The sequence below is a fragment of the Halopseudomonas yangmingensis genome, assembly GCF_900114825.1.
GTDB lineage: Bacteria > Pseudomonadota > Gammaproteobacteria > Pseudomonadales > Pseudomonadaceae > Halopseudomonas > Halopseudomonas yangmingensis.
This window is the reverse complement of record NZ_FOUI01000001.1, coordinates 339,529-396,991: the sequence shown is the minus strand read 5'-3', so window position 1 is coordinate 396,991 and position 57,463 is coordinate 339,529. Positions and strand designations below refer to the sequence as shown.

Sequence of the window (57,463 nt, the reverse complement as noted above, 5' to 3'; positions counted from 1 at the left end):
GCCCCACCGATAATGGCAATCGATGCTGCTTCCTTGATAGTAAAGTCGAACCCCGGAATACCCCACGCAGTCAGTGCCAGCGCCCCCAGCAGGGTACCAAAGATACCGAACTGTGCGGCAGCACCGAGCAACAGGGTACGCGGATTGGCCAACATGGGACCAAAATCGGTCATAGCGCCCACGCCCATAAAGATCAGCAGCGGGAACATGGTGGTTGGCAGACCAATCTGGTAGAGCATATAAAGCATACCGCCAGACTCGGCGATACCCGCCACCGGCAGGTTGGCCAGCACCCCACCAAAACCGATCGGGATCAGCAGCAGCGGCTCAAAGCCTTTCTTGATAGCCAGATAGATCAGCATCAGGCAGATGGCGATCATGATCACCTGACCCAGCTCCATATGATGGATACCGGTGGTCTGCCACAACTGGAGAAGCTTCTCCATGAATCTTCCCCCTTAACCGATAGTCAGCAAGGTATCGCCGACGGTTACCGCGTCGCCGACCTTGACATTGACGCTACCGATGGTGCCAGCCTTGAAGGCCCGCACTTCGGTTTCCATCTTCATCGCCTCCAGGATGATGACCACGTCACCTTCCTGAACCTGGTCACCCGGAGCCACCAGCACCTTGAAGATATTGCCAGCCAGCGGTGCCGCCTGCGGATCACCACCACCAGCAGGCAAGGCAGCAGGCGCAGCAGCGGAAGCAGCAGCACCCAGCGGCTTGATACCGGTAATGTCGCCACCTTCAGCCACCTGCACCACGAACTCCTTGCCGTTCACGCTGACGGTATAGACTTCGGGCTCGCCCGGCTTGGCCGAGGAAACTGGCAGCTCCTTGCCGGTCGGAGCCGGTTCGAACGCATCCGGATTGCCGCGGTTTTCCAGGAACTTCAGACCGATCTGCGGGAACAGTGCATAGGTCAGCACATCATCAATTTCATCGGCGGCCAGCTTGATACCTTTCTCCTGGGCAATCCCCTTGAGTTCGGCAGTCAGCTTGTCCATCTCAGGCTCGAGCAGATCGGCCGGGCGGCAGGTGATGGCCTGAGCACCATCCAGTACCCGCGCCTGCAACTCGGTATTGAAAGGTGCCGGCGCTGCGCCGTATTCACCCTTGAGGATGCCTGCAGTTTCCTTGGTGATCGACTTGTAACGCTCACCGGTCAGCACGTTGATCACTGCCTGAGTGCCGACAATCTGCGAGGTCGGCGTTACCAGCGGGATGAAACCGAGGTCTTCACGCACCCGCGGAATCTCTGCCAGCACTGCATCAAATTTGTCACTGGCGCCCTGCTCCTTGAGCTGCCCTTCCATGTTGGTCAGCATGCCGCCCGGCACCTGAGCAACCAGAATGCGCGAGTCCACACCCTTGAGGTTACCTTCGAACTTGGCGTACTTTTTCCGCACTTCACGGAAGTAGGCTGCGACTTCCTCAAGCAACTCCAGATTCAGGCCGGTATCACGCTCAGTATTCTGGAAGATCGCCACCACCGACTCGGTCGGTGAATGGCCATAGGTCATGGACATTGAGGAGATAGCAGTATCAACGTTGTCGATCCCGGCTTCTGCGGCCTTGAGAATGGCGGCAGTGGACAGACCGGCAGTCGCATGGCACTGCATATGAACCGGAATGCTCAGCGTCTGCTTCAGGCGCGAGACCAGCTCAAAAGCCTTGTACGGGGTCAGGATGCCGGCCATGTCCTTGATCGCGATGGAGTCGGCACCCATATCTTCGATCTGCTTGGACAGCTCAATCCACATATCCATGGTATGCACAGGGCTGGTGGTGTAGGAGATAGTGCCCTGCGCATGCTTGCCCTGCTTCTTCACCGCCTTCAGGGCGGTATCCAGGTTGCGCGGATCATTCATCGCATCAAACACGCGGAATACGTCAACCCCGTTTACCGCTGCACGCTCGACAAATTTTTCTACCACATCGTCGGCGTAGTGACGATAACCAAGCAGGTTCTGGCCACGCAGCAACATTTGCTGACGGGTATTCGGCATGGCCTTTTTCAGCGCGCGGATACGCTCCCAGGGATCTTCGCCTAGATAGCGAATACAGGCATCAAAAGTTGCTCCACCCCAGGATTCGACGGACCAGAATCCTACCTGGTCGAGCTTGCCGGCGATCGGCAGCATATCATCGAGACGCATACGGGTTGCCAGAATGGACTGGTGGGCATCCCTCAGGATCACATCGGTAATACCCAGCGGCTTCTTGGTATCGGTCATAGTGTCATGGCCTTGGTTGTTTCAATGGGAAGAAAGTACGTAACTATTCTCAGCCGCGGCGAGCACGGTGCTGCTTGATGGCAGCACCTATGGCAGCCACCAACTCAGGATCAACTGAGCCGACAGCAACAGCAGCGGACTTCGGAGCAACCTTGGGAGCGGCAACAGGCTCGGGAAAAAAGCGCGTCAAGAGACGGGACATTATCGTGGTAATAAAAACCAGCACGATCAGAAAGATGAACACTGAGCCCATACCCAGCAGCATCAGCTCGAAACCTTCCTCAAGCAATTCGGATGAACCCATGACGCCCCCCAGCGTGAAGAAACAGCGCCCGCAGGCGCCGTCGACAGTAATTATTGATCAGTCATGCAGGCGAAATTCCAGTCACTATCCACCTGTCAAAACCCGCCCAATCTATCCTGATGTGACATTTATTGCAATCTGTGCGACATCTGTAAACCGAAGTCACAGCAGGAAAATAGTTGCCAGCCCGAGGAAAATGAAAAACCCGCCACTGTCGGTAATCGCGGTAATCATCACACTCGAACCCAACGCCGGGTCACGATCCAGACGCAGACGAATCAGCGGTATCACCACCCCCATACAGGCCGCCAGGAGCATGTTCAGTGTCATTGCCGACAACAGCACGACGGACAAGGCCACGTTGTCGTACAGCAGCCAAGCGATGCAGGCCAGCACCACACCCCAGATGAATCCGTTGATCAGCGCCACACCAGCTTCCTTGCGCAGCAACCGCCGACCGTGGGCAACCTGCACCTGCCCAGTAGCAATACCGCGCACGATCATGGTGACGGTCTGGTTGCCCGAGTTGCCACCGATACCCGCTACAATTGGCATCAAGGCGGCCAGTGCTACCAACTGCTCAATAGACCCCTCGAACAACCCGATCACCCGGGATGCCAGCAAGGCAGTACAGAGGTTGATCGCCAGCCAGGCCCAACGGTTACCGACCGACTTCCAAACAGAGGAAAAGATATCTTCCTCTTCGCGCAGACCTGCGGCGCTCAGCACTTCCTGCTCACTTTCCTCACGGATATAGTCAACCATCTCGTCGATGGTCAGGCGCCCGAACAGCTTGCCCTGGGCATCCACCACCGGTGCAGAGATAAGGTCATAACGCTCGAAAGCCTGAGCCGCCTCACTGGCATCATCCTCAGGATCAAATACCACCGGGTCAGCAGACATCACATCGGCAACCAGCAGATCCGGAGAACTGACCAGAAGCTTTTTAACCGGCAGCACGCCCTGCAGCAAGCCGTCATTGTCGACTACAAACAACTTGTCGGTATGGTCGGGGAGCGCGTCAAAGCGGCGCAGATAACGACTGACCACTTCAAGACTGACATCATCACGGATGGTGATCATGTCAAAGTCCATCATCGCCCCGACCTGATCCTCGTCGAACGACAGCGCTGACTTGAGTCGCTCACGTTGCTGGGCGTCCAGCGTATCCATCAGCTCACGAACTACATCTCGCGGCAGGTCCGGGGCCAGATCAGCCAGCTCGTCAGCATCAAGACTGTTGGCGGCCGCCATGATTTCCTCATTGTCCATATCGGCAATAAGGGTTTCACGCACCGCATCGGAGACCTCCAGCAGGATGTCACCGTCACGCTCGGCCTTGACCAGCTGCCAGACCGCCAGACGCTCTTCAAGGGGCAGGGATTCAAGAATATAGGCGACGTCAGCCGGATGCAGCTCATCCAGCTTGCGCTGCAGTTCAACCAGATTCTGCTTGTGAACCAGCGACTCAACCAAGTCCTGATGCTCGCCCTCCTGACGATGCACCAGATTCTCCACCAGTCGATGCCGACGCAACAGCTCATGCACCTGATCCAGGCGATCCTGCAGGCTTTCCGGAGATTTTCTTTTCAGCTCGGACATAGACAAGGCTTCCGTATTCCAGACTGTCGCGCACGCCGCAAGCTCGCACAGCGATCAATTATCGCTCCGAGCCTCACAAGCCTCCAGCATAGCCCAGACCAACCGACACAGGCTGCCAGGATCTCGCAACAGCCATCACGCAGGCACAAAAAAACCCACCGGAAGGCCGGTGGGTTTTCGAAATGGCGCACTCGGGAGGATTCGAACCTCCGACCGCTCGGTTCGTAGCCGAGTACTCTATCCAGCTGAGCTACGAGTGCGTTTCGTGGGGCGCATTATAGGGCTTTAAAACACCCTGTCAAACGTTTTTTTCTTTCAATTTCAGAAACTAACGTGTGACTGCCATTCACCCCATTGGCAAAATGGCGGAGAGGGCGGGATTCGAACCCGCGATACCCTTTTGAGGTATACTCCCTTAGCAGGGGAGCGCCTTCGGCCTCTCGGCCACCTCTCCGTGACGCGCAGAATATTAACTGCGCGTAGTGCTTTATGCAACGAAAAATTCAATAAAATTAGCTATTTGGTTCTTCGTCTTTTTCACGCTGGATGCGCTGGTAGATTTCCTCTCGATGAACGGCGACTTCCTTCGGCGCATTGACACCTATACGCACCTGGTTGCCCTTCACGCCCAATACGGTGACCGTTACCTCATCACCGACCATCAGGGTCTCACCGACCCGACGCGTCAAAATAAGCATTCCTTTCTCTCCATTTATTGATCAGGACACAACTGGGTTATCTGCAAAAAACCGGCTGACACTTGCGTGTCCCGGTGCAGCCGTTACACCCCCGATTGAAAACCGGTCAGTGCACAGCATAGCACCGGATGCCAGCAGCGGCCGGACACTGCTGGCAACCTGGCGCACTGGAGTACGCCCAGTTCAGATATGGTCTTCCGGCTGGTTCACCGCATCCAGCTCAAAGGCGCTGTGCAGAGAGCGCACGGCCAGCTCCAGATACTTTTCATCAATCACCACAGAAATCTTGATTTCCGAGGTGGAGATCATCTGAATGTTGATGCCGTCACGCGACAATGCCTCGAACATCTTGCTGGCCACACCCGCATGCGATCGCATGCCTACCCCAACAATAGACACCTTGGCGATCTTGTCATCACCAGCTACTTCGCGCGCGCCGATATCGCCGGCCACCTGCCCCAGAATATCCAGCGCCTTGCGCATGTCATTGCGGTGCACAGTGAAGGTGAAGTCAGTAGTGTTGTCCTGCGCGACGTTCTGCACAATCATGTCAACTTCGATGTTGGCAGCGCTGACCGGACCAAGAATGCGGAAAGCCACGCCGGGGATATCCGGCACACCACGAATGGTCAATTTGGCTTCGTCACGATTGAAGGCAATACCGGAAATGACGGGTTGTTCCATTGAAGCACCATCCTCAAGGGTAATCAGGGTCCCGGGACCCTCTTTGAAACTGTGCAGCACACGCAGCGGCACGTTGTACTTGCCAGCAAACTCGACCGAACGGATCTGCAGCACCTTGGAGCCCAGGCTGGCCATTTCCAGCATCTCCTCGAAGGTGATCTTGTCCAGCCGGCGGGCACTCTCGACCACTCGCGGATCAGTGGTGTAGACACCATCCACATCAGTGTAGATCTGGCATTCATCGGCCTTCAGGGCCGCCGCCAGCGCCACACCAGTGGTATCCGAGCCGCCACGCCCCAAGGTGGTGATATTGCCCTGTTCGTCAACACCCTGGAAGCCAGCAACAATTACCACCTTCCCGGCATCCAGATCAGCACGAATGTTTGCATCATCAATGTGCTGGATGCGTGCCTTGTTAAAGGCTCTGTCAGTAAGGATCCGCACCTGACTGCCGGTATAGGACACCGCCGGCACGCCACGCGACTTCAGCGCCATGGCCAGCAAACCAATGGTTACCTGCTCACCGGTGGACAACACCATATCCAGCTCGCGCGGATCCGGCGTCGCCTGCATCTGCCTGGCCAGATCGATAAGACGGTTGGTTTCCCCGCTCATGGCGGAGACCACGATCACCAGATCATGACCCTGCGCCTTGAACCCCTTGATTTTCTCGGCTACCTGGGAAATGCGTTCCACAGTGCCCACCGAGGTACCACCGAACTTCTGGACAATAAGTGCCATTTCTTTGCACCAACCCCCATAGCCGGTCGGAAATCCGACCCGTCAACCAGACCCCTGCGGGCCTGCCCCAAAAATCAAGCGTCGCCGAACGTCGCCAGCGCTTCTGCCAGCGCGGTATCCAGCGCGGCCACATCAGTGCCACCACCCTGGGCCATGTCCGGACGACCGCCGCCCTTGCCGCCAACCCGCGCCGCGGTAGTGCGAATCAGATCACCGGCCTTGACCTTGCCGGTCAGATCCGCAGTCACCCCGGCAACCAGCACCACCTTGCCATCCAGCTCACCGCCGAGCAGGATCACCGCGGAGCCCAGCTTGTTCTTCAACTGATCGACCAGTGCCAGCAGCGCCTTGCCATCCTGCCCGTCAATTCGCTTGACCAGCACCTGCAGACCGCCCCGCTGGCAGGCCTCACCAGCCAGATCATTACCAGCGGCGCTGGCTACCTTGGCTTTCAGTTGCTCGACGTCCTTCTCCAGCTGGCGGCTGCGCTCAAGCAGGCCACCGAGTTTATCCAGCAGGGTTTCGCGCCCCCCCTTGAGCAGTTGTGCGGCATGACGCAGCAGATCTTCGCTGTCGGCCAGCCAGTTCAGCGCACCCTGCCCGGTGACTGCCTCGATACGGCGCACACCAGAGGCGATACCGCCTTCGCTGACAATCTTGAACAGTCCGATATCACCGGTCCGCTTGACATGGGTGCCGCCGCACAACTCCACCGAGAAGCCGCCGCCCATGGTCAGCACCCGCACCTGATCACCATACTTCTCGCCAAACAGCGCCATGGCGCCCTTGCGCTTGGCAGTTTCCATATCGGTAACCGCAATTTCCACCTCGGAGTTCAGGCGTATCTGCTGATTGACCCGTTGCTCCAGTGCGCGCAGTTGCGCCGGGGTAATCGCCTCGAAATGACTGAAGTCGAAGCGCAGCCGCTGACTGTCGACCAGTGAGCCCTTCTGGGTAACGTGCTCACCGAGGATCTCGCGCAGCGCCGCATGCAGCAAGTGGGTGGCCGAATGATTGCACTTGGTGGCCTGACGCACCTCGGCATCCACCACCGCCATCAGGCTGGCGCCCACGCTCAGGCTGCCACGCGCCACCACACCATGATGCAGATGGGCGCCACCGGCCTTGGTGGTATCGCGCACGTCAAAACGCACGCCGGCACCTTCCAGGTAACCGGTATCGCCGACCTGGCCACCGGACTCGGCATAGAAAGGTGTGCTGTCCAGCACGACCACCCCGCTCTCGCCATCCGCCAGGGTCTCGACCGCCTGACCATCACGGAACAGAGCCAGGATCTTGCCCGCTGCTTCAGTGCGGGTATATCCCTCGAAACAGGTATCGGCATCCACCTTGACCAGACTGTTGTAGTCCAGGCCGAACTGGCTCGCCGAGCGGGCACGCTCGCGCTGCGCCTGCATCGCCACCTCAAAGCCGCCCTCGTCCACCGTCAGACCACGCTCACGGGCAATGTCGGCGGTCAGGTCAACCGGGAAGCCATAGGTGTCGTAAAGTTTGAACAGCACCTCACCGGGGATTTGCGAGCCCCGCAGCTCGGCCAGATCCTGTTCGAGGATACGCAGCCCCTGGTCCAGCGTCTTGGCGAACTGCTCCTCTTCACCCTTGAGAACACGTTCGATATGCGCCTGCTGGGCTTTCAATTCGGGATAGGCTTCACCCATCTCGGCCACCAGCGCCGCGACAATGCGGTGGAAGAACGGACCGCTGGCACCCAGCTTGTTGCCGTGCCGGCAAGCGCGACGGATGATCCGGCGCAGCACATAACCACGCCCCTCGTTCGACGGCAGCACGCCATCGGCAATCAGGAAGCTGCAGGAGCGGATATGGTCGGCAACCACCTTCAGCGAGGCGGCATCGTCGTTGGCACAACCAATCGCCTCGGCTGCTGCGGCCAGCAATCGGCCAAACAGGTCGATCTGGTAGTTCGAGTTGACGTGCTGCAGCACCGCACTGATGCGCTCAAGACCCATGCCGGTGTCCACGCTGGGCGCCGGCAGCGGCTGCATCTGGCCATCGGCACTGCGGTTGAACTGCATGAATACGTTGTTCCAGATCTCGATATAGCGGTCGCCATCTTCCTCCGGTGAGCCCGGCGGTCCGCCCCAGATGTGCTCGCCGTGGTCAAAGAAAATCTCGGTGCAGGGACCGCAGGGACCGGTGTCACCCATCGCCCAGAAATTGTCCGAGGCATAGGGCGCGCCCTTGTTGTCGCCAATCCGGATCAGGCGCTCGGCCGGGATGCCGATTTCCTTGTTCCAGATTTCGTAAGCCTCGTCATCGGTGGCATAGACGGTGACCCACAGCTTGTCCTTGGGCAGTTTCAGCCATTGCTCGCCGGTCAGAAACTCCCAGGCATAGTGGATGGCATCACGCTTGAAATAGTCGCCAAAACTGAAATTGCCGAGCATTTCAAAGAAGGTGTGGTGGCGCGCCGTGTAGCCAACATTCTCCAGATCATTGTGTTTGCCACCGGCACGCACGCACTTCTGACTGGTCACCGCACGGGTGTAGGCACGCTTCTCCAGACCCAGGAAGCAGTCCTTGAACTGGTTCATGCCGGCATTGGTAAACAGCAGGGTCGGATCGTCCGCCGGGATCAGCGAACTGGAGGCAACACGGGCGTGTCCCTTTTCTTCAAAGAAACGCAGGAAGGCTTCACGGATTTCGGCGCTTTTCATAGGTCCCTTACCACAGAGGAAACGATGCCGCCCACAGGCTTGGCAAAGCGGGCAGTATAGCGCCATTACTGACCTGCGTGCAGCCGTGCACTGCACGCAGGCGTTACCGGATATGCCGTATCAGCCCTGCAAGTAAGGGTCGATCGCCTGCCCCTCACCCGGCGGCGCCAACGGCACCGCCCGCACCAGTGAGGCAGAGCGCAAACCAAGTCGCGCCGCATCCTGCTCGGAAACCACCAGGGTGCCGGCAGCCTCGCGGGCACGGGCCGCAATCATCCGGCAATCCAGCCGGTTGCGGTTGTAGATCAGATAATCCTGGGCAGTCTCTCCTGGCGTACCGGTGGCCAGCAGCAACTGACGGCTGTCGCGCACCGCGCGGATCTGCCCGGCCGGCGCCTCCAGGGTAGCGCCGCCATCAAAAATGTCGATATAGCCCTGATACTGCATGCCTTCCTCATGGTGCATGGCCAGCGCCGCCTCCGACTCGGGGTGCACGCGGCCAATCGCCTCGCGCGCCGCCTCACTGAGAAAACAACTGTAGAGCGGAAAACGCGGCATCATCTCGGCGATAAAGGACTTCTGGCCAATACCGGTCAGGTGGTCGGCACGCGCAAAATCCATGCGAAAGAAATGCTGTCCGAGGCTGTCCCAGAACGGCGAGTTACCCTCGGCATCCGACACCCCGCGCATCTCCACAATCACCCGCTCGGCAAAATCCGCCGGATGCTCGGCAAGAAACAGCAGCCGCGCCTTGGACAATTGCCGCCCAAGCAGGCTGCGGCGCCAGGCATGTTCCAGATAAAAGGAACAGAGCGCGGTGGAACCGGTCAGATCATTCACCAGAAACAGAGTCGGGTGCTGGCGGTAGATATCCAGCTCGCGGCAGGCAGTTACCGTCAGCCCCATGCGGAAGCTGTACCAGGGTTCGCGCAGGCCAGCGGCAGCCAGCATGGCGCTGCAACCGATCAACTCGCCCTGCGGACCCTCCAGCACGAACATATAGTCGGCCTCGGTGCGGTCTACCAGACCGCGGAAACTCTGCTCGACCACCTGCAGACGGCGGGCAAGACTGTCTTCGCTGGCCGGCAGACTGGCCAGCCCGGCACCGGCGCGTTCGGCCAGCGCCAGCAGCGCGGCCAGGTCATCGGAACGTGCGGATCGCAGCAACATACTCAGACCTCCGGAACCAGTCGCAGGGTGTCGCCATCGGCGACCTTCAGCAAGTCGGCCTGCCGTGCATCCAGCTGCAGCGGCTCACCGGGCTGCCAGTCCAGCCACAGGCTGGCAGCACGAAAATCCGCCACCTGCTGGTTGGCCACCAGCCAGCGCCGGCTGCCGCATGCGCCCTGACCAAGCCGAACCTGCGCCAGCTGACCACGCGCGGTGCTGGCCAGACTGGCCGTGCGGCCCTGTAACAGCGGCCCAGCATCAAACAGATCAACGTAATTATCACCTTCGAAACCCTCGCCGATCAGGCAATCGAACAACTCGGCTACCGCCGGATGTGGCTGACCTATCACCTCCTGGGCCGCCTCAGGCAACATCGGCACATACACCGGATAACCCGGCATCAGCTCACCAAGCAAGCTGCGCCCGCGCTGGCTGCCGATGCGCTCGGCCTCGCTGTAGCTGACCGCAAAGAAATGCCGCCCAAGGGCATCCCAGAATGGCGAATTACCCTCGGCATCACTGACCCCCGGCAGCTCGGCAGCCAGGGTATCGGCAAAGCGCTGCGGGTGGGCGGCAATGAACAGCAGCCGCCCGCGCGCGTTCAACTCAAAGGCCGCCGCATCATTGCAGGCCGCATCCAGCCAGCAACCGAACAGCAGGCTGTGTCCGGTCAGGTCGTGGCACAGCGACAACGCATGGATACGGTTATGCAAACCGAGCTCGCGGGACACGTGCACCGACATCTCGTTGCGCAGCGCATAGAACGGCTCACTGAAGCCGGCTGCCGCGACTATGCCGGAGCAGCCGACCAGCTCACCCGTATCGCTGTCCTCGGTGACGAACAGGTAGCGTTCCTCGCCACTCATGCCGACCTCCGCCGCCATCGCCGACTCCGAGGCCTCGATCATCTCGCTCAGCCGCTTGCGATCGGCCGGCAGCGAGGTAAGGCTGACCGGACTGCCGGCCGCCAGACGCTCAATGGCATCCAGATCACTGATTCGACACAGGCGCTGCAGCAACATGGCGCTTCTCCGCTAGTCAATCACGCATCCAGACCCTGCACGGCAAGCCGCAACCGCTGCAAGGCCTCTTCAATATCCTGTTGTTCGATCAACAGGCTGGGTGCCAGGCGCATCACATCCGGACCGGCCTGCAGCACCAGCAGACCAGCCTTCTGCGCCGCCTCCTGGAGCAAGCGCGCCTGACCACGCCGCGCCTCGACAAACTGCGCCCCAATCAGCAAGCCGCGTCCGCGAATCTCGCTGAACAGGCCAAACTCGGCATTCAGTGCCTGCAGCCCGTCAACCAGCCACTGCCGGCGCTGCACCACACCGTCCAGCACCTCACGGGTATTAATAATGTCCAGCACCCGTTCGGCCACTGCACAGCCCAGCGGGTTGCCGCCATAGGTACTGCCGTGGGTGCCGACGCCAAAATGCTTAGCCACCCGATCAATCGTCAGCATCGCGGCAATCGGAAAGCCACCACCCAGACTTTTCGCCGTCGTCAGGATATCCGGCAGCACCGGGGTATCCATATAGGCGAACAGTTTGCCGGTACGGCCCATGCCGCTCTGCACCTCGTCAAATACCAACAGCGCATTGTGCCGGTCACAGAGAGCCCGCACACCGCGCAGCCAGTCGTTATCAGCGGCGATCACCCCGCCCTCACCCTGGATCGGCTCGACCACCACCGCACAGGTGGCGTCGGAGATTGTCGCCTCAAGGGCAGCCAGATCGTTGTAGGGCACATGGCTGATACCCGGCAGGGCCGGACCAAAACCTTCGGAGTACTTCGGCTGACCACCCACGCTGACGGTGAACAGGGTCCGGCCGTGAAAACTGTTGGTGCAGGCAATGATCTCGTGCTTGTCCGGCCCGAAACTGTCGTGCGCCCAACGCCGCGCCAGCTTGAAGGCTGCCTCGTTAGCCTCGGCCCCGGAATTGGCAAAGAACACCTTCTCGGCAAAGGTCGCCTCGATCAGCCGGGCGGCCAGCCGCAGTGCCGGCTCGTTGGTCATCACGTTGGACAGATGCCAGAGCTTGCCAGCCTGCTCGGTCAATGCCTCGATCATCGCCGGATGCGCATGGCCCAGTGCATTCACTGCAATACCACCGGCCAGGTCGATATATTCGCGGCCCTGCTGGTCCCACAGGCGCGAGCCTCGGCCGCGCACCGGGATCATGTCCACCGGCGCGTAGTTGGGAACCATGTAACGGTCGAAATCCGACCGGCTGACCTGCATCGACTCTGACATCCTCGCTCTCCTGACGACTGCACCCGGCAGTCCTGCTTGCGTGCCGCCAGCCCCGTGCCGACGGCATCATCTCACTCTCTGGCAGCCTCGGCCGCCTGCTGCGCGCGCCGCTGATTGCGGTCCTCACGCGGGGTAACCCCAAAAAAATTGCGATAGGCACTGGAAAAATGCGGACCCGAGGAAAAGCCACAGGACAAGCCAATCTGGATCACCGACTTGCTGGTCTGCAACAGCATCTGCCGCGCCCGGTTCAGCCGCAACTCAAGGTAATACTGCGACGGCACGCTGTTCAGATACTGTTTGAAGATCCGCTCCAGTTGACGCCGCGACACACAGACATGCCGGGCAATCTCGTCAGTGGTCAGCGGCTCCTCGATATTCGACTCCATCAGGATCACCGCCTCGGTCAGCTTCGGATGAGTACTGCCCAACCGGTTGCGCAGCGGCACCCGTTGGCGCTCGTTGCCCTCGCGAATGCGTTCGGCAACCAGATCCTCGGATACCAGCGCCGCCAGATCCTGGCCGAAGTCCTCGGCCAGCAAGTGCAGCAACAGATCGGCACTGGCCTGGCCACCGCCGCTACTGCAACAGCTCTGATCACTCACATACAGCTGGCTGTCGGCCTCGATCTGCGGAAAGGCCAGACGAAATTCGTCCAGCAGACGCCAATGCACTGCACAGGCCACCCGTTCCAGCAAACCCGCCAGGGCCAGAGCAAATACGCCTGCCTCCAGCGCCCCGACGCGCACCCCGGCGCGCTGCAAGCCGCGCAACTGAATGGCCAGGCCAGCCGGCAGCTGCTCCGGAACCACCGCCGCATCGGCAACCAGCCACAGCTGATCAACGCTCTCATCAAGGTCTTGCCAGTGCCCAGCCTGCAGACTCCAGCCATCGGCGGTCAGCAGTGGCTGGCCATCCAGCGTGCAGTACTCAACCCGGTAACAGTCCCGCTCGGCCATCCGATTGGCCGAATGCAGCACAGCCAGCGCCTCGGCCGCCACCAACGGATGGGTGTGCGGCCAGAACAGGAAAACAACCCGTTGGCATTCAGCAATGGACATGCGGACATCCGTGGTCATGGCAGGCGGACAAGGCGCCATTGTGCCACAAGCCACGGCTTTGGAAAGGACCGGGGCAGCGCGGAAATGCTCAGTGATCCGCCGACAGCCCCTGACGCTTGATCGACAGCTCGATCATCTGCTGGATGACCGCCTGCGGATCGCGCTGTTTCAGCTCCCAGCTCTCACGACCAGCCTCATGGGGCAGGATCATAAAGGTGCCCGCCTGGCTCTCGCGCCAGATGATATCGGCGATATCCGCCGCAGAGATTGGTGAGCGCTCGAACAACCGGGCGACCTGTGCCTTGCCGCCGTCATCAGAGCCGCGCCAGGACTCCAGCAGGTTGGTTCGGAAGAACGACGGGCAAACCACCGAAACACTGATGCCCTGCGGCTTCAGCTCCGCCAGCAGGCTCTCGGAGAGCGCCACCACACCAGCCTTGGCCACGTTGTAGTTGCTCATGCCCGGCGGCTGCAGCAGGGCCGCCATCGAGGCGATATTGATCAGCTGTCCCTTGCCCTGGCGCAGCAGCATGGGCACAAAGGCCTTGCAGGCCTTGACCACCCCCATCAGGTTGATGCTGATCTGCCACTCCCAGTCTTCCAGCGACAGGTCGGCGAAGAATCCGCCGGAGGCCACCCCGGCATTGTTGATCAGCACATCCACGCCACCCAGTTGCTCACTGCAGCGCTGTGCCAAGGCCGCCAGCTGACTGAAGTCACGGATATCGCAGCGCTGCACAAAGCCGCTGCCACCGGCCTGCTCGACCAGCGCCAGGATCTCCAGGCCGGTGCGATCGTTGATATCGGCCAGCGCCAGGCGCGCGCCTTCCCGCGCATAACGCAATGCCAGCTCACGTCCCAGCCCACTGCCTGCGCCGGTAATGACAACCCGCTGCCCCGTATTTTTCATTGTTGTAAGTCTCCGGGTGGTGTGAAAGTTTATCGGACAAGTCTACCCAGAGCACGACCCGCCGCAGAGCCCCGCCAGCGCCTTATAAACCGCGCGAATGTCTCACCACGCCGAGCGCAACGCAGGCGCAAAAAAAGGCGATCATCGCAGGATGATCGCCAAAGGCCTTGCGAGCCATGCTCTTTGAGGAGAACCCACCACCACGGATGCCTCCGTAGGGCAGGGAAAACCGATGTATCAGCCCTTTTTGTCTTGCTTCTGGCTGTCACGCCAGGCAAACCAGGCAAAACCGCCAAGAAAAACCACCATCAGGCCAACGGTCAGTACACCTGCAATCACCACTTCATCCATATACATGGTTCACCTCCAGATCCGATTCATGGGACAGACAATACCCCCATGAAGCGTCTGGTTTATTGATCAGTGTCAACGGATGAACAGGATCCAGGGCTCAAAGCTGCGACAGGACGTCGCAGCAGCTCTCAGACTCAGCGCTTCTTGCCTTTCTTGCCAGTGCCTTTCTTCTTGTGCACTTTTGTGGTCGGCAACGGAAGAGCTTTGGCAAAAGCCTCTCGCATACGCATCAAACGTTGCTCATCCAACTCGTGGCGACGGCGATGGCGAGCCTCCTCAAAATCAAGCAAGGGAGTGGTATCAGGGTTATCGGACATGGCTGGGAATTCCACAAAAACAGGTGGCAAGCGTCCCGCGCCTCACACCTCTATGTCAACCAGCAAGCCCTTGTCAGGCAATTCTCCTTCGGCACGCTCTTCCGACACCTGCTCGACCGCCTGCTCCACCACCTCGTCGGTCAGCAACCGCTGCTTGCGACGGCGGCGACGCTCGGGAAAACGATCAGAATCACGACGCCGGCGCTCTATCGGCTGCGCCAAAGCCTCGTGCAACGGCTCAGTAGGGGCCGCCGGTGCAACATCCTTGCGCGTCTTCAACTTGTCATTCAGCGAACCGGCTGGAGGAAGTCCTGGAATCAGCATGTCACACCCCGTTTGCGGTCTGCGCGAACAAATCCGGACACCACCGGCACGGATGATTGCACGCGTTCACCCGACGCTCTCTGCACTTCAGACATTCACGCCTGATACATAGTTGCTTATCGACCAAATATTGAAACACTTTACCCACGGAGCGTGACCAACTTCACAGTATCAGCCCGTCAGTTCACATGGGCCGCCGCCAGCCAGTTTCGGTTAATATAGCTGCCCTTTTTTGCATCACCGGGTCAGGAGCAGCAGATGACGACATATTCCCCTGGGCAACGCTGGGTCAGTGACAGCGAATCCGAACTGGGGCTTGGCACCCTGCTGTCCCAGGATGGCCGCCAGCTGGTGCTGCTGTTCCCTGCCACCGGCGAAACCCGCCACTACGCCTTGCGCAACGCCCCATTGACCCGCGTGCGCTTCAGTCCCGGCGACCAGATAAGCCATCATGAAGGCTGGACTCTGACCGTTGCGGATGTCCGCGAGGACGAGGGTCTGCTGTACTACAGCGGCCTGCGCAGTGACGGCAGCTCTGCCGAGTTCGCTGAAACCATGCTGGACAACTTTATCCAGTTTCGCTTGGCCAGCGACCGTCTGTATGCCAACCAGATCGACCCGCTGAACTGGTTCAGCCTGCGCTACCAGACCCTGCAACACCACTGCAGGGTACAGCGCTCGGAACTGCTAGGGCTGGCCGGCGTACGCACCCAGCCTATCGCCCACCAGTTGCATATCGCCCATGACGTCTCCTCGCGGATCGCCCCACGGGTGCTGCTGGCCGACGAAGTGGGTCTGGGCAAGACCATCGAGGCCGGCCTGATCATCCACCGCCAACTGCAGTGCGGTCGTGCCCGCCGGGTGCTGATCGTGGTTCCGGAAACCCTGCAGCACCAGTGGCTGGTGGAAATGCGCCGGCGTTTCAATCTGGAATTCGCGCTGCTGAATGCCGAGCGTTGCCAGGGCGCCGAAGAAAACCCCTTTGAAGAACAACAGCTGGCACTTATCGCCCTGGATCTTCTGCTGGAGCAACCCAAGCTGGTCGAGCAGGCAATGGCCAGCGACTGGGATTTGCTGGTAGTTGACGAGGCCCATCACCTGCATTGGGACAGTGAAGCACCCAGTGCCGAATATCAATTGATTGAAGGTCTGGCCCGGCAGATCGCCGGGGTGCTGCTGCTTACTGCCACCCCGGAACAGCTTGGACTGGCCAGCCACTTTGCCCGCCTGCGCCTGCTCGATCCCGACCGTTTCCATGATTACCAGGCGTTCTGTACTGAATCCGAGGGTTACCGCCCGGTAGCCGAAGCAGTGCAGCAATTGCTGGATCATGGCAAACCCGACGCCAGCGCATGCGCCGCACTGACCAGCTGGCTCGGCGAACAGGCTGACGAGCTGCTCGAACAACTGCAGGGTGCGCAGCCCGAGGTCGCCCGGGAGCGGCTGATCCGTCAGTTGCTGGACCGCCACGGTACCGGTCGCGTGCTCTATCGCAACACTCGGGCCGCTATCAGCGGCTTCCCCGAGCGCCAGCTGCATCCGGCGCCACTGCCCTGCCCGGCGATCTACAACGACCTCGACGGCCGTGCCGCACTGTACCCGGAAACCGGCCTGCAGAATGGCGAAAGCGAGAACGGCGAGCGCTGGTGGCAGCAGGACCCGCGCGTCGACTGGCTGATTGACACCCTGAAGATGCTCAAGCGCAGCAAGGTTCTGGTGATCTGCGCCCATGCCGAAACCGCACTGGACCTGGATGAAGCCCTGCGCCTGCGCAGCGGCATCCCCGCCAGCGTGTTCCATGAGGGCATGAGCATCATTGAACGCGACCGTGCCGCCGCCTACTTCGCCGACGAAGAGTTTGGCGCGCGGGTGCTGATCTGCTCGGAAATCGGCAGTGAAGGCCGCAACTTCCAATTTGCCCACCATCTGGTGCTGTTCGACCTGCCCAGCCACCCGGACCTGCTGGAACAGCGTATCGGCCGCCTGGATCGCATTGGCCAGCAACAGACCATCCAGTTGCACGTCCCCTACCTGGAAGGCACCGCGCAACAGCGGCTGTTCCAGTGGTATGCCCAGGCACTGAACGCCTTCGTTGCCACCTGCCCCACCGGCAACACCCTGCAGCACGAGTTTGGCAGTGAACTCTTGCAGCATCTGGATCAACCCGACCAGCCCGGCTGGGATGCCCTGCTGCTGCAGGCCGGTGAGCGCCGCCAGCAGATGGAGGCGCAACTGCAGTCCGGCCGCGACCGACTGCTCGAGCTGCACTCGCGCGGCCACGGTGATGCCGAACGCCTGATCAGCAAAATAGCCGCTCAGGACAACAGCTTCGACTTGCCGATTTACATGGAACAGGTGTTCGAGGTGTTTGGTGTCGACAGCGAGGACCACTCGGACAACGCACTGATCCTGCGTCCCGGCGAGCGCATGCTGGACGCCGGTTTTCCTCTCGGCGATGACGAGGGCGTGACCATCACCTACGACCGCGAAACCGCGCTGCGCCGCGAAGACATGCAATTTCTCAGCTGGGAGCACCCGATGGTTCAGGGCGCCATGGACATGGTGCTGTCCGGCAGCCTCGGCAACAGCACCGTCGGCCTGCTCAACAACCGCGCACTGAAGCCCGGCACGCTGCTACTGGAATGCATTTTCGTCAGCGAGGCGATTGCCCCGCGTCAGCTGCAACTGCAGCGGGTACTGCCACCCACCCCGCTACGCTGCCTGCTGGATGCCACTGGCAACGACCTGTCAGCCAAGGTCAGTTTCGACACCCTCGACGGTCAACTGGAAAGCCTGCCCAAGCACCTGGCTGGCAAGATTGCGCGCAGTCAGCGGGAGGTTGTAGAGCGTTTGCTGGACCGTGCAGAGGCATTAGCAGAAGTGCAACATGCACAGCTACTGCAGCAAGCAGCGGACAGTTTCAGTCAGTCACTCGAGGAAGAAATCCAGCGACTGCAAGCGCTGGCCCGAGTCAACCCGCTGGTTCGTCAAGACGAAATAGAGGCGCTGCAGAAACAGCACAGCGACGGGTTGCAGGCCCTCAGTCAGGCGCGAGTAAGGCTGGATGCCCTGCGAATCATGGTCGCGGGTCAGCCCTGAACCGGCTGCCCCTCTGCCAGCGCCTCGACAGAGGGCGGCAAGCCGAGAAAACGCAATAACTCCGCACGTTTGGCCAACGCATCGCGCCGGCCAAGAGCGATCAGTTCGCCGCAGTAACCTGCTTCGAACAACAGATAGCTGAGCATGCTGCCGGCACTGGCGCGGGTTCCACCACTGCCGCGCAGGAACATTCGCAACGCCGGTGGCAGCTCACGCCGGTGCCGGCTGGCAATCACATCCAGCGGCTCGCTGGGAGTGATGATCAACAACTCAACCTTGCGCGGCCCCGATGCAGACTGGCGTGTGCCGTAGGGCAAATAACCGGCCAGTCGGTTCATGCGATCCAATACCTCGACATCGGCTTCCAGGTTGTCGATAAAGGTGCTGTTAAGCAAATGCCCGCCAATCTGCGCCAGCGACGGCGGCAAAGCCGCGCGGATTCGCGGTCCGCGCCGCCCTCCGACCGGCTCGGCAGACAGGTTGTCCGACACCCCGACCACCAGCACCCGTCGCGCACCCAGATGCAGCGCAGGACTGATCGGTGCCTGCTGGCGGACCGCACCATCGCCAAACCATTCACGATTCAGTTGTACCGGCTGAAACAGCAGGGGAATGGCCGCCGAGGCCATCAGATGATCAATTCCCAGCGGTGTCTGCACACCGACTCGGCGGTGACGGTTCCAGGGTGAAATCCGCTGATGCCCCTGGTAAAAGCACACCGACTCGCCTGACTGGTAGCCAAAGGCACTGACAGAGATTGCACGCAAATTGCCATTCTGCAACGATTGCTCGATCCGTCCCAGAGGTAACACCTGCGCCAGCAACTGGCGCAACGGCCGGTTGTCGAGCAAGGCGGTCGGCTGATCCCGACCGATACCCAGCAGATTGGCGCGACTCCAGCGCCAGGCCTGGGCGATCACTCCCGGCCAATCACTGCGGTATACCTGATCGCAGCTGAACTGGCTCCAGACCCGATGCATGCGCTGCACCGCCTCGGCAAAATCACTGGCGTGGGTAGCCAGACCCAAGGCATTGATGGCTCCGGCGGAGGTGCCGCAGATCACCGGAAACGGATTCGCCGCTCCGGCCGGCAGCAGCTCAGCGATACCATCGAGCACCCCGACCTGATAAGCCGCCCGCGCACCACCACCGGACAGGATCAGTCCGGCGCAATCACGGCAGTCATCTCCGCTCGCCCAAGGCATCAGCGCCGTCTCCGGCGCCGCTTGCGTTTGGCATAAGGCCGGGACTCTCCCTCGGGCCGTGTCTTGAAACGCCGGTGTACCCACATATATTGCTCAGGGTGCGCGCTAATCGCCTGCTCGACAAAGGCATTGATACGCAAAGCGTCTGCCGTCTCGTCCGGCCCGGGAAAATCCTCCAGTGCCGGATGGATGTGCAGGTGATAGCCCTTGCCGCCCGGCAGGCGACACTGGGTAAAGGGGACAACCCGCGCTTTGCCAAGGCGAGCAAAGGTGCTGGTGGCGGTCACCGTCGCCGCCGGCACGCCGAATAGCGGCACAAACACACTGGCCTTGCGTCCGTAATCCTGATCCGGGGCATACCAGATCGCCCGCCCGCGGCGCAGCGAACGCAACATGGCGCGCACATCCTCGCGTTCGATTGCCAACGCATCGGCATTGTGTCGTTCGCGACCCCGGCGCTGCACCCAATCAAACACCGGATTACGATGTTCACGGTACATGCCATCAATGGTGGCCCGCTGACCCAGCAGTGCGGCACCAATTTCCAGTGTGGTGAAATGCAGCGACATCAGCACCACACCCTGCCCCTCGGCCGCCGCCCGTTGCAGATGTTCAAGCCCGTCGATCTGCGCCAATTTTTGCAACCGTTTGCGTGGCCACCACCAAGCCATCGCTGTCTCGAACAGGGCAATGCCATTGCTGGCAAAGTTCTCGCGCAGCAACTGTGCGCGACGCTGCTCAGTCCAGTCAGCAAAGCACAACTGCAGGTTGATCTCGGCCACCCGGCGACGTTCCACCATAAAGACGAACATCAACCAGCCCAGCGCCCGACCCAACAGCAGTAACACTGAATAGGGCAACTGCACCAGCAGCCACAGCAATCCCAGCCCCAACCACAGCGGCCAATGGCGGGGATGCAGAAAACTGCGTTTGAAGCGGGGTCGATCCATCACAACACTCAACTATGCCGAAAACAGCATTCTAACCAAGAATTGCTCAGCATACGGTATAACTCGGCCCTGCCCTTGCAGTCGGATGCCCCAATCTATATAAGGAGGGCCTGTTATAGCCAATGCCACCCGGACCAGAATCAACCATGACTGCCGACACCAATCCCGACCTGTTCGACAACGACCCGGTATTCCAGCTCAAGGGCGGCATGGTCGCCATGACCCAGATCGAACTGCTGCGCGGTGGCAGCGACCAGTTCGAGCGGCAACTGGCAGAAAAGATTGAACAAGCCCCCAACTTCTTCACTGACACCCCGGTGGTGCTTGGTCTTGATCGCCTGGAGCAAAGCCCGGCCGCCGACGACATCCGCCTGCTGCTGGATATCTGCCGCCGCCATGGCCTGCAGCCGGTTGGCCTGCGTGGTGGCGAGCAATGGCGGTCGCTGGCAAGCGAATGTGCCACCCTCCTGTTGCCACCCGGCCGCGGCCGCGAACGTGACAGCGACAGCGCCCCGGCCAACAGCCGTTCCGAGCCGCAACCCGCAGCTGCGCCGGCACCAAGCCCTGAAGCGGCACCGGCCAGCGCCGGCAAACTGGTCAACCAGCCGATTCGCTCCGGGCAGCAGGTATATGCCCCGGCCGGTGATCTGGTGGTACACAGTGCCGTCAGCGCCGGCGCCGAAGTGCTCTCCGACGGGCATATTCATGTCTATGGCCCGCTGCGCGGCCGCGCCCTGGCCGGGGTGCGCGGCAACGCCGAGGCGCGGATTTTCTGCCAGAGTCTGGAAGCCGAGCTGATCTCCATCGCCGGACAGTACAAGGTCGCCGAAGACTTGCGCCGCGATCCGCTGTGGAAGCAACCGGCGCAGATCTGGCTGGACGGCGACAGCTTGAAGATCACCGCCCTATGACAGATACTGTGCAGCCATCCGGGCTCTGCCAAAGACCCGTCACACATGGTTGCCCCACTGCATAACGGGCACGACCACACTGAATTCAACCCTCACAGATCGACAGGAAGGTCACTTTGGCAAAAATCCTCGTTGTCACCTCAGGCAAGGGCGGCGTCGGCAAGACCACCACCAGCGCCGCCATCGGCACCGGACTCGCCCTGCGCGGCTACAAGACCGTAATCATTGATTTCGACGTCGGCCTGCGCAATCTCGACCTGATCATGGGCTGCGAGCGTCGTGTGGTGTATGACTTCGTCAACCTGATCAACGGCGACTCCAACCTGAACCAGACGCTGATCCGTGACAAGCGCGCCGAGAACCTCTACATCCTCCCGGCCTCGCAGACCCGCGACAAGGATGCGCTGACCCAGGAAGGCGTCGAGCGGGTACTCGAAGAGCTCAAGCAGACCTTTGACTACATCGTCTGCGACTCACCGGCCGGTATTGAGAAAGGCGCACACCTGGCCATGTACTTTGCCGACGCCGCTGTAGTTGTGACCAATCCCGAGGTCTCCTCGGTACGCGACTCCGACCGCATGCTTGGTCTGCTGGCCAGCAAATCGCGGGTCGCCGAACAGGGCGGCCAGCTGAAGGAACACCTGCTGCTGACCCGCTACAACCCGGAACGGGTGGAAAAGGGCGAAATGCTCTCGGTCAGCGACGTCGAGGAAATCCTCTCGATCCCGCTGCTGGGAGTGATTCCCGAATCCGAGGCAGTACTCAAGGCATCCAACCAGGGCATCCCGGTGATCATGGATGACAAGAGCGACGCCGGTCTGGCCTACAGCGATGCGGTTGACCGCCTGCTCGGCAAGGACGTTCCGCACCGATTCCTCGAGGCCCAGAAAAAAGGCCTGCTCAAGCGACTGTTCGGAGGCCGCTGATGAGTCTGTTCGACTATTTTCGTGACCGCAAGAAGCGGAGCACCCCGGCGGCGGTGGCCAAGGAACGCCTGCAGATCATAGTTGCCCACGAGCGCGGCCAGCGCAGCCAGCCGGATTACCTGCCGCAACTGCAGCAGGAAATCATCGACGTGATCAGCAAGTACGTGCAGATCGACCGCGACCAGGTCAACGTCTCGCTGGAAAACCAGGATGACTGCTCGATCCTCGAGCTCAATATCACCCTGCCGGAACGCCCCTGACAGCAGTTGCCGCCGGCAGCCCCGGCGGCAACGGGAACTCGCATGCCCCTCACCGACATCGGCATCCTGCACCAGGATCCGCACTTCCTGATTGTCGACAAACCGACCCTGCTGCTTTCGGTCCCCGGCCGCGCCGAGGACAACAAGGACTGCCTGATTACCCGACTACAGGAAAACGGCTGGCCGGAAGCACGCATTGTGCATCGCCTCGACTGGGAAACCTCGGGCCTGCTGGTGATTGCCCGTAATGCCGACAGTCACCGCGAACTGTCACGTCAGTTTCATGACCGCGAAACCGAAAAGACCTACATCGCCCTGTGCTGGGGTCATCCGGCCGAAGACAGCGGGCGCATCGATCTGCCGCTGGCTTATGATCCACCAAACAAGCCACGCCACAAGGTCGACTTCGAGCATGGTCGCCCCTCGCAGACCCTCTGGCGGGTGATTGAACGCCACCAGGACCATTGCCGGGTAGAACTGACGCCGATCACCGGGCGCTCGCACCAGCTGCGGGTACACATGCTGGCCCTCGGGCACCCGCTGCTCGGCGACCGCCTGTATGCCCATGAACAGGCCCTGGCGGCCTGCCCGCGCCTGGCCCTGCATGCCGCCATGCTGGGTATCCGCCACCCGGTCAGCGGCGAATTTCTGCGCTTTGTCAGCCCGGCGCCGTTTTGAATCCAACACCCACAGCAGGAGCCTGCGCATGCCACAGTCATCCGTAATCGACGATCTGGGCGCCTTTATCCAGGCCTCACCAACACCCTTCCACGCCACCCGCACGCTGGCCGACCGCTTGCTAGCTGCCGACTACCAGCGCCTGGATGAACGGGATGCCTGGCAATTGCAGCCAGGTGGGCGCTACCTGATCACCCGCAACGACTCCTCGCTGATCGCTCTCAGCCTCGGTGAGCCCGGCGCCCTTGAGCGCGGCCTGCGGATGATTGGCGCACACACCGACAGCCCCTGCCTGCGGGTCAAGCCGCAACCGGACCTACTGCAAGCCAATCTCTGGCAGCTGGGCGTCGAGGTGTATGGCGGCGCACTGCTGGCACCCTGGTTCGACCGTGATCTGTCACTGGCAGGCCGTGTCACCCTGCGCGACCAGCAGGGCCAGCTACACAGCCGTCTGCTGGACTTTCGCCAGCCACTGGCGATCATTCCCAGCCTGGCCATCCACCTCAACCGTGGCGTGAATGACAGCCTGGCGATCAACCCCCAGCTGCACCTGCCGCCGCTGCTGGCCCACGCCAGTGAGCCGCAACGGGACGTGCGCAGCCTGCTGAAGGATCAATTGCAACGGGAATACCCAGAACTGCAGGTGGATCAGGTACTGGATTTCGAACTGAGTTTCTACGACACCCAGCCACCGGCCTGCATTGGCGTGGACGGCGACTTCTTTGCCGCCGCGCGCCTCGACAACCTGCTGTCCTGCCACGCCGGCCTGCGCGCCCTGCTCGACAGTGACGGCCGTCAAGCCTGCCTGCTGGTGTGCACCGACCACGAGGAAGTCGGCTCCAGTTCCTGCTGCGGGGCCGACGGCCCGTTCCTGGAAGATCTGCTGCAGCGCCTGCTGCCGGACGCCGAACAACGCATCCGCTGCCTGCAACGCTCAATTCTGGTATCGGCGGACAATGCCCACGCGCTGCACCCCAATTTCATTGACAAGCACGACGGCAACCATGGCCCGCAACTGAATGGCGGCCCGGTAATCAAGATCAACAGCAACCAGCGCTACGCCACCAGCAGCGAAACCGCCGGTCTGTTCCGTCACCTGTGCCAGCAGGCCGGGGTGCCGGTACAGAGTTTTGTGGTGAGAAGTGATATGGGCTGCGGCAGCACCATTGGCCCGATCACCGCCAGCCGCACCGGCGTCCGCACGGTGGATGTCGGCGTACCAACGCTGGCCATGCACTCGGTGCGTGAACTGGCCGGGAGCCGCGACCCTGGCTATCTGATCCGGGTACTGCGGGAGTTCTACAACTGCGAGGAGTTGCCGGGCTGAGCCAGCACCGACGATACGGCCGGCTTCTGTTCAGCGGCACAGATGACCCAAGCTCGCTTGCCGGCAACCCGTTGCGGACCGTCGATAGCCAGGGACGGCTATCGACGAGCCTACAGGGATGTACTTGCGGCGTGTCCGCAACGGGTTGCCGGCAAGCGAGCCCGCGCAGAACAAATCAATCAATGCCGCAACAAACAACAGATCAGCGCACCAACACCACCTTGCCCACCAACTGATCCGCCGCCAGTTCGGCAAACGCCTGCTCGGCCTGATCAAATCCAAAGCGCCGCGCCACCAGCGGCCGCAACTGACCACTGGCAAACAACGGCCACAGGCGCTGCTCCATGCGCGCCAACAAACCGGCCTTGAACTCGGCATCACGGGTACGCAGGGTCGACCCAATCAGACTGATACGCTTGACCAGCAGCGTCGCCAGATCCAGCCTGGCCTCGCGCCCACCCATCAAACCAATCAGTACCCAGCGTGCATCCACACCGAGCAGTTGCAGGTGTTCGGCCGCATAGTTGGCACCCACCGGGTCCAGCGCCACATCAAACGGCGCCCACTCGGCCAGAGCCCCGATACCAGCCTGGCGCAACACCCCGCCTTCGGCACCCAGCTCGACACAGGCAGCCAGCTTCTCACTGTTGCCAACGCTGACCCAGCACGGGTTGCCCAGCGCCCGGCACAGTTGGATAGCTGCGGTGCCCACGCCACTGGCACCGGCATGGATCAGCACCTTCTCGCCCGGCTGCGCCGCACCCAGCTCAAACACATTCAGCCAGGCCGTGGCAAACACCTCGGGAATGGCTGCCGCCTCGGCCCAGTCCAACCCCTCAGGCACCGGCAACAGGTGCCGACCATCCACCACCACCTGTTCGGCCATGCCGCCACCGGTCAGTAGTGCACAGACCCGATCACCCACCTGCCAGCGGCTGTCGCCGCAGACCTCCACCACCTCGCCGGCGCATTCCAGACCCAGTACCGGGCTGGCACCCGGCGGCGGCGGGTAAAGACCGGCCCGCTGCAACAGGTCGGCGCGATTCAGGCCTGCAGCCCGCACCTCGATACGTACTTCACCCGCGCGCAGCGGCACCTCAGTGACTTCCTGCCAGCGCAATGCACCGGCCTCGGCTTGCAATCCTCTCACACAGACTCCATAGTGATTTGCGTGTCTGCCGACAGGGAACCCCCGACGGTAGATCCGGTCATAGTTTCAGGCACGCCCTGCGTTGCCCCTGTCGAACAGCCTTGCGGAAGTCCCCCAGCTCATGAGCAACAGCAGCCCGATGCGAACCCGTTTGATCAATGCACTTGCTGGCGCAGGCCTGCTGCTGCTTGGTGGTCTGGCCACCGCGGCAGAGCCGCTGCCGCTGGATATCGACAACCTCAAGCCAACCCGTGAACACACCATCGCCAGCCTCAACACGGTAGAGCTGCTGCGCCGGCACCATTACAACCGTATACGGCTGGATGACGCGCTGTCCAGCGAGATATTCGACACTTATCTGCAATTACTGGACCCCCAGCGCAGCCTGTTCAGTGCCTGGGATATCCGCGAATTTGAAGTCAACCGCTACCATATGGATGACCATCTGCTGGCCGGCAACCTCGAGCCGGGCTTCAGTATCCACCGCCGGCAACTGGCCCGCGCCATTCAACGCAGCAACTTCATGCTGGCGCAACTCGACAAGGGCCTGCAGAAAATCAATCTGGACAGTGACCAGAATATAGAAACAAACCGCGAGAAGTCAGCCTGGGCAGAGGATGATGATGCCCTGCAGCTACTCTGGCGCTTACAACTGAAAGACGAGATTCTGCGACTGAAGCTCGCAGGCCGCGACAGCGATGCCATTATCGACACCCTTGGCAAGCGCTACCGCAACCAGCAACTGCGCCTGAACCAGACCCGTAGTGAAGATATGTTCCAGAACTATATCAACGCACTGGCCCAGGTTTACGATCCACATACCCAGTACATGTCACCGGAGCTGGCGGAAAACTTCGACATCAATATGAGCCTCTCTCTTGAGGGAATTGGTGCCGTACTGCAAAGCGACAACGAATTCACCCGCATTGTCCGGCTGGTGCCTGCCGGGCCGGCTGAGCGCAGCCAACAACTGAGTCCTGCCGACCGTATTGCCGGGGTTGCCCAGGGCAATGAGGAAATGGTCGATGTCGTCGGCTGGCGACTGGATGAAGTGGTCAAAATGATCCGTGGCCCCAAGGGCTCGCGGGTACGATTGGAAGTGATCCCGGCGAGTAACCCGCCCAGCGATATGAGCACCCGAGAAGTGGTGCTGACCCGAGAAGCGGTAAAACTTGAAGACCAGGCCGCCCGGAGCCATATTCTGGAGCTGGAGCATGAAGGCCAGAGCAACCGTGTCGGCGTTATCGAGGTTCCCGGTTTCTACATGGACTTCAAAGCCTACCGTCGCGGCGACCCTGATTATCGCAGTACCACCCGCGATGTACGCCGCCTGCTGGGCGAGCTGCGTGACGATGGTGTTACTGCCGTGGTACTGGACTTGCGCAACAATGGCGGTGGCTCTCTGCAAGAAGCCACCGAGCTGACCGGCCTGTTTATCGACCGCGGCCCCACCGTACTGGTCCGCGACAGCCAGGGGCAGATCCAGATCATGGATGACACCCGCTCAGGCATTGCCTGGGAAGGCCCCATGGCGGTTCTGGTCAACCGCCTGTCCGCCTCGGCCTCGGAAATCTTTGCCGGCGCCATGCAGGATTATGGTCGCGCCCTGATCATTGGCGAACCAACCTTCGGCAAGGGCACTGTGCAATCGGTACAGCCGTTGAATCACGGCGAGCTCAAGCTAACCCTGGCAAAGTTCTACCGCATTTCTGGTCAAAGCACACAAAATCGTGGCGTACTCCCGGACATACAGTTTCCGTCCCGTCTCGATACTGCCGAGATTGGTGAAAGCAGCCTGCCACGCGCCCTGCCCTGGGACAGCATCGCCCCTGTCAGTTACCGCCATGACCGCCAACTACGCAGCCTGCTCGGGGCTCTTCAGGAAAGACACGAGCACCGCACCGCCTCACATCCTGATTTTGTCTACACCCGGGCACGCAACGATCTGGAACGTGAAATGCGCGACATGACGCTGTTACCACTCAACGAAGCTCGTCGCCGTACCCAGCAACAGGACTATGAAAGCCGCCTACTGGTTCTGGAGAACCAGCGCCGACAGGCACTGGGCGAAACCCCGCTGAGCAAACTCGAGCGCAACGAGCAACCACTCAGCCATGGCGGTAGCCGAACCGCTGAAGAAATCGCCAAAGATCCTTTCCTTGCCGAAACAGGCAAGATACTGCTGGACGTCCTGCGCCTTAATCTGGACGAACAGCTAGCCAAGGCATCCTGAAGCTGTAACACGGACTTAACAGGAGCACGTGACAATCGGCAGACATCAAATGTCTGCCGGAGCCTTGCGCATGTTGTCCGAATCCCGTAACGAGTTGCAGCGAATTATCCAGCAAGGCCTGATCAGCACACTGTTCCAGCCGATTGTATCGAGCCTGGAGCAACGTATTATCGGCTACGAAGCGCTCAGCAGAGGCCCCTCCGACAGTCCGCTGCACTCCCCGCTAACGCTATTTGCCACCGCACGCCATTGTGGCCTGCTCAGCGAACTGGAACATCTGTGTCGCAGCACTGCCATCAGTCGCTTCTGTCAGTTGCAATTACCCGGCATGCTGTTTCTCAATGTCTCACCGGAAACCCTGCTGGAACCAGGCCATTCGCGTGGTGCCACCTTGCAACTGATACAACGCTTTGGCCTGCCTCCGGCACGGTTGGTGATTGAATTGACCGAACAGGCCCCAATCAACGATATGGGCTTGTTACGCGAAGCACTGCTGCATTATCGCGAGATGGGGCTACAGGTGGCGCTGGATGATCTGGGTGCCGGCTACGCCGGCCTGCAACTCTGGTCAGAACTGCAACCCGACCATGTAAAGATCGACCGGCACTTTATCCACGATATACATCTTGATCCGATCAAGCGTGAATTTGTCAGTGCCATGCTGAGTATGGCCAAGGCCAGCCGCTCCAACCTGATTGCTGAAGGCATTGAGTGTGCCGAGGAACAGGAAGCCCTCGAACAAATGGGGATCGACTGGGTACAGGGCTACTGGCTGGCCAAGCCGCACGCCGAGCCTCTCGAGCAACGAGCTCAACTGGAAGATCGTCTCAAACAGTGCCTGGGCCTGCAGCCGGACGTCACTGGCATTCACAGCCTGCTAATAGAGACAGCTCCGGTAAGCGCTGACTGCCTGACCCTTGATGTGCTGCAACGCTTTCAGGATCAGGCCAGCCTGAACACCCTCGCAGTAGTGGATAGCAGCAACAAACCGGTCGGCACCGTCCAGCGCAACAACTTTACCCGAAAACTGCTCAAGCCTTTTGCCCTTGAGCTTCATGGACGCAAACCGATAAGCCAGCTAATGGATGACCAGCCGCTGGTGGTCGATATCGGGCAGAGTCTGGAGCAGGTCAGCCGACTACTGACCAGTCGGGCGCGCCAACGTCTTGACGAGGACTTCATCATTCTGCGCGAAGGCCTCTATTACGGACTGGGAAGGGTAATGGATGTATTGCGCCAAATCACCGAACTTAAAATCCGTGAAGCACGACACGCCAACCCACTAACGCTGCTACCCGGCAATATACCGATTCAGGAATGCCTGGCACGCCTGCTGCGAACCGGCCATAAGGCGCGTCTGTGCTATCTGGATCTGGATAATTTCAAACCATTCAATGACCTGTATGGCTACGCCAAGGGTGACGAGGTACTGCTGATTCTTGCACGTTTGCTACGCAAGCATTGCGACCAGCGTCACGACTTCGTCGGCCATATCGGTGGTGACGACTTTATGCTGGTATTGCGCAGCAGCGACTGGGACGCCCGTCTGCAGCGCATCAACCACGACTTCAGCCGGGACACCCTGCCACTCTATCGACCTGAACACCAGCGCGATGGCGGCTTCACCGCGGCAGACCGCCATGGCGTACAGCGCCAACACGCACTGGTCAGCCTGTCGATTGGCGTGCTGCATCTGGATGCCGGTAACAACCGCCAGGATGATCCCGCCAGCCTTGCCGAGCAGGCATCGGCGCTCAAGCAGCAAGCAAAGAACTACCCGGGATTCAGCGTGGTCTGCGGATCCAGCCACGGACAATCAGAACAGTATGACCTGGCATTCAGGGCCCCAGACCAGACACCATGCGGCCTGCAGCGCGTTACCCACAAAAGCTGTGGATATGTCTGTTGACAAGGCTTTGAAAAAACGCCGAAACGACCGTTTGAAAGGCCTTCCAAACAAACTGAGCACTTTTTAACCAAAGAAAAAACATATTAAAATCAATAGGTTAAATATGTACCCTATGGATGATGGCGCTTTGACAAGAAACAGTGAAGGTGTTACCGATGAATGTGTACAAGCGTAACACTCGAACCGGAAAAGCGCAGAAAAAGCAACCCGAATACAGGCTCGGGCACTCCAGCAGGTAACAGAATGAACGTAGCGCATCGATATCCCATTGCTGCTGGAGAGGCTGGTTGCACCGGGCAAGAAAACCTGCCGGTGCAACCATCAACTGCAGCCAGGGATTAAACACAACCTCAGCCGGAAAACAGGCAATCAGTGCCCGTCATGCTGCCCGAGCGAGTCTGGAGAGACCACCTCCAGCAGCTCCATATCGAACACCAATACCGAATGCGGAGGAATGCTCGGCGCCGGACTGTCAGGCCCGTAAGCCAGCTCACTGGGAATAGTCACCGACCACTGCTCGCCAACCTTCATCAGTTGCAGCGCTTCAACCCAGCCATCAATCACACCGTCCACCGGAAATACTGCCGGCTGGCCGCGCTGGCGTGAGCTGTCGAAAACAGTGCCGTCAATCAGGCGACCTTCGTAATGCACCTTGACCAGGTCGCTGGACGTAGGACGCATGGCATCCTCATCAGCTGCCTTCAGTACTTTGTACTGCAGACCGGACTCAGTCGTTGTTACACCCTCCTGCTTGGCATTCTCGGCCAGCCAGGCAGCATTTGACTCACGCAGCGCGGAGGAACGGGAGTCCATCTGCTGCATGGCAACCTGTTGCAACTCGGCAAATGCCTGCTGCATTTCTTCATCGGAAACAGCAGATCCCAGACCATCCAGCGCATCACGCATACCCTGCGCCAGTGCATAGGTGTCAATGTCAGTCAGGCCGCTGGCCAGAAGGTTCTCACCCATGTCCCGACCGATGCCATAGGATGCCTTCTGTATCGGCGTGTCCAGTTTTACCGCAACCTGCGCTGCATCCTTGTCCTGGCAACCTGCCAGACCGAATAGCGAAAAGGCCACCGCAGCAGCCAGCAATGTACGCTTCATGCTTACCTCGTGTAAAAGCCCGTTACGGGCGAAAAAAATCAGCTTAACAGGCAGGCGCAGAGGCAACCATACAAAAATCGGGGATTGACTGACGGTCTCTGAGGGTGTGACCCCACGGACAAAAGAACACCGGCTTTTTCGGGCAGATGATCACGATCTGGTCGCCGAGAGCGGCAAGCACTTTCAAGAGCGAAGATTCTGGAACTCCAGAAACGAAAAAAGCCTTTAACTTTCATCAAGTTAAAGGCTTTCGTAGATGGCGCAGCGGACGGGACTCGAACCCGCGACCCCCGGCGTGACAGGCCGGTATTCTAACCGACTGAACTACCGCTGCGCATTACCCCTCGAGTGGTGGGTGATGACGGGATCGAACCGCCGACCCTCTGCTTGTAAGGCAGATGCTCTCCCAGCTGAGCTAATCACCCTTTACTCTCGAAGTGGGCGCATTCTAGGCCGGGATAACCTCCTTGGCAATACCTGTGGCAAAAAAAATCGCACCTTTTTTCAATGCGTTATCGCCAACCCAGAAAATACGCAGGCTTCAGCAGGATGACTGGCCCTGATCCGGCGACTGCGGCACTATGTGCGCCCGACACCATCAATACAGCGCGGCAGAATGCTGCCGTGCCCAGTCAAACGCAAGGACAATCGCATGTGGTTCAAGAACCTGCTGATCTACCGTTTCAGCCAGCCCCTGCCTTTCAATGAAAGCGAATTGCTCACCGCACTGGAAAAGCATCCGGCACGCCCCTGTGCCAGCCAGGAAACCCAGACACTGGGCTGGACCACGCCCTTTGGCAAACACTCGGAAAACCTGCTGCAGGTAGCCCAGAGCTTCTGGCTGGTCGCCATGCGCAGTGATGAGCGCATCCTGCCTTCCAGCGTGGTTCGTGAAGCGCTGAACGAAAAGGTTGAAGAAATAGAACAGCGTGATGCGCGCAAGGTCTATCGCAAGGAACGCGACACTTTGAAAGACGAAGTGATGCTGGATCTGCTGCCACGCGCCTTTACCCGCAGCCGCACCACTCTGGCCCTGCTGGCGCCGCAACACGGCTGGATTGCCGTAGACACGTCCAGCCACAAGCGTGCCGAAGAGCTGCTGAACCTTATGCGTGAAAGCACCGGCAGCCTTCCGGTACGACCAATCAACGTCAAAATAGCGCCCATGGCCTGCATGACCGACTGGGTTCGCACTCAACAGGCTCCCGAAGGCCTGGTGATCGCTGACGAGTGCGAGCTGCGTGATACCGGTGAGGATGGCGGCACCGTCAAGTGCAAGCGCCAGGACCTGGGTAGCGACGAAATCCAGCAGCATCTGGATGCTGGCAAACAGGTCAGCCAGCTTGCCCTGCACTGGCGCGACAAGCTGTCACTGGTACTGGACGACAAACTGGGACTGCGCCGGCTGAAATTCGAAGAATTGCTGCAAGAGCAGGCTGATGAACAAGGTGGCGAGGATATGGCCGGGCAACTGGATGCAACCCTGTTGATCATGGCCGAAACACTGGCTGAACTGATTCCCTCGCTCGGCACCGCGCTGGGTGGCGAGGAAATCCCCCAGGGCATCTGAGTCGCCCCATGCAAAGCCGTAAAGCCACGTTGCACGGCGCCACGTCTGCAGCACCATAAAAAACGGGGGCTATGTGCCCCCGGTGAGTAGCAACATCCATCAACGCAGATTGATGATGGTCTGGGTTACCGCATCCTCGGTCTGGATGGTCTTGGCGTTGGCCTGATAGTTACGCTGGGCAACAATCAACGCCACCAACTGGTCAGACAGGTTGACGTTGGACTGCTCAAGCGCACCCGACTGTATGGCTCCCAAAGTACCCGTGGTCGGTTTGCCGACCACCGGCTCACCCGAGGTAAAGGACTCCGCCCATGCCGTCTTGCCCAGCGGGGTCAGCCCCTGCTGGTTGGGGAAGCTGGCCAGTGCAATCTGCCCCTGTACGCGCGTCTGTCCGTTGGTATAACGGGCAAAGATGATGCCGCTGTCGTCAATTTCCAGGCCGGCCAGATCCCCTGTAGTGAAGCCATCCTGAGTCACCGAGCTACGCGAAAACACTGCGGCATACTGACTGGTGCCGGTGAGATCAATACCCAGCCGCGCCACAGGAGACGTGGCGCCAGTAGGCTGACCATTGGCCGACAGGGGAACCCAGCCATTCAGCTCATAGGGCTGGGCGGTCGTCAACTGGCCTGCATTGTTGAAGCTCATCGGAAAGCGTGACGCTGCAGAGGGTGTATAGGCCGGGTCAGATGCCAGCACACCGGTTTGCGGATCACGCCCGTCAATCAGCGCAACCATCTCCCAGGCACCAGGCCCTGTCTTGATAAAGTACTTGGTCATCACGTGCGGATTACCAAGGCTGTCGTAGATATCCACCGAAGTCGAGCTGTTATAGGACGACGAATCAGTCGGATCAAAGGAGGCCGCAGCAGCCGTCAGACCCGCTGTTTCAGCGGCAGTGATTTCAGCCGGCGTGGGGTTGGCAGGATCCGCGGCGCCAGCAATCGATGCCGCATAGGCCTGGTCATAGCTCTGCTGCCACAGCACCGGCTGCACATTGGTCGAATTCAGATTAAGTCGCGAGCGGATTTCGGTGGTAGCCTGCGGTTCTGCAGCCCGGGTATCTATCTGCATATCACGGCGAACGCCTTCGCTGATGTCGCCGGTGACCGGATCCACCCCAAACCCCTGCAGGCGCTCACCAAAATTATTGACGATATTGCCTTCTCGATCGGTGCCAAAGTACCCGGCACGGGTAAAGCTGATCGCCCCCTGATTGCTGGTGATAAAGAAGCCGTTACCGTTAATCGCCAGATCCAGTGTGTTCTGGGTAAAGTCGATATTGCCCTGGGTGAACTGCTGCGACACACTGCCCAGTTGCACGCCGCTGCCCTGGGCATTCTTGCCGGTACCCAATACAGAGGCAGCGTACACGTCGGCAAATTCAGCCCGTGAACTCTTGAAACCGATGGTACCTGCGTTGGCAATGTTGTTGCCGGTTACACTGAGATCGGTGGACGCTGCGCGCAGACCACTCAAACCGATGTTGAAGGACATAGTGTCTCTCCTGTGTGGTTAATCGCCCAAGCGAGCTTATTTGCCAATCATCTGCACGCTGGACAGCGCCATGCTGCCGATGCCTGCGAGGTTTAGAAGCATTTCACCGCCCGTAGCGGACGGCAGGGATACGCTGTCTACATTGGCCGGCAAAAGGGTATTCAGTTGACGGTTGCCGCCCTCAAAGCTGGCCTCCACCTTGAAGCTGTACATGCCCGGCGGCAACAAATCACCCGAGCCATCCCGCCCATCCCAGGAAAACGCCCGGGTGCCGGCTTGAACATTGCTTTGACTAGCTTGGTGCACCAGAGCCCCGCTTTCGTCGTAGACGCTAATCAAAACATTGGCACTGGAGGCTGGCAGCACATAGTCACCTTTAATACCTGCCTCGGTATCCACCATGGCCTTGGAGGTCGGCACAATCACCGAACGACCCACCATGGATGAGGCCTGCAGCGCTTGAGATGACTGGAAGCTTCTGGCCAAATTATCCAAGCCAGCTCCCATTTTCTCGATCCCCTCCACAGTGCTGAACTGTGCCAACTGCGCGATAAACTCACCGTTTTCCTGGGGTGACAACGGGTCCTGGTTGTTCAACTGCGCGACCAGCAATTCGAGAAACTCGTTCTTGCCAAGCTCCCCCCCCTTGGCAAAACGACCCTGATCAATCTGGTAGTTATCCAGTGCTGAAGCGCCTTGCGTATTGATTCCGATAGACATTTTGCCTGCTCCTTATTGCCCCAGCGTCAGTACGCGTTGCATCAGCGTCTTGGCGGTGTTCATGAGTTCCACATTGGTCTGGTAAGCTCTTGAGGCGGCCATCATGTTGGCCATCTCCTCCATCACATTGACGTTGGGCATAAAGATGTAGCCTTCTTCGTTCGCCATGGGATGATTAGGGTCATAGCGCATCTGCAATTCAGCATCCGACTCGACAATGCCCAACACCTGCACACCCTGACCCGCCTCGTCATGCGGCTGGAACAAGGATCCCTGCCCCATGCCCTGCTGCTCGCTGAAAACAGTTGCAAACAGCGGGTTGCGTGCCCGGTAGGTCTGGTCAACGCTGCTGGAGACGGTCTCGGCATTGGCGATGTTGCTGGCAACGGTATTAAGCCGCAGCGATTGCGCACTCATGCCAGAGCCGGCGATATTGAAAACCTGGTTAAGCGACATGGTCAGTCTCCTCTCAGGGCTGTCATCAGCCCCTTGAACTTGCTGTTGAGGAAGGTGAAACTCGCTTGGAATTGCGCGGCATTCTCGGCAAAACGTGCTTGCTCGGTTTGGGTGTCCACGGTATTACCGTCGATAGCCGGCTGGCTGGGCACGCGATATCGCAGCCCGGCAGCCTGATCGACCAGACTGTCCGTGACGAAATGCTGCTGATGGGTACGCTGCATACCAACACCTTGCGTGCCCTTGCCCTGCTGGGCCTCAAGAACGGCGGCAAAATCCAGATCACGGGCCTTGTAATTGGGCGTCTCGGCGTTGGCCAGATTGTTGGCCAGCACGGCTGCCCGCTCGCTGCGAAACTTCAGCGCGCTCTCGTGAATCCCCAATGCCTTGTCGAAACTGATGCTCATGACAATCATCCCCTACTGACCGAAAACGGTCGGCGTTATTGCACAAGCAAGCTAAAGCAATCTCCATGCCAACAAATAATCACTTATAAAACAACAAGTTATCAAAGACTGGAATTTGACGCGGCAAGCCATTGCCGCAAACACCGGGGTGTCGCTGCCGGCAATGCGCCCGCGGTGGTAAGATAGGCACCTTTTCATCCGAACACTCAAAGGACTCCATTACATGTGCGGAATTGTCGGCGCCATCGCGCAACGCAACGTCACCCCGATCCTGCTAGAGGGGCTGCGCCGCCTCGAATACCGCGGTTATGACTCGGCCGGACTTGCAGTACTGGACGCCGAGGGCCATTTGCAGCGCGCCCGCGCCATGGGCAAGGTAATCGAGCTGGAGAACCTGCTGGACGCCGAGCCATTGCAGGGGCATATCGGCATTGCCCACACCCGCTGGGCCACCCACGGCAAACCGGCAGAGCGCAATGCCCATCCGCACCAGTCCGGCTCGATTGCCGTGGTGCACAACGGCATCATCGAAAACCATGCCCCGCTGCGCCAGCGCCTGCAGTCACTGGGCTACCAGTTCAGTTCGGATACCGACACCGAGGTCATTGCCCACCTGCTGCACCACCACCTGCAACAGGGGCAGGACATACTGCAAGCACTGCGTGCGACCCTCGCCGAGCTGCATGGCGCGTATGCGCTGGGTATTATCCACGAGGCCGAGCCGGACACTCTCTATTGCGCGCGCATGGGCAGCCCGCTGGTGATTGGCGAAGGCAGCGAAGAGCATTATCTGGCCTCCGACCCGCTGGCGATGCTGCAGGTCACCGACCGCTTCCGCTATCTGGAGGAAGGTGATTACGCCCGCATGGGCATCAACCACTGCCAGATCTGGGATCGCCAGCACCAGCCTGCCGATCGCCCGGTACAGCGTTACGAGCACGCCGCGCACAGCCTGGACAAGGGCGAATACCGCCACTACATGCTCAAGGAAATGTTCGAGCAGCCGCAGGCGGTGGCTGACACCCTGGCCGGTACGCTGGCCGATGACCATGTGCTGACTGCCGTACTTGGCCCCGAAGCCGAAACGCGGCTGGCCGACATCCGCCACATCCACATTGTGGCGTGCGGCACCAGCTACCATGCCGGCCTGGTTGCCCGCTACTGGATCGAGGAAATGGCCGGCATTCCCTGTCAGGTCGAAGTAGCCAGCGAATACCGTTACCGCACCGTGGTGGTCCCGGACAACAGCCTGCTGATCTGTATTTCCCAGTCCGGCGAAACCGCCGACACCCTGGCGGCCCTGCGCCACGCTCGCCAGCTTGGCTATCTGGGCACCCTGGCAATCTGCAACGTGGCCGGCAGCTCGCTGGTACGCGAGGCCGACTGGCGTCTGCTGACGCATGCCGGCCCGGAAATTGGCGTTGCTTCAACCAAGGCCTTTACCACCCAGCTAACTGCCCTGCTATGGCTGACCACAGCCCTGCTTCAAGTGCGTGGCTGCGACCAGCCGCAGGTAGCCGGCAATGTCAGTGCCCTGCGGCGTTTGCCGACCCTGATTGAGCAGGTACTGGGGCTTGAGCCGCAGATAGTGCAACTGGCCGAGCGCTTTGCCAACAAACACCACGCCCTGTTCCTCGGGCGCGGTAGCCACTACCCGATCGCCATGGAAGGAGCCCTCAAGCTCAAGGAAATTTCCTACATCCATGCCGAAGCCTATGCAGCCGGCGAGCTCAAGCACGGACCGCTGGCACTGGTAGACGAAGATATGCCGGTGGTCAGCGTGGCACCCAGTGACAGTCTGCTGGAAAAATTGCTGTCGAATCTGGAAGAGGTACGTGCACGGGGTGGCCAGTTGATCACCTTTGCCTGCGAAACCACCGAACAGAGATCCGACGCCAACCACACCATTATCAACCTGCCCTGGGTCGAAGACTGCATTTCGCCACTGGTCTACACCCTGCCGCTGCAACTGCTGAGCTACCACGTGGCACTGGTCAAGGGCACCGATGTCGACAAGCCGCGTAATCTGGCCAAGTCGGTCACTGTGGAATAAACAGGGGAAGGCGCATGGCACAACGCATTCTGGTTACCGGCGGTGCTGGCTATATCGGCACCCATACCTGTATCTGCCTGCAGCAGGCCGGGCATCAATTGGTGGTACTGGACAACTTCAGTAACAGCAAACCCGAGGCACTGCGCCGGGTCAGGCAGATCAGCGGCCAGCCGCTGGCACTGATCGAGGGCGACATTCGCGATCGCGCCCTGCTCGCCCAGCTGTTTGAGGAACAGTCGATAGATGCGGTGATTCACTTTGCCGGGCTGAAGGCGGTCGGCGAGTCCACCGCCCAGCCGCTGCGCTACTACCAGAACAATGTCGCAGGCAGTCTGGTGCTGTTCGAGGCGATGCAGGCGGCCGGGGTGAGGAATCTGGTGTTCAGCTCGTCGGCCACCGTGTATGGCGACCCGGCGAGATTACCGATTGACGAAGACTTTCCGCTCAGTGCGACCAATCCCTATGGCCGTTCCAAGCTGATTATCGAGCAGATGCTGAGCGATCTGTTCCTGGCCGATCCGCAGTGGAATATTGCCCTGCTGCGCTATTTCAATCCGGTCGGCGCGCATCCCAGCGGACTGATCGGCGAGGACCCGAACGGACTGCCGAACAACCTGCTGCCATACATCTCACAGGTGGCGGTAGGGCGTCTGCCGCAGCTGCAGGTGTTTGGTACCGATTATCCGACCGTCGACGGCACCGGTGTGCGTGACTATATCCATGTGATGGATCTGGCCGAGGGGCATGTGGCAGCACTGGACTGGCTGGGCCGCAAGGCGGGGCTGCGCGCCTTCAATCTGGGCACCGGCCAGGGCTATTCGGTACTGCAAATGCTGCAGGCCTTTGAGCAAGCCTGTGGCCACAGTCTGGCCTGGAAAGCGGTTGAGCGCCGCGCCGGCGACGTCGCCAGCTGCTACGCCGATCCGCAACGGGCGGAAAGTGAACTCGGCTGGAAGGCCACCCGCACCCTGCAGCAGATCTGCGATGACAGCTGGCGCTGGCAGTCAGGCAACCCGCAGGGGTATCGCTAAGTCGATACCCCGCAGCGGCGCCCGTCAGCCGGCCGCCGCCAGCTCAATCTCCGCCAGTCGTTTTTCCCAGGCCTTGGCTTCCTTCTTCGAGGTACCACCCAGCAGCTCCAGCGCCTGACGCAGGCGGTAGCGGGTCAGGTCCGGGCCGAGGTGGGCCATGGCGTCCAGCACCGATACCGAGCTGGCCTGACCGGTGATGGCCGGGAACAGCAGCGGCATCACGTCACGCAGCTTGACCTCGAAACCCTGGGCAATCAGCTGGATGCAGGCGGTGATGCCGTCCTTGTCCCACTGGCGCAGCGCCTCCAGCTTCCACAGCAGCAGTTGCAGCAGCTGGCGTACCTCGTCCGGGCCGAGCTTCTTGTGGGCAAACAGCGTGGCATCCGGCGCCACCGGGCCACTGAGGAAGAAGCCGGCCAGCGGCAACAGCTCGCTGAACGTCTCGACCCGGCTCTGCACCAGCGGCACCAGCGGCTTCAGGTAGTCGGCATTCAGCGCCCAGGCCTGTACCGCACGGGCAAACTCATCGGTGCCCAGTTCACGAATCCACAGCCCGTTCAGCCAGGCCAGTTTCTCCACATCGAAGATCGGTCCGCCGAGCGATACACGCTGGATGTCGAAGTGCTCGATCATCTCGGCCAGGGTGAACTTCTCGCGCTCGTCGGGCATCGACCAGCCCATGCGCCCGAGGTAGTTCAGCAGCGCCTGTGGCAGGTAACCCATGCGCTGGTAGAAGGTGATGCTGGTCGGGTTTTTGCGCTTGGACAGTTTGCTTTTGTCCGGGTTGCGCAGCAGCGGCATATGGCACAGCTGCGGCATCTGCCAGCCGAAATACTGATAGAGCAACTGGTGCTTCGGCGCCGAGTTGATCCACTCCTCGCCACGCAGCACATGGGTGATCTGCATCAGGTGGTCGTCGACCACGTTGGCCAGGTGATAGGTGGGCAGACCGTCGGCCTTCATCAGCACCTGCATGTCGACCTGCTCCCAGGGAATCTCGATCTCCCCGCGCAGCATGTCGTTGACCACACAGACGCCCTCGGACGGCACTTTCATGCGCACCACATGCGGCTCGCCGGCAGCCAGTCGCTGCGCCACCTCGGTCGGAGCCAGGTGCAGGCAGTGGCCGTCGTAGCCGGGGGTCTGCTTGTTGGCCATCTGTTCGGCACGCAGTGCGTCCAGCCGTTCGCTGCTGCAGAAACAGCGGAACGCATGGCCGTCAGCAATCAGCTGCTCACTGTGCTGCTGGTAAATAGCGCTGCGCTCGCTCTGCCGGTAAGGGCCGTGCGGGCCGCCTACATCAGGACCTTCGTCCCAGTTCAGTCCCAGCCAGCGCAGCGATTGCAGGATCTGCTGCTCGGACTCGGCACTGGAGCGCACCTGATCGGTGTCTTCGATGCGCAGGATGAACTGGCCGCCGTGCTGTCGGGCAAAGCACTCGTTGAACAGGGCAATGTAGGCGGTGCCGACATGCGGGTCACCGGTCGGCGAAGGGGCAATGCGGGTGCGGACGGTCATGGAGTCTCTCGATCTGGTCCGACCGGAGCACAACTGCTCCGGCCTGTAATTACGGGGTGAAATCTTACCGCGCCAGCCCGTCATCCTCCAGTGCGCGCGCCTGCATCTGCTGCTCAAGACGGGCGATCATGAAATCGATAAAGGCCTTGACCTTCATCGACTGGAAACGACGCGAGGGATAGAGCGCATAGAGCTCGGCCGTGGGTAGCCGACAATCCTCAAGAATGCGAACCAGCTGCCCTTCTTCGACCAGCGGCTCGGCGATGAACTCCGGCACATTGATAATGCCAGCGCCCTGTAACGCTGCCTCGCGGGCAAAGGTAATGTTATTGACCGTGAGCACCGGCGTGATGGATACGCTGGTATCAGGGTCAAGAAACTGCCACTTGCGCAGCGGCTCCACGCTGGTATGGATGCAGCGGTGCGCGGACAAGTCAGCCGGTGTTCGCGGTGCTCCATGCCGTGCAACATAGTCCGGGCTGGCATACAGCCGGCATGGAGTGGATACCATGCTGCGCGCCACCAGACTGGAGTCCTGCGGGCGACCACGGTGGATCACCACGTCAAAGCCCTCTTCCACCGGATCGACCAGCCGGGTAGTCAGCTCGATATCCACCTGGATTGCCGGATAGCAGCGCATAAACTCACCGACGGCGGCACCAAGGAACAGTTGACCGAACTCGATTGGCGAGCTGATCCGCAGCAACCCGATCGGTTCGCTCTGCAAATGCATGATCGCCTCTTCAGCCTCGGCGAACTCCTACATGATCTGCCGGCAGCGTTCATAGTAGGCCTGACCTACTTCAGTAAGCCTCAGCTTGCGCGTAGTGCGGTTGAGCAGGCGTACCCCCAGCCGCTCCTCGAGCTGTGCAATACGGCGGCTTACAGTGGATTTCTGCATGCCAAGCGTCACTGCGGCACTGGTGAAACTGTGTTGTTCAACCACCCGGGTAAAGATCAGAGCGTCATCCAATCCCATGCCAACTGTTCCTTCGATGCAACAAAGTGTGGCGATTCTAGCGCCTCCGGCAGATCCGGCAACAGTGCTAGAGTGCCCGGACAATCAGAAAAACGGAAAAACTCATGGCTTCCCGCACCCGACTTCGCCTATTTCTGTTTTTGCTTGTGTGTGCGCTTGCCGTTGCCAGCTTCACTGCCCACTGGTGGCTGATCGGACGCCATTACCAGAGCACCAGCAATGCCTATGTGCATGCGGAAATCAGCCGGGTCGGCAGTCAGCTGGCGGCCCAGGTGATGGAGGTGCTGGTGGATGACAACCAGCTGGTTGAGGCCGGGCAGTTGCTGGTGCGACTGGATGACCGCGACTTTCGCCTGGCCCGGCAGCTGGCCGAGGCCAGTCTGCAGACCCGGCTGGCCGAGCAGCAGCAGGTACGCGCACGACTGGCCCAGCAGGACAGCCGGCTGGCAGCGGCGCGTGCCGAGATTGATGCGCAGCAGGCCGAGCTGCAACGCCTGCAGCGCGATCTCGCGCGCCTGACACCGCTGCGCCAGTCCGGTTATGCCTCCGAGGAACAGCTCAGCCACCTGCAGGCCCAGCAACAGGTGGTGCGCGCCCGCCTGCGTGCCGCCGAGGCTGAACTGCGCACCCGTGAACTGGACAACAACGGCCTGCAGGCCGAACTGCAGCGCCTGGCTGCCCTGGAGACTGCGGCCCGCGCCGAGATCGAGCGCGCCGAGCTGGCCATTGAACGCAGCGAGATACGCGCGGCAGTCGCCGGTCGCATCGGCCAGCGCAGTGTGCGAGTGGGTCAGCAGGTGCAGGTTGGCCAGCAACTGCTGGCGCTGGTCCCGGAGCAGCAGCTGTGGGTGCAGGCGAATTTCAAGGAAACCCAGATCCGCCGGCTGCATCCCGGCCAGCGGGTACGCTTGCAATTTGATGCCTTCCCCGGCGAGCCGGTCGACGGCGTGATCGACAGCCTGTTCCCGGCCACCGGTGCGCAGTTCAGCCTGCTGCCGCCGGATAATGCCACCGGCAACTTCACCAAGGTGGTGCAGCGCCTGCCGGTGAAGATCCTGATCGACCCGCAGCATCCCTTGCGGCCGTTGATCCGCCCTGGGCTGTCGGTGCAGGTGCGGGTCGACCTGCGTGACTGAGACCTACCGCGAGCCAGCCATTCCGCCACCTACCCGGCGCGACTGGATTGCCATTCTCAGCGCCATTCTCGGTGCCTTTATGGCGATTCTGGACATCCAGATCGTCAACGCCTCGCTGAAGGATATCCAGGGCGCACTGTCGGCGACCATCGAGGAGGGCTCGTGGATTTCCACCTCCTATCTGGTCGCCGAGATCATCATCATCCCGCTGGCCGCCTGGCTGTGCATGGTGCTGTCGCCACGGCGCTTTGCAGTCATCATCTCGGTGGTGTTCGTGATTGCCTCACTGCTCTGCTCGCTGGCCTGGGACCTGCAAAGCATGATCATCTTCCGCGTGCTGCAGGGCTTGGCCGGCGGCGCGCTGATTCCCTTCGCCTTCTCCCTGGTACTAACCAAGCTGCCGCTGGAGGTGCGCCCCAAGGGCATGGCGCTGTTCGCCATCACCGCCACCTTTGCCCCGTCGATTGGCCCGACCCTGGGCGGCTGGCTGACCGAAAGCTTCGGCTGGGAATACATTTTCTACATCAACGTGCTGCCCGGCGCGCTGATGATCGCCGGCCTGATGTATGGCCTGGCACCCCAGGCGCCGCGCTGGGAGCTGCTGAAGAAGGGCGACTATGCCGGGATTGTCAGCATGGCCATCGGGCTTGGCTGCCTACAGGTGTTCCTGGAGGAAGGCAACCGGCTGGACTGGCTGGATTCACCACTGATGATCTGGCTCGGCTCGCTGGCGTTTGTCAGTCTGGGGCTGTTTATCATTCTGCAGCTGTCACGCGACAACCATCTGATCAACCTGCGCCTGCTTGGCGAGCGCAACTTCCTGCTTGGCAGCCTGGCCAATGTCGGGCTGGGGGTCGGGCTGTATGGCACGGTGTTTGTGTTGCCGGTGTATCTGGCGCAGATCCAGCAGTACAACGCGCTGCAGATCGGCGAGGTGTTCATGTGGCTGGGCCTGCCGCAGTTGCTGCTGATCCCGCTGGTGCCTGTGCTAATGCGCTTTATTGATGCCCGGCTGATCTGCGCCGCCGGCTTTGTACTGTTCGGCAGCGCCAGCCTGTACAGCGCACAACTGGATCTCGACTTTGCCGGACCCCAGTTCATTGCGATCCAGATCTTCCGCTCGTTTGGCCAGCCGATGATTCTGGTGCCGCTGTCGATCCTCGCCACCGCGATGATTCCGCCGTCGCAGGCCGGCTCGGCGTCCAGCCTGTACAACATCATCCGCAACCTCGGCGGTGCGATTGGCATTGCCGCACTGGCAACCATCCTCGACAGCCGCAGCAGCCGGCATTACGAGATGCTGCGCGAGCACGTCAGCCCGGAGCGTCCGGAGGTGATTGAGCGGCTGCAACTGCTGACCCAACAGCTTGGCGACCCGCAGGCGGCGCTGCAGCTGCTGATGCAGCAGGTCGAGCAGCAGGCGCGGATCATGGCCTTCAATGATGCCTTCAGCCTGATCGGTGTGATGCTGCTGCTGTCCACCGTCTGCGTGCTGCTGACCCGTGGCTTGCCGATTCAGCGCAAGTAACCTTCCCTTGCGCCTGCCATGGCGGCGCCTGGATTGCTTCGGCCCTGCGGGCATGCAATGACGGCTGCGTAATACGGGCACTCGTCACACCTACCAAATGTACATTTTTCTGCCCACCTACTGGCAATAACACCTCTACAGCGCTAGCATCAGGCCTTATTTGTAAAAAATATCAAACAAATCCGAACTGACAGGAGTGCGCCATGCTCACCGACCACACGGGTTCCTATTACGCCGCCTCGGCCAATCCGACCCCTCAGCGCCCGCCATTGCAGGGGCTGGTGGAGGCTGATGTCTGTGTGATCGGTGCCGGCTACACCGGTATCTCCACCGCGCTGTTTCTGCTGGAACAGGGTTTCAGTGTGCGCGTGCTGGAGGCGGTCAAGGTCGGTTTTGGCGCCTCCGGGCGCAATGGCGGGCAGATCGTCAACAGCTACAGCCGCGACATTGATGTGATCGAACGCACCCTGCCGGCACCACAGGCACGCCTGCTCGGCGAGATGGCCTTCGAGGGTGGGCGCATCATCCGCGATCGGGTGCAGCGCTATGGCATCCAGTGCGACTTGAAGGATGGCGGCATCTTTGCTGCGCTGAATGCCAAACAAATGCAGCACCTGCAAGCGCAGAAGGCACTGTGGGAACGCTACGGCTACAACCACCTGGAGATGCTGGATGGCACAGATATCCGCCAGCGGGTCGACAGCCAGCGCTATGTCGGTGGCATGCTGGATCGTCAGGGCGGGCATATTCATCCGCTCAATCTGGTGCTGGGTGAGGCGGCTGCCGTTGAATCGCTGGGCGGGGTGATCCATGAGCACTCAGCGGTCATCCGCGTCGAACCGGGCGAGCGGCCACTGGTCCACACCGCCCAGGGCCAGGTGCGCGCGCGCTTTGTGGTAGTGGCCGGAAATGCCTATCTGGGTGGACTGATACCGCAACTGGCGGCCAAATCTATGCCCTGTGGCACCCAGGTGATCACCACCGCACCGCTGGATGAGGAACTGGCGCGCAGCCTGCTGCCGGAGGATGACTGCGTCGAGGACTGCAACTACCTGCTCGATTATTACCGGCTGTCCGCCGACCGCCGACTGATCTACGGCGGCGGCGTGGTCTATGGTGCGCGCGATCCGGCCAATGTCGAGGCGCTGGTACGGCCCAAGCTGCTGAAGACCTTCCCGCAACTGGCCGATGTGAAGATTGACTATGCCTGGACCGGCAATTTCCTGCTGACCCTGTCGCGGCTGCCGCAGGTCGGCCGTATCGGCGACAACATCTACTATTCCCAGGGCTGCAGCGGGCATGGCGTGACCTACACCCACCTGGCCGGCAAGGTGCTGGCCGAGGCGCTGCGCGGCCAGGCCGAACGTTTTGACGCCTTTGCCGCCCTGCCGCACTACCCGTTCCCCGGCGGCCGCCTGCTGCAGGTACCGTTCTCGGCGCTGGGTGCGCTGTATTACAGCCTGCGCGACCGGCTGGGCATTTGACGGCAAGTTGCCAGCGCAGACCCTGACGCATTTTCTGGCTATAATTAGCGCCGAAACCAACAATACGGAGAACCACCATGGAAATGATCCGCACCTTGCGCAAGAGCCTGTCGATTCTGATGACCGCGCTGTTCCTGATCACCAGTCTGGCCAGCATTCAGGCCCAAGCCGGGATGATCGGTACCCATGAACTGATTGCCGAACAGCAGGTACAGATGGATCGTCAGGATCTGCAGGCGATGCTGGAGGATGATCAGGTGCGTGAGCGCCTGCAGGCTATGGGCGTGACCGCCGAGCAGGTCGAGCAGCGCATCAATAGCCTGACCCCGGCAGAGCTGGCGCAATTCAATGCCGAACTGGAAAAGGCCCCGGCCGGTGCCGGCGTGGTTGGTGTGATTGTGCTGTTCCTGCTGGTCTTCATCGTTACTGACATGCTGTGCGCCACCAATATCTATAGCTTCGTCAACTGCGTTCGCTGATGACATGGGCAATACCAGCCGCCGTACAATGGCGGCCGGTTCTGCTGTTGGCCTGGCTGTTATGGCTGAGCGGTTGTGCCGTCCAGCCACAGACAGCCTTGATGCATGACCCCGCACTACCCTCCCGTACTCTGCTCACCGATGTGCCTTTCCATGCCCAGGACGATTACCAGTGCGGCCCGGCAGCCCTGGCCATGCTGCTCAACCAGCGCGGCATTGAAATTACCCCTGAGCAACTGACCGAACGGGTCTGGCTGCCCGAGCGGCGTGGCAGCCTGCAACTGGAAATGGTTGCCGCCGCCCGAGAACAGGGGCTTCTGGTGTATCCGCTGGCACCCCGAGCGGAATCACTGCTGCTGGAATTGCAGGCCGGCAATCCGGTATTGGTGATGCAGAACCTTGGCTTTAACTGGTGGCCGCAGTGGCACTACGCGGTGGCCATCGGTTACGACCTGCCGCGCCAGCAGATCATCCTGCACAGCGGCCTGGAAGCCGAACGCCGCGAACCGCTACGCCTGTTCCTGCGCAGTTGGCAACGCGCCGACAACTGGGCCCGCGTGCTGATGCCGCCGGAGCAATTGCCGGCCAACGCCGAAGCCCTGCCATGGCTGCGTGCCGCCAGCGATCTGGAGTTGAGCGGACAGCCGGCTGCCGCTCGTAGCGCCTACCAGCGCGCTATTGAGCAATGGCCGGAGCAGCCCGCTGGCTGGTTCGGTGCCGCCAACAGCGCCTGGCAACTGGGTCTGCAGCAAGCCGCAATTGAGGCTTACCTGGAAGCCCTGCGACAGTTCCCTGACCTGCAGCAAGCCAGGCACAACCTGATCGCGGCATTCACAGCCATGGGCTGTCCGCAACAGGCAAATCTGGCCAGCCAGCCAGATGCCGTAAACTTGCTGCAACATATTGATTTGCAAGCATGCCACACGCCTTATCAGCCTTTGTTGCCCTGACAGAAACACTCAATTGCACGAAGGCTATTGCCATATACCCCTATATAGGCAAGCCTTTCTACCTGCAACGGGTAATCGACATGTGCCAATCTGCCGCACCAAAAAAAGCCGGAAACGTCACATTTCTTGATCTGTGTTAAAGCGGGACTCTCCAAAAAGTAACAAATTGCAAGCGTGTCAACACAAACGGCAAAAAGCCTGCAAGGAGAACCCACAATGCACACACCCACGCTTCGCAAAAGCCACAGCCCGTTGCTGGCAGCTATGCTGGTCGGCGGCATGGCTGCCAGCAGCACAGCAGCAATCGCTTCCCAGCCAACTCTTGAAAAAGAGCAGTTCGACCGCGCCACCCTGCTGTACTTCCAGCAGTGTGCCGGCTGTCACGGTGTTCTGCGCAAAGGCGCCACCGGTTCCAACCTCGAACCCGAAAACATGCTGAAACTCGGCCAGCAGCGCCTGGAGCGTATTATTGCGCTGGGTACCGAAGGCGGCATGAACAACTTCGACAAGATCTACTCGCCGGAAGATATTTCTCTGCTGGCAACCTACATCCAGATGACACCGCCGGTACCGCCGGAGCTGTCCCTGGCCCAGATGAAGGAAACCCTGAAGACCCACGTACCGGCCGACCAGTATCCGACCAAGCCGATGCACGGCCGCAACTGGAAGAACTTCTTCCTGACGATCGAGCGTGACCACGGTTCGGTTGCAGTGATCGACGGTGACAAGAAGGAACTGGTGGCACGTATCCCCACCGGTTACGCCGTACACGTGATGAAGGGCGTGGAAAACAACAAGGCCGTCAAGCATCCGAAGCCCGAAGAAGTCGGCCGCTTCTGGTACACCATGGGCCGCGACGGCAAGATGACCAAGATCGACCTGTGGCAGACTCCGGACAAGATGCTGGTCTCCGAAGTGCAGGTTGCTTATGACGCACGTGACGTAGCTGTTTCCGGCGACGGCAAGTACGTCATCGGTGGCGGTTACTGGCCGCCGCACTTCGCTATCCTTGACGCCCACACCATGGAGCCGCTGAAAGTGGTTTCCGCCCGCGGTGTTAACGTCGACGGCGAATACGTCAACGAAGCCCGTGTCGCAGCCATCTACGACACCCCGCACGCACCGACCTGGCTGGTCAACATCAAGGAGCTGGGCCAGACCTGGCAGGTTGACTACTCGGATATCGACAACCTGCGCATCGAGATGATCGACAACGCCAAGTTCCTGCACGACGGTTTCTTCGATCCGACCGGTCGCTACTTCCAGATCGCTGCCAACGGCTCCAACCAGATGGTGGTGATCGATGCCAATACCCGCAAGCTCGAAGCCATCATCGACACCGACCTGCGTCCGCACCCGGGCCCGGGCGCCAACTGGATCGACCCGACCTGTGGTCCGGTAGGCGGCACCCCGCACCTGGGTGTTGGCAAGATGACTGCCTGGGGTAACGATCCGGCAGGCAACAAGGATCATGCCTGGAAGATCTGCTACGAAGTTGAAACTGACGGCCCGGGTCTGTTCATCCGTACCCACCCGAAGAGCGACTACGTATGGATCGACCAGACTCTGCACCCGGAGCCTGAAGTACAGCAGTCGGTCAAGGTCATCGACAAGAAGACCCGCGAAATCGTCAAGACTATCCGTCTGACCGAAACCAAGGGTCAGGTAGCCACTCACTTCGAGTTCAACCATGACGGCACCGAAGTATGGGCTTCCGTCTGGAACCGTGGTGACAGCCTGGCGCCGAACGGCGAGATGATCATCTTTGATGCCAAGACACTGAAGGAGAAGGCGCGAGTCAAGGGTCTGTACGCCCCGACTGGCAAGTTCAACGTGTTCAACCGCATCAACCACGTGACCTGATCCATCAGGGCCACAGTTCGGCCGGGCTCTGCCCGGCCGAACCGGTTGGCTAATCAGACAGGAGTCACACCCATGCAACGAAGACATTGGCTGGCAGCGCTCGGAATCTCACTGATCGCCGCGCCACTTGCCGCAGAGCCTGACAGCCGCCAGCAGGAAATGGTGGATCTGGCCTGGAAGCGTGGCTGTTTCAATTGCCACGATCTGGACACCACTCTACGTGGTCCAGCCTGGCGCGATGTCGGCGAACGCTATCAGGACGATCCCGAAGCACTCGAGCGCCTGATACCCATTGTCCGCAACGGCGGGGGTGGCAACTGGGGTGACGAGTTCATGACAGCCAATCGACGGGTCCCCGAAGAGGATATCCGCCAACTGGTCGAATGGATTCTGACACTGAGAAGTACCGAATCATCCGTTCAGAACTGAATTACAGAGTGCCCTTCAAAGGCACCGAACCATTGCCGCACCAACCCAACTGCTCCAAGCGAGCTTTGTGAGGAATGCCATGAGTGACCAGCGAACCTCCCGTATCAAGGGTCTGCTGAAACTGCTTCGAAGCCCCACTTCGAAATTTTCCCTGGGTTCTCTGCTGATCGTCGGCTTTGCTGCCGGCATCATTTTCTGGGGCGGTTTCAATACCGTGATGGAATGGACCAATACTGAAAAATTCTGCATTTCCTGTCACGAAATGGAGAATAACGTCTATAAGGAATACCAGCACACCATCCACTACTCCAACCGTACCGGCGTACGCGCGGTCTGCTCGGACTGTCACGTTCCGCAGGCCTGGGGTCCGAAGATGATTCGCAAGATCCAGGCTTCACGCGAGGTCTGGGGCAAGATTACCGGCACCATCAACACGCCGGAAAAATTCGAGGCCAAGCGTCTGACCCTGGCACGTCGCGAGTGGAACCGGATGATGAAGAACGACTCGCTGGAATGCCGCAACTGCCATGACTTTGTCAGCATGGACAAGGAAGTGCAGTCACCACGCGCCAAGCGCATGCATGAACGCGCCGTGGCTGATGGCATGACCTGCATCCAGTGCCACCAGGGTATTGCCCACCAGCTGCCCGATGACATGACCGATGATGATTATCTGGATTGACATATCGCAACCAAAAACTGCGAACTGACAATCAGCCGAGGAGAAGAACCCATGAAGAAACTCACTGCCGCGATTATCGGCGTCACCCTTGGCCTGAGCCAGGGTGTTGCCGTTGCCGAACCTGCTGACTGGAGCGCCATCGAAGCCAAGGAAATCACCCTGTTCTTCCCGGGCATTTCCCCGATGGAGTGGATTACCGGCAAGATCCGTATCGATCGCGCCCGTCATGGCGGTGCCCGCCCCTTTGCCCAGGGTGATACCTGTATCGACTGCCATGGCCAGGAAGTGGCCGAGATGGGTGCCAAGATTGCCTCAGGGGAAACCCTTGAGCCGGATCCATTAGCTGGACGCCCGGGCTCCATCCCGCTGAACGTCCAAGCGGCCCACGATGGCAGCAACCTGTACATGCGCTTCAGCTGGACCCAGCCGGCAGCTGCCGGTGGCGACAAGGCAGATGCTGAGAACCCGGTAAAGCTGGCTTTCATGCTGGATGCCGGCAAAGTTGAGACAGCTGACCAAAGTGGCTGCTGGGCCAGCTGCCACGCTGATTCGCGCACCATGCCCGAAGGTGATGCCGGCAAGACCAAATACGTCAAGGACGGATCGGTTGCAGCAGGGGTGTTCTACGATCTGGTGCAATGGCGTAGCGGTAGCAATGGCGGATACGCCGGTCATGTTGCCGATCAGCGCGTTCTGGAAGCCAGCGACACTGTTGTTGCCAGCGGCTCGCAGGATGGCGATACCTGGTCAGTCGTTATCCAGCGTCCGCTGGCTGGCGGCGAAGCTGATATCGCGCTGGAAGCCGGCAAGGCATACAACGTCGGCTTTGCAATCCACAACGAGCACACCGAAGGTCGCTTCCACCACGTATCCCTGGGCTACAAGCTGGGTATCGATGCTGACGGCGACATCACTGCCAAGAAGTTCTGATCTACCCGCGCCAACAAAAAGCCCGCACATGTGCGGGCTTTTTGTTGGCCACGATATCTTAAAGCGCCCTATCAATAACCAGCGTCACCGGCTGCAAGGCACCCACCAGCACATCATCGATAGCCCCCTCGTGAGTACCAGCCATCACATTGCCAGCCGGTGCCAGTCTCGCCACCAGCTCCAGTCGTTGGCCGGTATACAACTCAATATCCGGCTGCATGGCGTCAGTCAGATCCATCTCGATGTCTGATGGCAGATTATGCGGATCAAGCCTGCGTGCCAGCAGTAGCCGCGGTCTGGCATCACCGTCAGCCGCTTCGCGGGCAAATACGAATACCGACGAGTCAGGACCAAGCTGTGCTTGCAATGACGCGTCCAGCTCTACCCGCAAGCGAATCACCGGTTCATCGCCGAGGCCCGCGGTTTGCGACTGCACCAGCAGTTGGCGGGCCCGGTCAATGCCCAGGCGAACCTCGCCGGCTTCTGCACTACCGGGCTCCAACAGTTCCATCAACGCCTGCCAACGGCGAATTGCCGCATCGTAGTCACCTTGCTCGAAAGCCGCCACGCCAAGCAAACTGAGTGCAGAGGTTTCATCAGGCTGCAGCTCCAATGCCCGTTCCAGCATGGCCACACCGATATCGTCAAACTGGTAATCCGCCGCGACAAAGCGTGATTGCGACAACGCCGCCAGAACCTGCGCATGCTCGCCAATCAGATCCAGCGCCTTTTCCAGCGCAATCACCGATTCATGGGCCTGGTCATTGGCCAGATAGGCCTGACCCAGCATAAACCAGACCTCACCGTTATCCGGCTGCAGCACCAATATCCGCTCCATGCGAGAAATAGCCTGCTGTGGCGTGCCGGACTCCGGCTCATTCTGCATTTCCAGATAAAGAGCCACCCCAACCGGCTCGCCCCAGTTCAGGTACAACTTGACTACGGCCAGCGGCATGACCAGAGCCACCAGCAACAAGGCGGCAGGCACCCAGCGTGCGCGTTGTCGAGTCGTGTGCTGGTCCTCAACGTCCTCCAGCAACAGCCGCGACGCTTCACCGGCAATCGCCTGCACCTCCGCCTCATCCAGATGACCAGCCGTTTGTTGCTCATGCAACTCGAGCATCCGCTCCTCATAAAGCGCCACGTTGAGCGCACTACGGTCCACAGTCCGCTGTCTCTGCACTTTCCACAGCGGCCACACCACCACCAGCATGCCGAGCAATACCAGCACCCCGGTCAATACCCAAAATTGTGTCATTCGCCTTACCTCTGCCGACCGCCAGCCATTGCTGAACGGCATGTTTGCCAGCTGCATCCAATGCACTGCCGACCTGAACCCGTCTGATTATATAGATACCCGCCCCTGACGCAGTTGATCTGAATCCTGCTGTGACAAGATGTCGCCGGCCGCCTCGGGCAGCCGGCACTTTTCTGCTAGAATCTTGCGCCTTCCCCTGCCGACAGCCTGACGCATGAGCCTGCACCCACCTACACTGCACCGCCCCGGCCCCTCTCGCCGCTTCTGCGTGGCGCCGATGCTTGACTGGACTGACCGACACTGCCGGTTCTTCCTGCGCCAGATCAGCCGGCATGCCCTGCTCTACAGCGAAATGATCACCACCGGCGCGCTGCTGCACGGCGATGCCCAACGTTTTCTGGCTCATAGTGCGGAGGAACAGCCGGTAGCACTGCAACTCGGCGGCAGCGACCCGCAGGCGCTGGCGCAGTGTGCCACACTGTGCGAACAGGCCGGCTATGCCGAGGTCAACCTGAACGTCGGTTGCCCGAGCGACCGGGTGCAGAACAACCTGATCGGCGCCTGCCTGATGGCCCATCCGCAGCTGGTCGCCGATTCTGTGCGGGCGATGCGCGAGCATTGCTCAATTCCGGTTACGGTAAAGCACCGCATCGGTATCAATGGCCGCGACAGTTATGCCGGGCTGTGCGACTTTGTCGGCCAGGTCCACGAGGCAGGCTGCGACAGTTTTATCGTGCATGCACGCATCGCGATCCTCGAGGGCCTGTCACCCAAGGAGAACCGCGAGGTGCCACCGCTGCGCTATGCAGTGGTTGAGCAACTCAAGCGCGACTTCCCGCAGCTGGAAATTATCCTTAACGGCGGCCTGCAGAGCTTCGAGCAGATCGACGCGGCGCTGGGCTGGGCGGACGGCGTGATGCTCGGCCGGGAGGCCTACCAGAACCCCTGGCTGCTGGCCGAGGTCGATGCACGCCTGTATGGCGATATGCATCCAGTCCCCTCACGCTTCGAGGTTTTGCAAAAAATGCGCCCCTACATTGCCCGGCACATTGAAGGGGGTGGCCGCATGCATCAGGTCACCCGGCATATGCTTGGACTGTTCCAGGGCCTGCCCGGCGCCCGTCACTACCGCCGCGAACTGAGCACCGCCGTGCACCATTGTGATGATCCGCTGGAGCTCTACGACCAACTGCTGGAGCAGATGCACAGTCGACTGGGGCAGGATTGCCAGTAGCGCCAGCGCTGCGGTAAGGTCAGGGACAATCACCTCTTCGATGGAATGTCCATGACCAGCAAGCTCGACAGTCTCCGGCAACTCACCACCATTGTCGCCGACACCGGCGACATCAACGCCATCCGCACCCTGCAACCCCAGGACGCCACCACCAATCCGTCACTGCTGCTGAAGGCCGCTGAACAGGCGGAATACACGCACCTGCTGGATCAGGCAATTGCCGCCAGCCGTGGCAGCCATGACCCGCTAACCGATGCCTGTGACCATTTTGCCGTGGCGCTGGGGGGTGAAATCATTCGCCTGGTACCGGGCCGGGTCTCCACCGAGGTGGATGCACGGCTGTCCTTTGACCGTGCCGCCACCCTGGACAAGGCACGCAAGCTGATCGAGGGCTACGAGCGTGCCGGCATCACCCGCGACCGCGTACTGATCAAGATTGCCGCCACCTGGGAAGGTATCCAGGCCGCCGCCGAGCTGGAGCGGGAGCAAATCCAGTGCAACCTGACCCTGTTGTTCTCCTTTGCCCAGGCGCGCGCCTGCGCCGATGCCGGCGTGCACCTGATTTCACCCTTTGTCGGACGCATCTACGACTGGTATTGCAAGCGCGACGGCCGCGACTGGCAGGGCCTGGAAGACCCGGGCGTGCAATCGGTGGCGCGCATCTACCGTTACTACAAGCAACATCTGTATGAAACCGTGGTGATGGGCGCGAGCTTTCGCAATATCGGCCAGATCGAGGCTCTCGCCGGCTGCGATCGCCTGACCATCAGCCCGGCGCTGCTGCAGCAACTGGCTGCCGAAGCGGGACACGTGCAGCGCTCCAGTGGCCTGCTTGGCGAGGTAGATTCTCGCGAGGTACTGGATGAACAGGCCTTCCGCTGGCAGCACAACGATGACGCCATGGCCACCGAAAAGCTGGCCGAGGGGATTCGGGCCTTTGCCGTGGATCAGCAGAAACTCGAGCAGTTGTTGGCCGCCCGCATGCGCGCCAGTTCAGCAGCCTGATTCGAGGGCATTGACCAGATCACAAAACGCCTCGCGATTGCTGTCATTCAGGCCCATCAGAATGCGATGGGCCTCGAGCACCTTGTCGCGCACCAGCTCTTCCGAGAGCTGTTGTGGTGGCAGATCCTGCAAGGGCGCTGTCGGCTCCAGACAGGTCGGCAGCATGTTGAACACCTGATCAAACCCCATGCTCAACAGCAGGCGGTTCATGTCCTCGTTGTCTGACACCAGGGTCGGCAGAAAACCAACCTTCTTTTGCGACAGTAACGAGAGTTTGGCCAGCAAACCCAGTGAGGTACTGTCGATGGCCTGCGTTTCTGTCAGGTCTATCACTATGGCGCGAAAATCCAGCGCACTGAAAATACGCTCGATATAGGCATCCAGTGCGGCGCACAGGGTCAGGCGCACATCACCGATGAACTTGAGAACAAAGGTACCTTCGGATTCGGCAAACTGAATCCTGCCGGTCGTCATCATTGCAGGTTCCTGCTGACACACAAAACGGATAAATCATCCGGCAGAGCAGCCTCCTCCGCCAGCCCAAGCAACGCCAACAGGGAATCCAAGTCACCAGCAGCCTGCTCGACCAGCTGTGGCAAACGTGCTTCCCGCTCCTTAAGCGTAGACCCCGGCAAACATTCCAGCACGCCGTCCGAACAGAACACCAATGAAAAATCCTCAGGCAAGGAAATCTGCCTATCCTCGTAAGTCGCCTGCTCGAACAGGCCAACCGGCTGACCTCGCCCCTGCAAATACTCAGCCTTGCCACCACTCAATAACAGCGGCAAGGGCAGGTGACCGGCAATACTGTAGGTCAGTGTCGACTCTGCCTCATCGATTACACCGCCAAGGATGGTTACATGCTTGCCCAGCCGACAGTTGATCAGACTTCGATTGACATGCCCAAGCACCTCGGAAGGCTTGAACTCCAAGGGTCCACTGCTACCGTCACGGCGCTGTTCGTAAAGCAGGCGGGTGGTCATGAACTTCAGCAACACGGTAACGAAAGCCGAAGCCACCCCATGCCCGGACACATCCGCCAGATAGAAGGCTACCTGGCTCTCGGACACCCTGAAATAGTCAACAAAGTCGCCGGACAGGTACAAGGAAGGAATTACCCGTTGACGAAAGCACAGGGTGCCCGTCTGCCAGGGTGATGGCGGCAGCATGTTCAACTGCACCTGGTGACCGGCAGCCTGGTCGTCGCGCAAGGCCTTGAGGTGATTCTGCAACTCGCCATTGACCTGCTCCAGGCGCTCACGGATGCGCTGGTTCTCGCGGTGCAGAGCATAACGGTCAAGGCAGCGACGCACGGCATGACTGAGCACCACCATGTCATGCAGAGGCTTGAGCAGGTAATCACTGGCGCCGGCACGCAATGCCTCGACGGCATCCGGCATGTGTTCGGAGTCTGTCAGCACCAGCAGGGGAATCTGAGCGTCCGTCTCGCTGAGTTGACGAAGTAAATCCACCCCCGGCATAGCGGTCGGATGAAGGTCGCAGATAACCAGTTCCGGACGACACTCGGCAAACAGCTGCAAAGCACGCTCGGACTGAGCGCACTGAAGCACCTGGTATCCTTCACTTTCCAGCGCGGTGGCAAGGGGACAACGCACATCGGCATCATCGACGATCACCAGCAATGTGGAGCCTGACAGCTGCATAGATTCCATGGATCAGTGCCCGAACACCGGGACGGGCTATAGAAATCGTGGGTGCAGGAATACCTGACACTTTCAAGGGGCAAACACTACTCCCATATGCAGCGGGTAGCAACCTTGCCAAAGCCGACAGGTTGTGTGCCCGGACAACGGGTTATAGGATGTCAGAGCAACCATCAGCCGGGCGGAGTTACCATGAGTTTTCACGACCAGCAATACAATGAAAAACGCAATTTCATTCGCATGCAGATTGACACCCAGGCCTATCTGCAGGTGTCGGATGGCGGTGAGCGTCTGGCTGTGGTCTGTCAGGACCTCTCCAGCACCGGCGCCCAACTGCAATCAGCCAAACCACTGGAACTGGGTACCGAGGTAGAACTGCAAATACCTTCGCCCACCCCCCAACATCAGGGGCTGAATGCCCGGGGCAAGGTAGTTCGCTGCCAGTCACAGGGCCCCGGGGTACACATTCTGGGACTGACATTTGACAGTGTCAGTTAGAAGTCATCCTCGACCAGGCCGTCGCGCACCTTGAACTCGCGATTCTGCAACCAGGCATTGCGCACAAAGGTGTAGCGGTCACCCATCACCAGCCGCTCCTGCTTCAGCAGGTCGGCCCGGGTATCCACCAGGTCGACGGCAATCGAGGTATTACGGGTGGGCACATGATCCAACTGGTCACGGTAGCTGTAACCGATTGCCGCTTCCGGCACCCGTGAAGCCCCGTCGCGCAGGGTGCTCGGCCCCAGCAGCGGCAGCACCAGATACGGTCCACTGCCAACGCCCCAGGCACCCAGCGTCTGGCCAAAATCCTCGTCATTGCGCTGCAGCCCCATTCGCGTGGCCACATCAAATACGCCCAAAACGCCAATGGTGCTGTTGAGCAGGAATCGCGACAGGTCTACCCCGGCGTCGTGCGGCTTGCCCTGCAACAGATTGTTGAACAGGTTTTTCGGCTCGCCAAGATTGCCGAACACATTACTGACCCCTCTGCTCAGAGATTCCGGAGTCACCGCCTGATAAGCACGGGCCGCCGGTTTCAGGGTAAAGCGGTCAACTGTGTCGTTGAAACTGAAAACAACCCTGTTGAAGCCCTCCCACGGATCGGGATCAGCATGGTTCGCAGCAAAATCATCGGCATGGACCGTCGACAACGGCGCAGCAACAAGCAGCGCAGCCATGACGGCAGGACTGAATGACTTGAACGACATGAATCATCTCCGGTGGTGACAGGCTGAATGGCTGTGCGAAGTCTAGCGCAAAGCCATGCACGCCGGTAGAACATGCCTTTACAGAGTCTTTACCCGTCACCGGCACACCCCGGCGACAGCTCGGGTTAGACTTCCTGCAACCCTGGCAACGGACTCTCTACCATCATGCGAATTTTCACTGCAGGCCGTGTTGGCCTGGCTGCGCTGGTCTCACTAGCGCTTGCCGGCGGGCTTTACTGGCAGCAACGCGGCCCTACAGCCCCGACATA

At 60.2% G+C, this 57,463-nt stretch carries 52 protein-coding genes, 4 tRNA genes and 1 pseudogene (2 of these 57 running past the window's edge); 24 read left to right on the top strand and 33 right to left on the bottom strand.

Annotated features, from left to right (window positions below; all coding sequences use genetic code 11):
- The 17 genes from BMZ23_RS01945 to BMZ23_RS01870 form a co-directional block, all read right to left on the bottom strand.
- Window positions 1-446 carry the start of a sodium ion-translocating decarboxylase subunit beta gene (locus BMZ23_RS01945; protein ID WP_093471902.1) on the bottom strand. The gene continues 691 nt to the left of window position 1, outside the view, so only the first 446 of its 1,137 coding nucleotides appear in the window; the start codon lies at window positions 444-446; its stop codon lies off the left edge, out of view.
- Window positions 447-458: 12 nt separating this feature from the next.
- The gene (gene oadA / locus BMZ23_RS01940; protein ID WP_093471899.1) at window positions 459-2,240 is read right to left on the bottom strand and encodes a sodium-extruding oxaloacetate decarboxylase subunit alpha; all 1,782 of its coding nucleotides are present in this window, start codon (window positions 2,238-2,240) and stop codon (window positions 459-461) included.
- 49 nt (window positions 2,241-2,289) lie between these two features.
- On the bottom strand, window positions 2,290-2,544 hold the full coding sequence (locus tag BMZ23_RS01935; protein ID WP_093471896.1) for an OadG family protein: 255 nt from the start codon (window positions 2,542-2,544) through the stop codon (window positions 2,290-2,292).
- A 162-nt stretch (window positions 2,545-2,706) separates the two neighbouring features.
- A complete protein-coding gene (gene mgtE, locus BMZ23_RS01930; RefSeq protein ID WP_093471893.1) occupies window positions 2,707-4,146 on the bottom strand; it encodes a magnesium transporter in 1,440 nt (479 codons plus the stop codon).
- Window positions 4,147-4,329: 183 nt separating this feature from the next.
- A tRNA-Arg gene (locus BMZ23_RS01925) sits at window positions 4,330-4,406 on the bottom strand.
- 103 nt (window positions 4,407-4,509) lie between these two features.
- Window positions 4,510-4,600, bottom strand: a tRNA-Ser gene (locus BMZ23_RS01920).
- 58 nt (window positions 4,601-4,658) lie between these two features.
- A complete protein-coding gene (gene csrA / locus BMZ23_RS01915) occupies window positions 4,659-4,844 on the bottom strand; it encodes a carbon storage regulator CsrA (RefSeq protein ID WP_093471890.1) in 186 nt (61 codons plus the stop codon).
- Window positions 4,845-5,027: 183 nt separating this feature from the next.
- On the bottom strand, window positions 5,028-6,269 hold the full coding sequence (locus BMZ23_RS01910; RefSeq protein ID WP_093471887.1) for an aspartate kinase: 1,242 nt from the start codon (window positions 6,267-6,269) through the stop codon (window positions 5,028-5,030).
- Between the two features lie 74 nt (window positions 6,270-6,343).
- Entirely contained in the window at window positions 6,344-8,965 is a 2,622-nt protein-coding gene (alaS, locus tag BMZ23_RS01905; protein ID WP_093471884.1) for an alanine--tRNA ligase, read from the bottom strand.
- A 120-nt stretch (window positions 8,966-9,085) separates the two neighbouring features.
- Window positions 9,086-10,135, bottom strand: a complete 1,050-nt coding sequence (gene astA, locus BMZ23_RS01900; protein WP_093471881.1) for an arginine N-succinyltransferase — start codon at window positions 10,133-10,135, stop codon at window positions 9,086-9,088.
- A gap of 2 nt (window positions 10,136-10,137) precedes the next feature.
- Window positions 10,138-11,157 (bottom strand): arginine N-succinyltransferase, encoded by a 1,020-nt coding sequence (locus BMZ23_RS01895; protein WP_093471878.1) that lies wholly within the window; start codon window positions 11,155-11,157, stop codon window positions 10,138-10,140.
- A gap of 20 nt (window positions 11,158-11,177) precedes the next feature.
- The gene (locus BMZ23_RS01890; protein ID WP_093471875.1) at window positions 11,178-12,392 is read right to left on the bottom strand and encodes an aspartate aminotransferase family protein; all 1,215 of its coding nucleotides are present in this window, start codon (window positions 12,390-12,392) and stop codon (window positions 11,178-11,180) included.
- Between the two features lie 71 nt (window positions 12,393-12,463).
- On the bottom strand, window positions 12,464-13,453 hold the full coding sequence (locus BMZ23_RS01885) for a GlxA family transcriptional regulator (RefSeq protein ID WP_093471872.1): 990 nt from the start codon (window positions 13,451-13,453) through the stop codon (window positions 12,464-12,466).
- 88 nt (window positions 13,454-13,541) lie between these two features.
- Window positions 13,542-14,363 carry an SDR family oxidoreductase gene (locus BMZ23_RS01880; RefSeq protein ID WP_093471869.1) on the bottom strand — a complete coding sequence of 274 codons (822 nt, stop codon included), beginning with the start codon at window positions 14,361-14,363 and terminating at the stop codon, window positions 13,542-13,544.
- Window positions 14,364-14,600: 237 nt separating this feature from the next.
- Entirely contained in the window at window positions 14,601-14,720 is a 120-nt protein-coding gene (gene ccoM, locus BMZ23_RS15270) for a cytochrome c oxidase subunit CcoM (protein ID WP_281242292.1), read from the bottom strand.
- 131 nt (window positions 14,721-14,851) lie between these two features.
- On the bottom strand, window positions 14,852-15,034 hold the full coding sequence (locus tag BMZ23_RS01875; protein WP_093471866.1) for a hypothetical protein: 183 nt from the start codon (window positions 15,032-15,034) through the stop codon (window positions 14,852-14,854).
- Between the two features lie 42 nt (window positions 15,035-15,076).
- Window positions 15,077-15,358: a hypothetical protein gene (locus BMZ23_RS01870; protein WP_093471863.1), complete on the bottom strand. Its 282-nt coding sequence runs from the start codon at window positions 15,356-15,358 to the stop codon at window positions 15,077-15,079.
- A 258-nt stretch (window positions 15,359-15,616) separates the two neighbouring features.
- On the opposite strand from BMZ23_RS01870, the gene rapA reads away from it, so the two are divergent.
- On the top strand, window positions 15,617-18,457 hold the full coding sequence (gene rapA, locus BMZ23_RS01865; protein WP_093471860.1) for an RNA polymerase-associated protein RapA: 2,841 nt from the start codon (window positions 15,617-15,619) through the stop codon (window positions 18,455-18,457).
- Here rapA and BMZ23_RS01860 read toward each other — a convergent pair.
- Together BMZ23_RS01860 and BMZ23_RS01855 are read right to left on the bottom strand one after the other, a co-directional pair.
- Window positions 18,448-19,662: a patatin-like phospholipase family protein gene (locus BMZ23_RS01860; protein WP_093471857.1), complete on the bottom strand. Its 1,215-nt coding sequence runs from the start codon at window positions 19,660-19,662 to the stop codon at window positions 18,448-18,450. The two genes, rapA and BMZ23_RS01860, sit on opposite strands and share 10 nt — an antisense overlap.
- Entirely contained in the window at window positions 19,662-20,612 is a 951-nt protein-coding gene (locus BMZ23_RS01855; RefSeq protein ID WP_093471854.1) for a lipid A biosynthesis lauroyl acyltransferase, read from the bottom strand. Before BMZ23_RS01855 ends, BMZ23_RS01860 begins: the two co-directional genes overlap by 1 nt.
- 146 nt (window positions 20,613-20,758) lie before the next feature.
- Here BMZ23_RS01855 and minC point away from each other — a divergent pair, with 146 nt between their 5' ends.
- The 5 genes from minC to BMZ23_RS01830 all read left to right on the top strand — a co-directional run bounded on the left by minC (window position 20,759) and on the right by BMZ23_RS01830 (window position 24,714).
- On the top strand, window positions 20,759-21,523 hold the full coding sequence (gene minC / locus BMZ23_RS01850) for a septum site-determining protein MinC (protein WP_093471851.1): 765 nt from the start codon (window positions 20,759-20,761) through the stop codon (window positions 21,521-21,523).
- Window positions 21,524-21,639: 116 nt separating this feature from the next.
- Window positions 21,640-22,449, top strand: a complete 810-nt coding sequence (gene minD, locus BMZ23_RS01845; protein ID WP_093471848.1) for a septum site-determining protein MinD — start codon at window positions 21,640-21,642, stop codon at window positions 22,447-22,449.
- A complete protein-coding gene (gene minE, locus BMZ23_RS01840) occupies window positions 22,449-22,709 on the top strand; it encodes a cell division topological specificity factor MinE (protein WP_093471845.1) in 261 nt (86 codons plus the stop codon). The genes minD and minE overlap by 1 nt, the downstream gene beginning before the upstream one ends.
- Window positions 22,710-22,751: 42 nt before the next feature.
- A complete protein-coding gene (locus BMZ23_RS01835) occupies window positions 22,752-23,387 on the top strand; it encodes a pseudouridine synthase (RefSeq protein ID WP_093471842.1) in 636 nt (211 codons plus the stop codon).
- Window positions 23,388-23,415: 28 nt separating this feature from the next.
- Window positions 23,416-24,714 carry a M18 family aminopeptidase gene (locus BMZ23_RS01830; RefSeq protein ID WP_093471839.1) on the top strand — a complete coding sequence of 433 codons (1,299 nt, stop codon included), beginning with the start codon at window positions 23,416-23,418 and terminating at the stop codon, window positions 24,712-24,714.
- A gap of 202 nt (window positions 24,715-24,916) precedes the next feature.
- Here BMZ23_RS01830 and BMZ23_RS01825 read toward each other — a convergent pair whose 3' ends face one another.
- Window positions 24,917-25,864, bottom strand: a complete 948-nt coding sequence (locus BMZ23_RS01825; protein ID WP_093471836.1) for an NAD(P)H-quinone oxidoreductase — start codon at window positions 25,862-25,864, stop codon at window positions 24,917-24,919.
- 139 nt (window positions 25,865-26,003) lie between these two features.
- Between BMZ23_RS01825 and BMZ23_RS01820 the strand changes: the two genes are divergently transcribed.
- Together BMZ23_RS01820 and BMZ23_RS01815 are read left to right on the top strand one after the other, a co-directional pair.
- Window positions 26,004-28,097 carry a carboxy terminal-processing peptidase gene (locus BMZ23_RS01820; RefSeq protein ID WP_093472145.1) on the top strand — a complete coding sequence of 698 codons (2,094 nt, stop codon included), beginning with the start codon at window positions 26,004-26,006 and terminating at the stop codon, window positions 28,095-28,097.
- A gap of 70 nt (window positions 28,098-28,167) precedes the next feature.
- Window positions 28,168-30,006 carry a GGDEF domain-containing protein gene (locus BMZ23_RS01815; protein ID WP_093472142.1) on the top strand — a complete coding sequence of 613 codons (1,839 nt, stop codon included), beginning with the start codon at window positions 28,168-28,170 and terminating at the stop codon, window positions 30,004-30,006.
- Window positions 30,007-30,375: 369 nt separating this feature from the next.
- On the opposite strand, the gene bamJ is transcribed toward BMZ23_RS01815, so the two are convergent.
- From bamJ to BMZ23_RS01800, 3 genes are all read right to left on the bottom strand, one after another.
- Window positions 30,376-31,113, bottom strand: a complete 738-nt coding sequence (gene bamJ, locus BMZ23_RS01810; RefSeq protein ID WP_093471833.1) for a BamJ family beta-barrel-assembly machinery protein — start codon at window positions 31,111-31,113, stop codon at window positions 30,376-30,378.
- A gap of 257 nt (window positions 31,114-31,370) precedes the next feature.
- A tRNA-Asp gene (locus BMZ23_RS01805) sits at window positions 31,371-31,447 on the bottom strand.
- Between the two features lie 15 nt (window positions 31,448-31,462).
- Window positions 31,463-31,538, bottom strand: a tRNA-Val gene (locus tag BMZ23_RS01800).
- 227 nt (window positions 31,539-31,765) lie between these two features.
- Here BMZ23_RS01800 and rdgC point away from each other — a divergent pair.
- A complete protein-coding gene (rdgC, locus tag BMZ23_RS01795) occupies window positions 31,766-32,683 on the top strand; it encodes a recombination-associated protein RdgC (RefSeq protein WP_093471830.1) in 918 nt (305 codons plus the stop codon).
- Window positions 32,684-32,782: 99 nt separating this feature from the next.
- On the opposite strand, the gene BMZ23_RS01790 is transcribed toward rdgC, so the two are convergent.
- Genes BMZ23_RS01790 through flgB form a run of 4 tightly spaced genes read right to left on the bottom strand, consistent with a single transcriptional unit; the run spans window position 32,783 to window position 35,763 of the window.
- Window positions 32,783-34,180 carry a flagellar hook protein FlgE gene (locus tag BMZ23_RS01790; RefSeq protein ID WP_093471827.1) on the bottom strand — a complete coding sequence of 466 codons (1,398 nt, stop codon included), beginning with the start codon at window positions 34,178-34,180 and terminating at the stop codon, window positions 32,783-32,785.
- Between the two features lie 36 nt (window positions 34,181-34,216).
- Complete coding sequence (locus BMZ23_RS01785; protein WP_093471824.1) at window positions 34,217-34,900, bottom strand: flagellar hook assembly protein FlgD; 684 nt, start codon at window positions 34,898-34,900, stop codon at window positions 34,217-34,219.
- Window positions 34,901-34,912: 12 nt separating this feature from the next.
- Complete coding sequence (gene flgC / locus BMZ23_RS01780; RefSeq protein ID WP_093471821.1) at window positions 34,913-35,356, bottom strand: flagellar basal body rod protein FlgC; 444 nt, start codon at window positions 35,354-35,356, stop codon at window positions 34,913-34,915.
- Between the two features lie 2 nt (window positions 35,357-35,358).
- Window positions 35,359-35,763, bottom strand: coding sequence for a flagellar basal body rod protein FlgB (flgB, locus tag BMZ23_RS01775; RefSeq protein WP_093472139.1), 405 nt, complete (start codon window positions 35,761-35,763; stop codon window positions 35,359-35,361).
- A 223-nt stretch (window positions 35,764-35,986) separates the two neighbouring features.
- On the opposite strand from flgB, the gene glmS reads away from it, so the two are divergent.
- A complete protein-coding gene (glmS, locus tag BMZ23_RS01770; RefSeq protein ID WP_093471818.1) occupies window positions 35,987-37,816 on the top strand; it encodes a glutamine--fructose-6-phosphate transaminase (isomerizing) in 1,830 nt (609 codons plus the stop codon).
- Window positions 37,817-37,830: 14 nt separating this feature from the next.
- Window positions 37,831-38,847 carry a UDP-glucose 4-epimerase GalE gene (galE, locus tag BMZ23_RS01765; protein WP_093471815.1) on the top strand — a complete coding sequence of 339 codons (1,017 nt, stop codon included), beginning with the start codon at window positions 37,831-37,833 and terminating at the stop codon, window positions 38,845-38,847.
- A 24-nt stretch (window positions 38,848-38,871) separates the two neighbouring features.
- On the opposite strand, the gene gltX is transcribed toward galE, so the two are convergent.
- Entirely contained in the window at window positions 38,872-40,365 is a 1,494-nt protein-coding gene (gene gltX, locus BMZ23_RS01760; RefSeq protein ID WP_093471813.1) for a glutamate--tRNA ligase, read from the bottom strand.
- Window positions 40,366-40,429: 64 nt separating this feature from the next.
- Window positions 40,430-41,344, bottom strand: a pseudogene (locus tag BMZ23_RS01755) (LysR family transcriptional regulator).
- 104 nt (window positions 41,345-41,448) lie between these two features.
- Between BMZ23_RS01755 and BMZ23_RS01750 the strand changes: the two are divergent.
- The 9 genes from BMZ23_RS01750 to BMZ23_RS01710 all read left to right on the top strand — a co-directional run bounded on the left by BMZ23_RS01750 (window position 41,449) and on the right by BMZ23_RS01710 (window position 50,825).
- On the top strand, window positions 41,449-42,480 hold the full coding sequence (locus BMZ23_RS01750; protein WP_093471810.1) for an HlyD family secretion protein: 1,032 nt from the start codon (window positions 41,449-41,451) through the stop codon (window positions 42,478-42,480).
- Window positions 42,473-44,008: a DHA2 family efflux MFS transporter permease subunit gene (locus BMZ23_RS01745; protein WP_245748084.1), complete on the top strand. Its 1,536-nt coding sequence runs from the start codon at window positions 42,473-42,475 to the stop codon at window positions 44,006-44,008. The genes BMZ23_RS01750 and BMZ23_RS01745 overlap by 8 nt, the downstream gene beginning before the upstream one ends.
- A gap of 203 nt (window positions 44,009-44,211) precedes the next feature.
- On the top strand, window positions 44,212-45,492 hold the full coding sequence (locus BMZ23_RS01740) for an NAD(P)/FAD-dependent oxidoreductase (protein WP_093471807.1): 1,281 nt from the start codon (window positions 44,212-44,214) through the stop codon (window positions 45,490-45,492).
- 119 nt (window positions 45,493-45,611) lie between these two features.
- Window positions 45,612-45,971, top strand: a complete 360-nt coding sequence (locus tag BMZ23_RS01735) for a PA2779 family protein (protein WP_245748096.1) — start codon at window positions 45,612-45,614, stop codon at window positions 45,969-45,971.
- Window positions 45,972-46,072: 101 nt separating this feature from the next.
- Window positions 46,073-46,921 carry a PA2778 family cysteine peptidase gene (locus BMZ23_RS01730; protein WP_177197191.1) on the top strand — a complete coding sequence of 283 codons (849 nt, stop codon included), beginning with the start codon at window positions 46,073-46,075 and terminating at the stop codon, window positions 46,919-46,921.
- A gap of 216 nt (window positions 46,922-47,137) precedes the next feature.
- Entirely contained in the window at window positions 47,138-48,784 is a 1,647-nt protein-coding gene (locus tag BMZ23_RS01725) for a cytochrome D1 domain-containing protein (protein WP_218143542.1), read from the top strand.
- Between the two features lie 72 nt (window positions 48,785-48,856).
- Window positions 48,857-49,213, top strand: a complete 357-nt coding sequence (locus BMZ23_RS01720; protein ID WP_093471799.1) for a c-type cytochrome — start codon at window positions 48,857-48,859, stop codon at window positions 49,211-49,213.
- A 79-nt stretch (window positions 49,214-49,292) separates the two neighbouring features.
- Complete coding sequence (locus BMZ23_RS01715) at window positions 49,293-49,895, top strand: NapC/NirT family cytochrome c (RefSeq protein ID WP_177197190.1); 603 nt, start codon at window positions 49,293-49,295, stop codon at window positions 49,893-49,895.
- Window positions 49,896-49,946: 51 nt separating this feature from the next.
- The gene (locus tag BMZ23_RS01710; protein ID WP_093471796.1) at window positions 49,947-50,825 is read left to right on the top strand and encodes an ethylbenzene dehydrogenase-related protein; all 879 of its coding nucleotides are present in this window, start codon (window positions 49,947-49,949) and stop codon (window positions 50,823-50,825) included.
- A 58-nt stretch (window positions 50,826-50,883) separates the two neighbouring features.
- On the opposite strand, the gene ccmI is transcribed toward BMZ23_RS01710, so the two are convergent.
- A complete protein-coding gene (gene ccmI, locus BMZ23_RS01705; protein WP_177197189.1) occupies window positions 50,884-52,083 on the bottom strand; it encodes a c-type cytochrome biogenesis protein CcmI in 1,200 nt (399 codons plus the stop codon).
- Between the two features lie 214 nt (window positions 52,084-52,297).
- Between ccmI and dusA the strand changes: the two genes are divergently transcribed.
- Together dusA and tal are read left to right on the top strand one after the other, a co-directional pair.
- Window positions 52,298-53,317 (top strand): tRNA dihydrouridine(20/20a) synthase DusA, encoded by a 1,020-nt coding sequence (dusA, locus tag BMZ23_RS01700; RefSeq protein ID WP_093471790.1) that lies wholly within the window; start codon window positions 52,298-52,300, stop codon window positions 53,315-53,317.
- Window positions 53,318-53,368: 51 nt separating this feature from the next.
- Window positions 53,369-54,322: a transaldolase gene (gene tal, locus BMZ23_RS01695; protein ID WP_093471787.1), complete on the top strand. Its 954-nt coding sequence runs from the start codon at window positions 53,369-53,371 to the stop codon at window positions 54,320-54,322.
- Here tal and rssC read toward each other — a convergent pair.
- Complete coding sequence (rssC, locus tag BMZ23_RS01690) at window positions 54,311-54,796, bottom strand: anti-sigma factor antagonist RssC (protein WP_093472126.1); 486 nt, start codon at window positions 54,794-54,796, stop codon at window positions 54,311-54,313. The genes tal and rssC overlap by 12 nt on opposite strands.
- Window positions 54,796-55,986 (bottom strand): PP2C family protein-serine/threonine phosphatase, encoded by a 1,191-nt coding sequence (locus BMZ23_RS01685; protein ID WP_093471784.1) that lies wholly within the window; start codon window positions 55,984-55,986, stop codon window positions 54,796-54,798. The genes rssC and BMZ23_RS01685 overlap by 1 nt, the downstream gene beginning before the upstream one ends.
- Before the next feature lie 192 nt (window positions 55,987-56,178).
- Between BMZ23_RS01685 and BMZ23_RS01680 the strand changes: the two genes are divergently transcribed.
- The gene (locus BMZ23_RS01680; RefSeq protein ID WP_177197188.1) at window positions 56,179-56,484 is read left to right on the top strand and encodes a PilZ domain-containing protein; all 306 of its coding nucleotides are present in this window, start codon (window positions 56,179-56,181) and stop codon (window positions 56,482-56,484) included.
- Here the strand turns inward: BMZ23_RS01680 and BMZ23_RS01675 are convergent.
- On the bottom strand, window positions 56,481-57,194 hold the full coding sequence (locus BMZ23_RS01675; RefSeq protein WP_093471779.1) for an MlaA family lipoprotein: 714 nt from the start codon (window positions 57,192-57,194) through the stop codon (window positions 56,481-56,483). The two genes, BMZ23_RS01680 and BMZ23_RS01675, sit on opposite strands and share 4 nt — an antisense overlap.
- Before the next feature lie 165 nt (window positions 57,195-57,359).
- Between BMZ23_RS01675 and BMZ23_RS01670 the strand changes: the two genes are divergently transcribed.
- Window positions 57,360-57,463: the start of an efflux RND transporter periplasmic adaptor subunit gene (locus BMZ23_RS01670; RefSeq protein WP_093471776.1), read on the top strand. The gene runs 1,048 nt beyond the window's last position; 104 of the gene's 1,152 nt are visible here — the first part of the coding sequence; its start codon is at window positions 57,360-57,362; its stop codon lies off the right edge, out of view.

Coding starts and splice junctions, on each gene's coding strand:
- BMZ23_RS01715 (WP_177197190.1), top strand. CDS start 49,293: ATGAGTGACCAGCGAACCTCCCGTATCAAGGGTCTGCTGAAACTGCTT.
- oadA (WP_093471899.1), bottom strand. CDS start 2,240: ATGACCGATACCAAGAAGCCGCTGGGTATTACCGATGTGATCCTGAGG.
- astA (WP_093471881.1), bottom strand. CDS start 10,135: ATGTTGCTGCGATCCGCACGTTCCGATGACCTGGCCGCGCTGCTGGCG.
- BMZ23_RS01830 (WP_093471839.1), top strand. CDS start 23,416: ATGCCACAGTCATCCGTAATCGACGATCTGGGCGCCTTTATCCAGGCC.
- ccmI (WP_177197189.1), bottom strand. CDS start 52,083: ATGACACAATTTTGGGTATTGACCGGGGTGCTGGTATTGCTCGGCATG.
- minE (WP_093471845.1), top strand. CDS start 22,449: ATGAGTCTGTTCGACTATTTTCGTGACCGCAAGAAGCGGAGCACCCCG.
- BMZ23_RS01740 (WP_093471807.1), top strand. CDS start 44,212: ATGCTCACCGACCACACGGGTTCCTATTACGCCGCCTCGGCCAATCCG.
- rdgC (WP_093471830.1), top strand. CDS start 31,766: ATGTGGTTCAAGAACCTGCTGATCTACCGTTTCAGCCAGCCCCTGCCT.
- gltX (WP_093471813.1), bottom strand. CDS start 40,365: ATGACCGTCCGCACCCGCATTGCCCCTTCGCCGACCGGTGACCCGCAT.
- BMZ23_RS01785 (WP_093471824.1), bottom strand. CDS start 34,900: ATGTCTATCGGAATCAATACGCAAGGCGCTTCAGCACTGGATAACTAC.
- BMZ23_RS01880 (WP_093471869.1), bottom strand. CDS start 14,363: ATGAAAAATACGGGGCAGCGGGTTGTCATTACCGGCGCAGGCAGTGGG.
- tal (WP_093471787.1), top strand. CDS start 53,369: ATGACCAGCAAGCTCGACAGTCTCCGGCAACTCACCACCATTGTCGCC.
- BMZ23_RS01820 (WP_093472145.1), top strand. CDS start 26,004: ATGCGAACCCGTTTGATCAATGCACTTGCTGGCGCAGGCCTGCTGCTG.
- BMZ23_RS01870 (WP_093471863.1), bottom strand. CDS start 15,358: ATGCTGATTCCAGGACTTCCTCCAGCCGGTTCGCTGAATGACAAGTTG.
- BMZ23_RS01735 (WP_245748096.1), top strand. CDS start 45,612: ATGACCGCGCTGTTCCTGATCACCAGTCTGGCCAGCATTCAGGCCCAA.
- BMZ23_RS01895 (WP_093471878.1), bottom strand. CDS start 11,157: ATGTTGCTGCAGCGCCTGTGTCGAATCAGTGATCTGGATGCCATTGAG.
- bamJ (WP_093471833.1), bottom strand. CDS start 31,113: ATGAAGCGTACATTGCTGGCTGCTGCGGTGGCCTTTTCGCTATTCGGT.
- ccoM (WP_281242292.1), bottom strand. CDS start 14,720: ATGTATATGGATGAAGTGGTGATTGCAGGTGTACTGACCGTTGGCCTG.
- BMZ23_RS01815 (WP_093472142.1), top strand. CDS start 28,168: ATGTTGTCCGAATCCCGTAACGAGTTGCAGCGAATTATCCAGCAAGGC.
- rapA (WP_093471860.1), top strand. CDS start 15,617: ATGACGACATATTCCCCTGGGCAACGCTGGGTCAGTGACAGCGAATCC.
- galE (WP_093471815.1), top strand. CDS start 37,831: ATGGCACAACGCATTCTGGTTACCGGCGGTGCTGGCTATATCGGCACC.
- flgB (WP_093472139.1), bottom strand. CDS start 35,763: ATGAGCATCAGTTTCGACAAGGCATTGGGGATTCACGAGAGCGCGCTG.
- BMZ23_RS01680 (WP_177197188.1), top strand. CDS start 56,179: ATGAGTTTTCACGACCAGCAATACAATGAAAAACGCAATTTCATTCGC.
- BMZ23_RS01910 (WP_093471887.1), bottom strand. CDS start 6,269: ATGGCACTTATTGTCCAGAAGTTCGGTGGTACCTCGGTGGGCACTGTG.
- dusA (WP_093471790.1), top strand. CDS start 52,298: ATGAGCCTGCACCCACCTACACTGCACCGCCCCGGCCCCTCTCGCCGC.
- mgtE (WP_093471893.1), bottom strand. CDS start 4,146: ATGTCCGAGCTGAAAAGAAAATCTCCGGAAAGCCTGCAGGATCGCCTG.
- BMZ23_RS01685 (WP_093471784.1), bottom strand. CDS start 55,986: ATGCAGCTGTCAGGCTCCACATTGCTGGTGATCGTCGATGATGCCGAT.
- BMZ23_RS01835 (WP_093471842.1), top strand. CDS start 22,752: ATGCCCCTCACCGACATCGGCATCCTGCACCAGGATCCGCACTTCCTG.
- BMZ23_RS01710 (WP_093471796.1), top strand. CDS start 49,947: ATGAAGAAACTCACTGCCGCGATTATCGGCGTCACCCTTGGCCTGAGC.
- BMZ23_RS01860 (WP_093471857.1), bottom strand. CDS start 19,662: ATGCCTTGGGCGAGCGGAGATGACTGCCGTGATTGCGCCGGACTGATC.
- BMZ23_RS01750 (WP_093471810.1), top strand. CDS start 41,449: ATGGCTTCCCGCACCCGACTTCGCCTATTTCTGTTTTTGCTTGTGTGT.
- glmS (WP_093471818.1), top strand. CDS start 35,987: ATGTGCGGAATTGTCGGCGCCATCGCGCAACGCAACGTCACCCCGATC.
- BMZ23_RS01890 (WP_093471875.1), bottom strand. CDS start 12,392: ATGTCAGAGTCGATGCAGGTCAGCCGGTCGGATTTCGACCGTTACATG.
- BMZ23_RS01935 (WP_093471896.1), bottom strand. CDS start 2,544: ATGGGTTCATCCGAATTGCTTGAGGAAGGTTTCGAGCTGATGCTGCTG.
- BMZ23_RS01725 (WP_218143542.1), top strand. CDS start 47,138: ATGCACACACCCACGCTTCGCAAAAGCCACAGCCCGTTGCTGGCAGCT.
- rssC (WP_093472126.1), bottom strand. CDS start 54,796: ATGACGACCGGCAGGATTCAGTTTGCCGAATCCGAAGGTACCTTTGTT.
- flgC (WP_093471821.1), bottom strand. CDS start 35,356: ATGTCGCTTAACCAGGTTTTCAATATCGCCGGCTCTGGCATGAGTGCG.
- BMZ23_RS01730 (WP_177197191.1), top strand. CDS start 46,073: ATGCATGACCCCGCACTACCCTCCCGTACTCTGCTCACCGATGTGCCT.
- BMZ23_RS01675 (WP_093471779.1), bottom strand. CDS start 57,194: ATGTCGTTCAAGTCATTCAGTCCTGCCGTCATGGCTGCGCTGCTTGTT.
- BMZ23_RS01875 (WP_093471866.1), bottom strand. CDS start 15,034: ATGTCCGATAACCCTGATACCACTCCCTTGCTTGATTTTGAGGAGGCT.
- BMZ23_RS01720 (WP_093471799.1), top strand. CDS start 48,857: ATGCAACGAAGACATTGGCTGGCAGCGCTCGGAATCTCACTGATCGCC.
- csrA (WP_093471890.1), bottom strand. CDS start 4,844: ATGCTTATTTTGACGCGTCGGGTCGGTGAGACCCTGATGGTCGGTGAT.
- BMZ23_RS01790 (WP_093471827.1), bottom strand. CDS start 34,180: ATGTCCTTCAACATCGGTTTGAGTGGTCTGCGCGCAGCGTCCACCGAT.
- BMZ23_RS01885 (WP_093471872.1), bottom strand. CDS start 13,453: ATGTCCATTGCTGAATGCCAACGGGTTGTTTTCCTGTTCTGGCCGCAC.
- minC (WP_093471851.1), top strand. CDS start 20,759: ATGACTGCCGACACCAATCCCGACCTGTTCGACAACGACCCGGTATTC.
- alaS (WP_093471884.1), bottom strand. CDS start 8,965: ATGAAAAGCGCCGAAATCCGTGAAGCCTTCCTGCGTTTCTTTGAAGAA.
- BMZ23_RS01855 (WP_093471854.1), bottom strand. CDS start 20,612: ATGGATCGACCCCGCTTCAAACGCAGTTTTCTGCATCCCCGCCATTGG.